The sequence below is a fragment of the Nocardia sp. NPDC004260 genome, assembly GCF_053603155.1.
The window spans coordinates 1-55,250 of record NZ_JBSGEZ010000040.1 but is presented as its reverse complement, the minus strand read 5'-3'; the positions used below and the strand labels follow the sequence as shown (position 1 = coordinate 55,250).

Here is a 55,250-nt window from a genome sequence, read left to right as displayed (position 1 = left end):
GTCCATTCGCGAGATTGATCCACAGCGCCTCGAGCTTCGCGCCGCCCTGGTTCGGCGAGATGGTTCCGGGCCCGCCGAAGAACCCGATGCGGAATCCGTCCATCCCGAGGGCGATTCCCGATCCGTACACGCCCGGCCCCTCACCGCGTCCGATATCCGACTGCGCCGGAACCTGGAACGGCTGGGCGGGCAAGGCGACCTGACCTGCCTTCGCGAGCTGTCCGGAGGCGATCAGCCGATCCACCGCCTGCTCCGCCGCCGGATTACCGGCCGCGGCGGTCCGCAGTTGCTGCGCGGCGGCGGACCAATCGACCGTGGCGGGTTGGGCGGCGGCGTGTCCGGCGAAGGGCGCTGCCAACACTGCCGAGGCGGCCAAAGCGGTGGCGAGGCGACGCGTGAAACTCAATCGTTGCATAACCAGTTCTCCTTGAAGTTTGCTGGTACTGCTCGAGTGAAGATACGTCCGCTGATTCATCGATCCAGCGACTCAGGGCGATAGGCTGCCTCGGCCGGGGCGCGTCTGTCCAGGGATGAACGTGGATTGGCGTGATCGTGTCATTGACACATCGATGCAGCGGCCTGCCCGTCGACAGCAGCCGCGGTGGTTGTCCTCGTCGTCGGACATCGCGAAGGGAACCGGCGGGCGGTCGTCGCCATTATCGCGGATCTCTTCCAAGGAGCGGTTCGGCGCACTTCCGATAAAAACCATTCCGTTTGATCTGCACAGGCGTAGTGTGGGGTTCTCGAGGTGACCGCCGAATTCGCGGCGGCGGCGATCGTGTCTTCGCGGTACGCCACCCAGTCGGGTGCCATCGATCGCGAGTGAGCGGAGAACCCCGGAATGTATCGAAGTAACCGACCGTCATCTGACCTGTTCAGCCATCGGAGCGAGCCGGTCGATACCAGCGCGCCGATGCCGGGCGCGGTCGATCTGCCCGTATTCAGCGACGCTGTCGCCGCAACGCCTGCCATGGCGACCGACGAAACGACGCAGGCCGCAGGCGGGTGACCGATGCATCCGGCGGCCAGGGCATGGGATCTCGGTTACGCCGCGGGTTGGCGGCTGGTGCGCGCCCTGCCGGAACCACTGGCCGTCCGCCTCTTCGATGTGGGAGCCGAACGCGCGGCTCGGAACGGCGGACCGAACCAATTGCGCCGGAACCTTTCTCGGGTCCTGGGCACCGCGCCGGAGGAGGTGCCGCAGCCGCTGGTCCTGGCGAGCCTGCGCTCCTATGCCCGGTATTGGCGCGAAGCCTTCCGGCTGCCGTCGATGGACCCGCTGCGCCTGGCCGACGCCATCGAATCCTCGGCGACCGGACTCGAACACATCCACCGGGCGGTCGAACGCGGCACCGGAGCGGTGCTCGCCCTGCCGCACAGCGGTAATTGGGACCTGGCGGGGGTCTGGCTGGTGCAGCGCGTCGGCTCGCCGACCGTTGTCGCGGAGCGGCTCGCGCCGGAATCGTTGTTCCGGCGCTTCGTTCGTTTCCGTGAACGCTTGGGCTTCGAGATCATCCCCCTCACCGGCACCGCGACACCGCCGTTCCCGCAATTGCTCGCCCGGATCCGGCAGGGGCGGATCGTCGGGTTGCTCGGGGAACGCGACTTGTCCGGTACAGGCGTACCGGTCACTTTCTTCGGTGAGCAGGCTCGGCTCCCGGCCGGTCCGGCTCGGCTGGCCATCGACACCGGCGCGCCACTTCTCCCCGTGCACTGCTGGTACACCCCCGACGGCTGGGGAGTCCGCGTGGATCCACCTATCGACACCAGCCGTGGAGTGCGTGAGACCACCCAGGCGCTGGCCGATCGATTCGCGGCGGGCATCACCGCCCACCCCGCCGACTGGCACATGCTCCAGCCCCTCTGGACGGCCGACGTCACCGCCGCCCGGCTCGCTCGCCGAAACCCGGACTGAAACGCTCGGTGGTGCCCAAGTCGCCAACGACCACTGCGAACGAGTGATCCGGTGATCGACCGGCCTTCCGCCAGGCGTCTCAGTCGCCGGGCAGCCCCCACGCGAATCCAGCGGCTATCACGAAACAACTGACGATCGAAATGAGAACGATGCTCCACATGGGGGCGAAGAGTACGGAACCCGTGGTGCGAAATCCATAGCTACGCGTCACTGAAAGTGTTCGGGGACACGTCATTCGCCTACCGACGGCGGAGAGAACGAAAAATCCGGTGCGAGTCCGAGAAGCTCGCACCGGATTTCGTTGTCGACCGTCTAACGCGGCGTCACTTCAGCTCGGCGCTGGTCTTGCCGAGGATGCGGCGGGCGACGATGAGCTGCTGGATCTGCTGGGTGCCTTCGAAGATGTCCAGGATCTTCGAGTCGCGGCCCCACTTCTCCAACAGCGTGCGCTGCGAGTAGCCGATGGCGCCGGCCAGTTCGACGGCCTTGAGGGTGACGTCGGTGCCGGTGCGGCCCGCCTTCGCCTTGGACATGGACGCCTCGAGCGAGTTGGGCTTCTTGTTGTCGGCCATCCACGCGGCGCGCAGGGCGAGCAGGTAGGCGGACTCGTAATCGGCTTCCATCCGCAGGAACTCGGCTGCGGCGGCGTGCTGGTTGTTCGCGGGGGTGTCGTAAGAGATCTCCACACCCGCCGCGGTCAGGATCGAGCGCAGTTCTTCCAGCGCGGCGCGGGCCACGCCGATCGCCATCGCGGCGACGAGCGGACGGGTGTTGTCGAAGGTCTGCATGACCCCGGCGAAACCCTTCTCCACGTTGACTTCCGGGCTGCCGAGGATGTTGTCCTTCGGGATCCGGCAGTCCTGCAACAGCAGCACGGCGGTGTCGGAGGCCTTGATGCCGAGCTTGTGCTCGAGCCGCGCCACCGACAGGCCGGGAGCGTCACGGGGCACGACGAACGACTTGATCGCCGCGCGGCCGAGGCTTCTGTCCACCGTCGCCCACACCACGATGTGGGTCGAGCGCTGACCCGCGGTGACGAAGATCTTCTCGCCGTTGAGCACCCACTCGTCGCCGTCGAGCACGGCGGTGGTCGACACGGCGGCGGAATCGGAGCCGAAGGACGGCTCGGTGATCGCCATCGAGGCCCACACCTTGCCGAAGCGCTTCAGCTGCTCGTCGGTGGCGACAGCGGCGATGGCCGCGTTGCCCAGGCCCTGGTACGGGATCGACAGCATGAGGCCGACGTCGCCCCACGAGGTCTCCAGCGCGTTCAACAGCGCGGACATGTTGCCGCCGTTGGTGTTACCGAGCAACTCGGTGGCGTGGCGGTCGCCCTCGCTGTCATCCGAGCGGCCACCGGCGGCGCCGCCGATCTTCTGGGTGCCGGAGTCGGCCAAGCCCTCGACCATGGCGGCCATGGTGTCCAGCTCGACCGGGTAGTCGTGCTCGGCGAGGTCGTACTTGCGCGAGATCGGGCGGAAGATCTCCTGCGCGACCTGGTGCGCCTGGTTCGCGCTGGCCCGCAGCTTCTTGGGGAGTTCGAGGTTGATCATGTTGTGAGGTCTCCTGGAAAGCGGAACGGGCCGGTCAGATGAGCACGACACCTTCGGCGACGCCGATGGCCCGCAGATCGCGGTACCAGCGCTCGACCGGGTGTTCCTTGGTGAAGCCGTGGCCGCCGAGCAGCTGCACGCCGTCGAGGCCGATCTGCATGCCCTTGTCGGTGGCGAGCTTGCGGGCCAGCGCCGCCTCGCGGCCGAAGGACAGGCCCTGCTCGGCGCGGGACGCGCCGCGCAGGGTGACCAGCCGCAGGCCGTCGAGTTCGATCGCGATGTTGGCGACCATGAAGGCCACCGCCTGCCGGTGCGAGATGGGCTCGCCGAACGCCTCGCGCTCGTTGACGTACGGGATCACGTAGTCCAGCACGGCCCGGCCGGTGCCAGCGGCGAGCGAAGCCCAGCCGAGGCGGGCCAGGCGCACGGCGTCGGCGTACTCCTCGGCGCGGGTCGCGGCGTCACCGTCACCCAGGATGGCGTCGGCGCCGACCGCGACGTTGTCCAGGATCAGGCGGCCCAGGCCCGCGGCGCGCAGACCCATGCTCGGATCGGCCTCGACCACCAGACCGGGCGCGTCCGATTCGACGATGAACAGCGCGGGACGGCCGTCGAGCTCGGCGGCGATCAGGAACAGTTCGGCGTCGGCCGCGGCGGGCACCAGGCTCTTCACGCCCGAGATGCGGTAGCCGCTCGGCGAGCGCACGGCCTTGGTGTCCAGGGCGAACGGGTCGAACAGGGCGCGGGGCTCGCTGATCACCACCGAGGCCTGCGGCACGTTCTCGCCGGTGAAGGAGGGCAGGTAGGTCTTCTGCTGCGCGTCGCTGCCCCACTGCGCGAGCGCGACAGCGACGCCGCTGGGAGCGAGGATCGGCAGGGCCAAGCCCATGTCACCGTGCGCCAGCGCCTCGGCGACCAGCGAGTTGGTCACCGCGCCGCGCTCGGAGGCCGCACCCTCGAGTTCCTCGGGGACGTTGATCAGGGTGATGCCGAGCTCGGCGGCGCGCTCGAGCAAGTCGCGCGGCGCCTTGGCGGCGTTGTCGGCCTCGTAGGCGGCCGGGCGCAGGATCTCGGCGGCGAACTCCTGCACCGTCTCGACGATCATCTGCTGCTCGTCGCTGGGCGTCAGGTCGAAGAAGTCCTTGTTCTTCGCCTCGTTGGTGGCCAGGCGCTTCGGCGCGCCGCCGCCCGCGACCTTGGCGAAGGCGCGGGTCGCCGCGCCGAGCGTGCGGAAGCCGGTCTTGGTGCCCTCGTAGGTGACGCGCTCGATCGGCTTGCGCAGGTTGTATTTCTCGGCCAGTTCCGACCCGGTAATGCTCGTCATGACCCGCATCGCCGCGCCCATCCAATCCCGCTTGGGATGGTTCAGGCCGACCGCGGACGTGTCTGGACGTCGCTTCGTTGCGCTGTCTCGAGTGCTCATCATCACCTGTTTTCTCGGATGGGTTGGTGCGGTCTTTCCCAGCTATCTTACTCCAGAGTAAGGCTATCTTACTGTTGAGTAAGAAGTGCGTCGAGGTGCAGCATACGCGGCGAATCCGCGCCTTGCTGGACAAGTGCCCGAAGTTGCGTCCCGGGGTCGGCCGTCGCCCCCGGCGCGCGTCGTGCTAGGCCGCGCAGCGCGATGAGCTGCGGCATCGGAACACACGCGCACACTCCGAGCCGGATAGCCGGATCGACCGCCGCCGATTCGCCGCGATCCAAGGCCATAGCGGCGATCGATGCTGATTCGTTATTCCGTCGACAGGTGACATGTGGGCTGTGTGGAGCGATCGGCAGAGCTGTCTCGAACCTGGCGGTGGTGCGGTCGGCAACGGCGAGACGAATCCAACGGCAGCTGATGTCGACGGAGCCGGTCGACCGTGGTGCCGTGATTACAATCCGACGCATGTCAGCGATCTTCGACTGGGCCCGGCCGGACAATGTGCAGCCGGAGCCGATCACGGTCGACATCTGGCGCGAGCTTCCCGAAGAGTTCTGCCGCTTGGTCGAAGTGGTGAACGGGGACGCGGTCCGTTGCGAATCACCGAGCAGGGCACATCAGAAAGCCGTCCACCGGCTCCTGGCGATGCTGGAATCGGCGGCTCGTGAATACATGGCCGAAGATCCTTCGGCATGCTTGGACGCCAACCATGACTTCGATGTGGTGCTGTGGGAGGTGCCCCGGGCGACGATTCGGCGTCCCGACATCGCACTCTTCGAGTGCCTGCCAGCGGATGTGCGACCGATGCCGGCACGCCATCTGAAGATCGCCGTCGAGATCATTTCGCCCAGCCACGTCAAAACGGACCGACTCGAGAAAATGGGCGAATACGCCGCTGCCGGAATTCCATGGTATTGGCTGGTCAGCGTGTCGGATACCGAGGTGACCGCGATCGAGACCTACGGCCTCGACCACAGCGTCGGTCACTACCGGCTCGCCCGCGTCCTGAAGCCGCAGACCGCGTTCGCCGTCGATCTGCCGATCCGCATCCAGGTCGACTGGGACCAGCTCACCGATCTCGTGCTGTAGCGGGGCCGGAGCCGACTCGTACGCGGCCCGAGCGGGCCGGTGGCGCTGCGGCCACCGGCCCGAAGGATCACTCGCGCACGTAGTAGCGCAGTGTCGCGTAGGCCGTGATCCCCGCGAAGACGATGCCCACCGGCGCGATGACGAGCGCGGTCATCGCGATGTCGTCGCCGGTGATGCGGGGGAAGACCTTGCTGGCGAACAGGTCGCCGAGGGCGCGGTCGATCACCAGCGGGCGGGCGATGAGCAGGCCGAACATGGCGAGCAGGGAGCCGGCCAGCGCGGCGACCACGGCCTCGAGCAGGAAGGGCAGCTGGGTGTACCAGCGGGTCGCGCCGACCAATCGCATGATGCCGACCTCGGTGCGCCGGGTGAACGCGGCGATCTGCACCATGTTCGAGATCAGCATCACCGCGGCCAGCGCTTGCAGCACGGCCAGGCCGAACGCCGCGTTGCGCAACCCGTCGAACAGGCTGACCAGCCGGTCGACGATGTCCTTGTCGTTGCGCACCATGCCGACGCCGGGGCGGTCGTAGAACTTCTCGTAGATCGTCGGGTAGAGCTCCGCGTTCTCCATCTTGACCCGCAGCGACGCGGGCAACGGCGTCTCGCTGACGTACTTGGCCAGCTCGGGCTGGTCCTTGAACGTCTTCTCCTTGGCCTCGCGGACCGCCTCTTCCCGGTTGAGGAACTGGACCGACTCCACGCCACTGGTCGCCTTCAGATCCGCCATGAGCGAGCGGCACGGGTCCAGCGAGCAGTCCGGGTCGTTGGCCGACACGTCTTCGGTCAGATACAACCGCACCTCGAGCCGGTCCAGGAAGTACTGCTCGGTCTTGTCCGCGATGCGCACCGCCAGCAGACCGCCACCGAGCATGGTGAGCGAGACCGCGGTGGTCAGGATCATCGCGATGGTCATCGTGACATTGCGGCGCAGGCCCGCGAAGACCTCGCCGAACAGGAAGCTCGCGCGCATTACCGGCCCACCCCGTACACGCCCGTCGCCTCGTCCCGCACCAGGCGTCCGTGGTCGAGTTCGACCACCCGCCTGCGCATCGCGTCGACGATGTGGTTGTCATGGGTGGCCATCACCACCGTGGTGCCGATACGGTTGATCCGCTCCAGCAGCATCATGATGTCGGCGCTGGTGTCGGGATCGAGGTTGCCGGTGGGTTCGTCGGCCAGCAGCACCAGCGGCCGGTTCACGAAGGCGCGCGCGATCGCGACGCGCTGCTGTTCACCACCGGACAGCTCGGTCGGCAGCCGGTCGGCCTTGCCGCCGAGGCCGACCATGTCGAGCACCTCGGGGACCGTGCGGTCGATGACCTGGCGTCGCTTGCCGATGACCTCCAGCGCGAAGGCGACGTTCTGATACACGGTCTTCTGCTGCAGCAGCCGGAAATCCTGGAAGACGCACCCGATCCGCTGGCGCAACTTGGGCACCTTGCGGCCGGGTAAGCGGTCGACCCGGAAATCGGCCACTCTGATCTCGCCCGCCGTCGGAGTCTCCTCCTTCAACAGCAAGCGCATGAAGGTCGACTTTCCCGAGCCGGACGGTCCGATGATGAAGACGAACTCGCCCTTGCCCACATCGACGGTGATGTTGTCCAGCGCGGGTCGCGTCGAGGTCTTGTACGACTTGGTCACGTTCCGCATGGTGATCACGGGGAGCCAGTGTAACCAGCAACCGTTCGCGGCCTGCGTTGTCAACCGTGGGAGACAGTGCGGCGGCGGTCGGTCCCCCTCGGCTCAGTGGCCCGGCTGTTCGCTGAACACCGCTGCCGGAACGGCGTTGACCAGTGTGGCCGGAGCGGTGGTGGTCTCCTCGGGTTTGACGAATACGTACAGCACGAACGTGGCGACCCAAGTTGCCATCAGGATCGCCGTGGATCTACGTGGTCTCACTGATTCCCTCCCGGCGCAGCGCCGCGGCGACTCGTACCCGCAGCTCGCGTCCGACGTCGAACTGTTTGCCCGGCAACGTCCGGGCAACCATTCGGATGTTCATCTGGTCGACGGTCAGGTCTTCCACACCCATGACGGTGGGCTTGTCCAGCAGCAACGGCTTCAGGCGAGCGTCCTCGTACGCCTTCGCGCCCACCTCGTGCAGGATCTCGTTGACCCGGGTGATGTCGGCGCTGGCGGACACCGGAACGTCGATCGCGGCGCGCGCCCAATCCTTCGACAGGTTCGTGACCTTCACGATCTGGCCGTTGGGCACGGTGATCACTTCACCGTCGGCGTTGCGCAACGTGGTGATCCGCAGCGTGACGTCCTCGACCGTACCTTCGGCCTGCTCCGCGGCTCCGGTCACGGCGATGCGGACCACATCGCCGAACCCGTACTGCCGCTCCGTGATCAGGAAGAATCCGGCGAGGATGTCCTGCACGATGCGCTGCGCGCCGAAACCCAGCGCGGCGCCGAGCACCGCGGCGGGCGCGACCAACCCGGTGACGGCGAAGCCGAGCCGCCGCAGCACCTCCATGGTGATCAGCACGTAGACGATGGTCAGCACCACCCAGGTGATCACCTGGGCGAGCGCGTGCCGATGCTTGGCCGCCTCGGTGCGCACCAGCGCGTCGCTGCTGCGGAAGCCCGCGTCGATCCTGCGGGTGACCCGGTCCCGCAGGTAGGTGGCGAGCCGGCTGAACAGGATGGCGCCGAGGATGAGCAGCACGATCTCCAGGCCCGAACCGCGTAGCCACGTGGTGAAACCGGTGGAAGCGATCGCCTGGATGCCCGCGACATTCATCTAGCTCGCCTGCTCTCGCATTCGCCAGCGGATCCCCGACTCGATGAACCCGTCGATGTCGCCGTCGAGCACCGCCGACGGGTTGTTCACCTCGTAGTTCGTCCGCAGGTCCTTGACCATCTGGTACGGGTGCAGCACGTAGGAGCGCATCTGATTGCCCCAGGACGCGCCCTCGTTGGTCTTCAGCGCGTCCATCTCGGCGCGCTCTTCCTGCCGCTTGCGCTCCAGCAGCTTGGCCTGCAGCACCCGCATGGCCGAGATCTTGTTCTGCAACTGCGATTTCTCGTTCTGGCAGGTGACCACGATGCCGGTGGGCAAGTGGGTGATCCGGACCGCGGAGTCGGTGGTGTTGACGCTCTGGCCGCCGGGGCCCGACGAGCGGTATACGTCGACGCGGATCTCCGTCTCCGGCACCTCGATGTGGTCGGTGGTCTCCACCACGGGAAGCACCTCGACCTCGGCGAAGGAGGTCTGGCGGCGACCCTGGTTGTCGAACGGGCTGATCCGCACCAGCCGGTGCGTGCCCATCTCGACCGAGAGCGTGCCGTAGGCATAGGGCGTCTTGACCGCGAAGGTGGCGCTCTTGATGCCCGCTTCTTCGGCATACGAGGTGTCGTAGACCTCGACCCCGTACTTGTGCCGGTCGGCCCAGCGGATGTACATGCGCATGAGCATCTCGGCCCAGTCGGCGGCGTCCACGCCACCGGCGCCGGAGCGGATGTTCACCAGCGCGTCACGCTTGTCGTACTCGCCGGACAGCAGCGTGCGGACCTCCATGGCCTCCACGTCGCTGTGCAGCGCGGCGCGCTCGGCGTCGGCCTCGGCGAGCGCGTTGGTCTTGGCCTCGCCCTCTTCCTCTTCGGCCAGTTCGTAGAGCACCGGCAGATCGTCGAGCCGCTGACGCAGCTCCTCCACCCGGCGCAACTCGCCTTGGGCGTGCGACAGCTCACTGGTGACCCGCTGGGCGTGGTCCTGGTCGTTCCACAGCTCGGGGTCGGCGGCCTGATGCTCGAGCTCGTCGATACGACGACGCAGCTCGTCGATGTCGAGGACCGATTCGACCGTCTTGAGAGTGGCGTCGAGTTCGGCGAGATCAGCGGAAACGTCAGGATGCACGATCGTCAAGCCTAGCTGCCCCTCTTCGGCCGCAGCACACGAGTGCGCGCGGTGTGACCGGGGACGGCGCCCGCGCGGGTGGCTCGCGCCCGGCGCGGGCCGAGCGGGCGGATCGCCGGGACGTCGCGCGCTCGCTCGACAGCCCGCGCCGGGCGGGTGAGCTGTGACGGACGCCTCATGGGTTTCTACCCTAAACGGCGACCGCGCTTGGCGCAGTTGGTGTTTGGAATTCGCGGCGGAGATGCTGCTCCGGCCACGCGACGGGATGCCGGTCGCGCCCGATCAGTCGTCCTACCGGGCGGACGGTTTGTGCTCGAGGGGAGCGGTGTGGCGAACTCCACTCCTGCGGCCGCGGATCGCCGCCGCTCGGAGCTCACGCAACTGCTCGGCGACTCTCGGCGAAGCCGATTCCGGCCGTGCCGATTCGGCCGTGCCGATTCCGGCCGAAGCGGCGATCGGCGTGCTCGGCAGCCGAAACCTCGTGGCCGAGGAGGTTCGCCCGGGGGACTTGCGCCCACGGCAGAGCGTTTCGCCGTCCCGGCTGGTCACAGCTGATATCGGGGGTGCGGTCACCGGGATCCCGACGGCGAGCGCAGGGTTGCGGAAGCACCGCGCCGCTTCCGGCTTCCTCACCCCACGGGGTCAGCGATCAATATGCCTGGTCGGCTCCGGCCGCGCGCGGGCGTACTCGATTTACCGCGATCGATCCGGCTGTGCCGTGAGTGGCCCGCTCAGCCCGAGACGGCGCGCAGTCCGCCCGGGCGGCGTCCAGCGAGTGTGTCGAGGGCCGTGGCGGTGGCGTCGTCGGCCGGTAGGTAGACGATCACTCGCTGGTCGTCGTCGGCGGAGAGCTCCAGGAACTCGTAGGCCAGGCGCAGCGACCCGGCTTCTGGGTGGGCGAGACGGGTGATGCCGGTGGCGGCGGCCAAGCTCGGCACGGTGTCGACCCGGTCGGCGAACGCCGGGCCCACGGTGACGGTGAGCTCGTCGGCGAGCGCGGCGATGTGCGAGTCGGCGCGAAACGGGCCCTGCTTCAACATGGCGACCGTCTCGTCGGCGACGTGCTCCCAGTCCGCGTAGACATCGCGGGATCCGGGGACGCAGAAGACGAAACGTGCCAGGTTGGGTGGGGTATGCGGCCCGTCGAAGAGCCCGGTCGGCGCCATCAGCCGGTGGTAGGCGTCGGTGTAGGCGAGAACCTCGGTGAGGCGGTTGACCACCACGGCGGGCGTCGGCTCGAGCCGGTCCAGGATCGTCCGCACCATCGGTCGCACCTCGCGCAGCGGCTGTGCGGACCCCATGCAGGTGAAGCCGCTGTCCACCGACTTGGTCAACCGGTGCAGGTGCACGCGTTCGGCGGGGCTCAAACGCAACGCGTTCGCCAGCGCGGAAAGCACCGGAGGGGAGGGACGCCGGTCGCGCCCCTGCTCCAGGCGCGTGACGTACTCCACGCTCACACCGGCCAAGGTGGCCAGCTCGGCGCGGCGTAATCCGGGGGTGCGCCGCCGCGCACCGGTGGGCAGGCCGACTTGGGCGGGCGTCACCGCCTCGCGGCGGGTGCGCAGGAACAGCCCCAGCTCGTTGTCGCTCACCTGTCGAACCTAAACAAGGCGAAACGCTCGGAGGGTGTCCCTGCCACTACCACTCTTACGGCGGTCTCCCTGTTCCCCGTGCCCGGCAGCAGATTGAGTGGGCGGCCCGGCCGGGCCGTTCTGTGATCCGAGGAGGAAACAGCATGTCCAACGCCCCACTGAAGCTCGCGGTGATCATCGGCAGCGTCCGCGAGGGACGTTTCGGGCCGGTCGTGGCCACATGGTTCACCGAGCAGGCGCGGCGGCACGGTTCGTTCGAGGTAGACGTCATCGACTTGGCCGAGGCGGACATCCCTTGGGAACTGCCCGCGGTGCCGCCTGCGATGGATCCGGACCCGCAGCGACCGGAAGGGATGACCGACCTCACGCGCAGGCTCACGGCAGCCGACGCCTTCGTCATCGTCACGCCCGACTACAACCGCAGCATCCCCGCGTCCCTCAAGGCCGTCATCGACTGGCACTTCACCCAGTGGAACGCGAAAGCGATCGGTTTCGTCGGCTACAGCGGAGCGTCCGGCGGCCTGCTCGCCATCGAGCACCTGCGTCAGATCTTCAACGAGCTCAACGCGCACACCGTGCGCAACTACGTGTCGTTCCCGCGCTACTACCTGCTCTTCGACGACGAGGGCAAGCCGAGGGAGCCGCAGGAGCCCGCGGCCGCCGCGACGGCGATGCTGGATCAGTTGCACTGGTGGGCGAGCGCGTTGACGGCGGCGCGATCCCTGGAACCCGTGGGGTGAGCGCCGGGCCGATAGGGTGCGGGGCGTGGCTGTGTACTCCTCCGACCTCGAACTCGCCCTGCGGCTGGCCGATACCGCCGACGAGATCACGCGGGCTCGCTTCGGTGCGCTCGATTTGAAGGTCGACGCGAAGCCGGACCTGACGCCGGTGTCGGATGCCGATCTGGCCGTCGAGCAGGCGATCCGGCAGGTGTTGTCCGAGGCGCGGCCGGACGACGCGGTACTGGGTGAGGAATTCGGTGGCGCCGCCGAATTCAGTGGGAGGCAATGGGTCGTCGACCCGATCGACGGCACGAAGAACTTCGTGCGCGGAGTGCCCATCTGGGCGACGCTGATCGCTCTGCTGGAAAACGGTGAGCCGGTCGTGGGCGTGGTGAGCGCGCCCGCTCTGGCACGGCGCTGGTGGGCAGCGGCGGGATCGGGGGCATGGTCGAGTTTCGAAGGGCGTGCGGCTCGAGCGATCTCGGTCTCCGCCGTGGGTGAGCTGGGTTCGGCCAGCCTGGCATTGTCCAGTCTGTCCGGCTGGCGCGACCGCGGCCTGCGCGAGCAGTTCATCACCCTGACCGACGATGTGTGGCGTGTGCGCGGTTACGGCGATTTCTTCAATTACTGCCTGCTCGCCGAGGGCGCCGTCGACATCGCCACCGAACCGGAGGTCTCCCTGTGGGACCTGGCCGCGCTGGACATCCTCGTCCGCGAAGCGGGCGGGCGTTTCTCCTCGCTGAACGGTGCACCCGGCCCGCACGGTGGCGACGCCATAGCCACCAACGGGCTGCTGCACGACGAGGTCCTCGACCGCTTGCGCCCCTGACGGCGCTCGCGATGTTCGGAGCTAACCGGCCCGCCACGGGGTCGCCGGCGTGAGGTCGATCCCGGCCGGAGGACGCAGGCGGCGCAGCGTGCCGTCCATGCTGGTGACGAACAGCGCCCAGGAGTCCCCGTCACGGTCGATGCGCACCGATGTGGCGCCGTCCGGTGGGTTGCGCACCGGAGCGGGTTTGATCAGGCCCGTGACGATCGCGCACGTGGCGCCGGTCGCCGTATCCACCCGATAGACGGCGCCGAGTATGTGATCGGCCACGAACAGCGCCCCCGCCTTGGTGGCTTCCATATCGTCGGGCAGAGCTACCAGGTCCGGGATACCGGAGACGGTGGTGGGATGAGCCGGATCGTCCAGCCGGACGCGGAGGATCTGCAGCGTCATGGTGTCGACGTAGACCGATTCGCCGTCCGCGGCCAGAGCGAGGCCGTTGGCGGGCGGCAGCACCGACCAATCCCGTTCGTACTCGCTGGTCGCCGGCCAGTAGCGGGAGATCCCGTTCGACCCGCCGAGGCCGATCGTGGTGAACAGCAGGCTGCCGTCGGGCAGCAAGAGCAGGCCGTTGGGCCCGTTCAGCCCGGTGAGCAGAACCTGCACGACGCCGGTCTCGGTGTCGTAGCGCTGGAGTGTGCCCGGCGGTTCGCTGAGCCCGTCCCCGGTGAGGAAGTAGACGTAGCGTCCGGCGACGCGCACGCCTGCCGGGCGGTACAGGTCCGTGACCAGCTTCTCCAATCGTCCGGCCCGGTCGACGTGCGCCAAGTAGCCGTCCATCAGACCGGTGACGTAGAAGCCGCCCCGCCCGTCGGAATCCAGATTCTCCAGATTGCCGACCCCTTCGACCACCGTCGTGGTCTCCCAGCCGTCCGAGCACCTGGCGGGGAATGTCTCCGCCCGCGCCGTCGGTATCGTCGCGGTGACTCCGGCAGTCACCGCGACGGCGCTCAGCACCGCGGCGCACGCCCGAATCCCTATCCGTTTTGCCATGAGCGACAACATAACAGCGCCGGATCACGCGAGCAGGCCGGCGAACTTCGCTCGAGTGGAGAAAACGCGAGGTCGGCGCGCTGTGACGGACAGCGAGGGTCTCGGTTGTCCACATGTGGACAACTCGGCGGCCCAACAGGGCGGACGCCGAACGGTGCGGGTACCGCTCCGCCCGTGCGCTCGTAGGATGGGCCGGGTGACTCCCCCCGATGATTTCGCTGCGGTAGCGACCGAAGCCGCGTCCGGATCGGACGCCGGATCCGTTGCGGCGCAAGAGGTTCTACGCCGAGTCTTCGGTTACGACAGCTTCCGCGGTGAGCAGCAGACGATCGTGCAGCGCGTGATCGACGGCGGCGACGCGCTCGTGCTCATGCCGACCGGCGGCGGCAAGTCGCTCTGCTATCAGATCCCCGCGCTGGTGCGTCCCGGCGTCGGTGTGGTGATCTCCCCGCTGATCGCCCTCATGCAGGACCAGGTGGACGCGCTCAGTGCGCTCGGCGTGCGCGCGGGCTTCCTCAACTCCACCCAGTACCCCGACGAGCGCCGGACCGTCGAAGCGCAATTCGTCGCCGGCGAACTCGATCTGCTGTACCTGGCCCCGGAACGATTGCGCCTGGACTCCACCGCGGAGCTGCTCGATCGCGGCAAGGTCGCGCTGTTCGCCATCGACGAAGCGCACTGCGTCTCCCAGTGGGGTCACGACTTCCGGCCCGACTACCTGGGCCTTTCGCTGCTGCACGAGCGCTGGCCGGACGTACCGCGGATCGCGCTGACCGCGACCGCCACCGAGAAGACCCGTGACGAGATCATCCAGCGCCTCGACCTCGGCGCCGCCCGCAGGTTCGTGTCCAGTTTCGACCGCCCCAATATCCAGTACCGGATCGAGCCGAAGAATCGTCCCGAGCGTCAGCTGCTGGAATTCATCCGCACCGAGCATGCCGGGGACGCGGGGATCGTCTACTGCCTGTCGCGCAACTCGGTGGAGAAGACCGCGGCGTTCCTCACCGAGAACGGCGTCACCGCCGTGCCCTACCACGCGGGCTTGGACAACCGCACCCGCGCGGAGAACCAGGCGCGTTTCCTGCGCGAAGACGGGTTGGTCGTCGTGGCGACCATCGCCTTCGGTATGGGCATCGACAAGCCCGACGTGCGCTTCGTCGCCCATCTCGACCTGCCGAAGTCGGTCGAGGGCTACTACCAGGAGACCGGGCGCGCGGGCCGCGACGGGCTGCCTTCCACCGCATGGATGGTCTACGGCCTCAGCGACGTGGTGCAGCAGCGCAAATTGATCGACTCCTCCGAGGGCGACGCCGCCCACCGGCGCCAGCTCCAATTGCACCTGGACGCGATGCTCGCGCTGTGCGAGACGGTCGCCTGCCGGCGCACGCAGCTGCTCGCCTACTTCGGCGAGCCCGGTCTGCCTTGCGGCAACTGCGATACCTGCCTGTCGCCACCACAATCCTGGGACGGCACGGTGGCCGCGCAGAAGCTGCTGTCCACCGTGCTGCGGCTGAAGCGGGAACGCGGCCAGAGCTTCGGCGCGGGGCACATCGTGGACATCCTGCTCGGTAAGAAGAGTCCCAAAGTCCTGCAATACGACCACCACGAGCTGAAGGTCTTCGGGGTCGGCACCGACCTGCGCGACACGGAGTGGCGTGGCGTGGTGCGGCAACTGCTCGCGCACGGGCTGCTGGCCGTGCACGGCGACTACGGCGTGCTGACGCTCACCGAGGCCAGCAGTGAGGTGCTGTTCGACGGACGGCAGGTAGCGCTGCGCCGCGAGCCCGAACGCCAGGCCAAGCCCGCCCGGACCGCGAAGGCCGCCAAGGCGGCCTCCGTCGATCTGACGCCCACCGACCTGCCGCTGTTCGAGAAGTTGCGCGAATGGCGCGCGGCCACCGCGAAGGAGCAGGGTGTTCCCGCCTACGTCGTCTTCCACGACGCCACGCTGCGCGAGATCGCGGCGCGCAAGCCCGCGAGCCTCGCCGCGCTCGGCGGCGTCAGCGGTGTCGGCGAGAACAAACTGGCGAAATACGGCGAACAGGTGCTCGAGGTGCTGGCCACCGGATGAACCGCTACGGTCACGCAGGTCACCGATGGGCGGGGACGGTTGCCGGGCAAGGCCGCCGAAAACTATGGAGGACAGCGTGAGCCGGAGCGACACGATCGGGCGCAGGGCGTTTCTGGCCGGTGCGGCCACCCTCGCGACCGGGACCACGTTGGTCGGGCGCACGCCGGCTCATGCGGTACCCGTCGCCGAGGGTGTCACCAAGTTTCCCTTCCCGGACGAGCGCCGGGTGCGGGTACTGGTGACCGGCGACGCGGGCACCGGCACCCGCACTCAGTGGGCGGTCGCCGACGCCATGCGCGCGCTGCACGGCCGCGAACCGGTCTCGCTGGCATTGGGCCTCGGCGACAACATCTACGAGCACGGGCCCGACGGCGCGGCCGACGTCCAGTTCGCCGACAAATTCGAAAATCCCAATGCCGGATTGGATTTCCCCTGGTTGATGGTGCTGGGCAACCACGACAACAGCTCGGTTCTCGGCGGTGACGGCGGCTGGCTGCTGCGCGGCAACGCCGAGGTGGAGTACCACGCGAACTCCCGGCGCTGGTGGATGCCGAGCCGCTATTACTCGGTGCGGATTCCGGAGCGCAACCCCGTCGTCGAGTTCTTCGTCCTCGACGTCAACCCGCTGGCGGCCTACGTGCCGCCGGTCTTCTCGCCGTACTGGGCGGTCGACGGCCAGTTCATGAACGAGCAGCGCGACTGGCTCGATCGCGCCCTCGTCGACTCGCCCGCCACGTGGAAGGTCGCCTGCACCCACCACCCGTTTCTGAACAACGGCCCGCACGGGGACGCGGGCCGCTACGAGGGCCTGTCGCTGGAGCCGATCAACGGCGTGCACGTGAAACGCTTCTTCGAAGACCACGTGATCGGACGGTGCCAGTTCATCCTGTCCGGGCACGACCACTCGCTGCAGGTGCTCGAACCCACGGCGGCGTCGAAGGGAACCAGGCAGGTCGTGTCCGGCGCGGCCGCGAAGACGGTCGGCGCGGAGCCGCGGCTCGCCGCGAGCGCGGGCCACGGTGCGCTGTACGAGAACTACCAGGAGCTGGGCTTCATGGTGCTCGAGCTCACCGACGGCGGAGTCGACCTGGGCGTGCACACGGTCGACCCGGCGACCGGCGCGTCCGTCGAGGTGTTCCGGCGGCGTCTGGCCTGAGTTCCAACTATGTTGCGCCGTGCGAGAATTGCGGCGCGCCGCTCGCTCGGCGGCTACCGTTCTGGCTATGGCACCGGGTGATGGTTCCAGTGACGCGGGCGATGACATTTCCATCAGCTCGGTGGGGGGTGAGACGCCGGACACGCCGCCGTATGTACGCGGCCGGACCGATCCGGCGGTCGAGAACGTATGGCTGCGCCGCAGTCCGCCGCCACCGCGCCCTGGCGTACCGCGGATGTCGACGGTGGCGCTGCTCGTCGCGTTCCTCGCCGTGCTCACGCTCTACGTCGTGCTGCATCAGGGCGGTTAGCGCGTCCTCGACCTGCGGGAATAATCCGGTTGCCGGGTCACTTAAAGTGGACCGTTATGAAGGAGAAGGGGCGCAAGGTCATCGCGACCAACCGCCGGGCGCGGCACAACTACACGATCCTGGACGTCTACGAAGCCGGGATCGCGCTGGTCGGCACCGAGGTGAAGAGCCTGCGTGAGGGCAAGGCTTCACTGGTGGACGCCTTCGCGACGGTGGACAACGGCGAGGTGTGGCTGCGTGGGCTGCACATCCCCGAGTTCAGCCACGGCACCTGGACGAACCACGCGCCGCGCAGGGTGCGCAAGCTGCTGCTGCACAAGCGGGAGATCGAGCGGCTGGTCGGTAAGTCGCGGGAGGGCAACCAGACGCTGGTGCCGCTGTCGATGTATTTCTCCGACGGCAAGGTGAAGGTCGAGCTGGCGCTGGCCAAGGGCAAGCAGGACTACGACAAGCGGCAGGACCTGGCCCGGCGCACCGCCGAGCGAGAGGTCACCCGTGAACTCGGACGGCGGGTCAAAGGCATGAGGTGACCGCCGTCCTGCTCGCGCTGGCGGCCGCGGTGGGCTACGGCGTGAGCGATTTCTACGGCGGTGTGGCGTCGCGGCGGGTGACCGCGCTGCGTGTGGTCATCTATTCCTATCCGTTCTCGGTGTTGCTGGTCCTCGTAGCGCTCCCGCTCGTGCCCGGGAGCCCGGACGCGGCGTCGTTGTGGTGGGGCGCGGCGGCGGGCCTTGCGAGCGGCGTCGCGGTGTGGTGGTTCTATGCCGCGCTGGCCGGCGGTCCGATGGCGGTCGTGTCACCGCTGACGGCGGTGCTGGTCGCGGGCATTCCGGTACTCGCCGGCCTGGCGACCGGCGAGCGTCCCGGCCCGCTCGCCTTTGCCGGCATCGTATTCGCCCTGGTCGCCGTGCTCTTGGTGAGCCGGGAGTCGCCGGACGACGTGACGGAGGAGATCACCGGCGGCCGCGAACTACGGTTCACCCGCAAGGTCGCCGCGCTGACCATCGGGTCCGGCGCCGCGTACGGTCTTGCCTTCGTGTTCTTCCACGAGACCTCCGCGGACTCCGGACTGTGGCCCCTGCTCATGCAGCGGATCGCCGCCACCGCGGTGGTCTGGCTGACCGCGCTGGCCGCGAGGGACTTCGGGCGGTTACGCGGCGAACCGCTGCGGCTGGCCTGCTATATCAGCGCGCTGGACGTGATCAGCAACGCGGCGTTGCTGTACGCCTTCCACGGATCGCTGTTGTCGCTGGTGAGCGTGATCGGCTCGCTGTATCCGGCGGTGACCGTGCTGCTGGCGATGGTTCTGCTCGGCGAACGGGTGCACCGGCAGCAGCTGATCGGTTTGGTCCTCGCGCTGGCCGCGGTCGCGCTCATCGCCGCGGCCTGAAGGTCACGCGCCCGCTCGGACGTGGTGCGGGCCGGGTACTCGGTGACGGGTCCACCGCCCGAGTGCCGAAGACGCGGCCCGAGTGCGCAAACCGAGCGCGCACCCGGGCCGGGGTGTCATCGACGCACGCCGATCGCGCGGATCACCGCGTGCACGGTTCGTGGATCGATATCCGCTTCAGCGTGGGACTGCGATAGTCGGCCACCACGGTGCGCGACCCCAGCGACGTGGACGGGTCGGGCACGTTGACCACCGCGCGCTGCGCCGCGACATCGGGTTCGTCACGCCCGTAGATCTGCGGCGCCGCCATTCCCTCGGAGTCGACCGTGAGCCCGGAAAGGGCCTTGCGCAGGGTCGGCCGGTCCATGCCGCCGGTCTCGGCGGCCTTGGTGAGCAGCGCCTTCAGCGGATATGAGATAGCCCAGCCCAGGTTGTAGCCGAAGTTCGTCGGTTCGCTCGGCGCGGCGTTCCTGGCGCGCTGGGCTCCGGTGGTCGCGCCGTCCCAGCCGTCGAACGGCGAGGTGTAGTTGTACAGCGCCGTGAGCGCGGGCGCGGCCGGTGTCTTGAGCAGCGCGCTGTTCCAGGTCGGGGTGGACCCGAGGAATCGGCCCGTGTAACCGGATTTCGCCAGCTTGCCGACGATTTCGGCGGTTTCGGCCGGGCCGGTGGCCAAGAGGACCACATCCGGCGGGTCGGCCAACAGTTCGGCGACCGGGTAATCCTGTGTGCCGACTTCGGTGTTGGGTCCGGTGTCGATCCGCTCGGTGATCGTCGCGCCGTTGTCCAATGCCCACTTCAGCGCCCCGCTGGCGTAGTCGCCGCCGTAGTTGCCGCGGTAGGCGACCACGCCGAGCGTGCGTGGCTGGTAGAAGTTCTGCGCGAACCAATCCAGGCCGAGCACGGCTTCCGTGCAGTACGAGAAACCGTCGTCCAGCACCAGATCGCGGTCGGTGTCGCGGTACTGCCAACCCGACCAGAGTGTGCCGGCCCCGGTCACCAGGTCCGCCTCGTCCATCTCGTGCAGCACGGCGAGCGTCTGCGCGGTCCCGAAACTCATCGCGAGCGCCAGCACATGCGGCGCAATGTTCTCGAATTCCGTGACGTGCCTGCGCGGATCGTAGGCCGTGTCGCGCGTGTAGGTGGTGATGTCGATCTCGTAGCCGCCGATGCCGCCCTGCTTGTTCACCTCGTTCCAGAACGCGACTTGCCCTTCCTGCAAGGACTTTCCGAGCGGAGCGAAGGGGCCGTTGTTCAGGTCCGACAGAACGCCGAGATAGATACAGCCCTTGTCACGCTGAATCGCGTGGGGGCAGGCTTCGCGGGTGACGCCGGGTGCGGCGGCGGGCGACGAGGCCGAACAGCCGCCGGTCAGGACGAGCCCGAGCGTGAGGGGAGCGGCCACGAGACGAAGTAGCCGACGAAAAGTATGAGGAAAAGGCATTTCTTGCTCGCTTACGGCTGCACGCAGGGCTCGTTGAGGGTGATGCGGTCCTGAGTCGGGCCGTGATAGTCGGTCGCCAGGGTCCTCGCGCCCAGCGGCGCGGTCTGATCAGGCGCTTCGATCACGGCGCGCTGCCGGGTGAGGTCCGGCTTGACCGCGCCGTAGGTGTGTTCGGGTATCGCGCCCTCGTAGTCGACACGCAGGCCGTGCACGGCTTGACGGACACCCTTGCGGGTCAGCCTGCCTTCGTTGACCGCCCGGGTGAGCAGCGCCTTCATCGGATAGGAGAACATCCAGCCCGCACTGTAACCCCAGGTGGAGGGTTCGCGGGTAGCCGAGGCCCTGGCCTTCTTGGCGCCCGCGCTGGTTCCGTCCCAGCCGTCCAGCGGTGAGGTCATGTTGTAGCGAGCGGTGATCGCCGAGGCCGCAGGACTTTTCAGCAGGCCGCCGTTCCACGTCGGGCCGGAGCCGAGGAACCTGCCAGGGAAACCGGCCAGTGCCGCCTTGCCCATGATCTCGCCCGCTTCCGCGGGGCCCGTGGCAAGGAGCACGAGATCCGCTCTGGTACTGAGGATCTTCGCCACCGCCGCGTCTTGGTTGCCGATCTGGGTGTTCGGCTCGGTGTCGATCTGCGCCACCAGGTCGACCCGATTGGCCGACGCCCATTTCTTGGCGCCGGTGGCGTAGTCGCCGCCGTAGTCGCCCTGGTAGCTGACGGTGGCGATCGAACTCGGCTTGGCTTCGTGCTCGGCGATCCAGTCCAGGGCGATGATCGCCTCGGAGCAGTAGGAGTAGCCGGACTCCAGCAGCAGACCCTTGTCGCTGTTCTCGAATTGCCAACCCGACCAGAGGGTTCCGGCAATGGCGACCATGTTCGCCGCGTCCATCTCGGGAAGTACCTTCTGCGTCTGCACCGTGCCCAAACTCATCGAGAGCGCGAGGACATGCGGCTCGATCCGCCGGTAGGCCTCGGCATGTTTCTGCAGATCGTAGTTCGTGTCCTCGGTGTACGTGGCGATGTCCACCTCGTACTTGCCGCCGATCCCGCCCGCTTCGTTCACCGCCTTCCAGAACGCCAACTGGCCGTTGTCGATGTCCTTGCCCAGCGCGGCGAACGGCCCACTCGTCAGATCCGACAGCACGCCGAGATAGATACACCCTTTGCGGGAGTCCACCGCGTTCGGACACGGGTCGGCGGTGACTCCGGGTTCGATGGCTCCCTTCGACTCGTCACGCAGGATGGAACATCCGGTCAGGACGAGCCCGGCGATGACGGTGAGGGCGGACAAGCGCAGCAACCTGTCCCGAATGGTGCGAAATGCCAAAGTGTTTCCTTAGTCTGAAATCGAGATCCGCTGCTCAGAGCCGATCGTACGGCTCGTGCAGTGTAAGTCGGGTTCGTCGTCGGACCTCGAGAATCGACTACCAGCATCCGGGAAGGGGGAGGCGAGGTGCTCGCCGGAGCGGGTGACTCGAGATCCGGTCGCGGGGCGGTCGGCGCATGTGCTCGCGGCGCGCCCTCGTGGGTCGGCGTTCACCTCCGGGCTGCGTCCGTAGATCGCCCTCGGATGTGGCGACCGTCACCACCGGATATCGGGATGATCCGCGCTTTCCCCGGTGTTAACATGAACAGCCCGGCAAGATGCTGGGGCGTACGGGGCTGAACGGTTTCGACTGCGTACGTAGATTTAGGGGAAGCGTGTCGGTGCAGGCAAGAGACCACCGTAAGCGTCGTTGCAACCAATTAAGCGCCGATTCCAATCAGCGCGAGTACGCTCTCGCTGCCTGATCAGCAGAGCGTCTCTGTCGGCCCGGGGCATGCCCTCGGCTCCGGTGCCGGCATCAGCTAGAGGGCTAACCGTCCTACTCGGTCGCGGAGTAGGACGGGACATCGAACAGCGGCTGGGATCGTCATCCGGGCTTGTTCGCGGGACCCGGAGATCCGAGTAGAGACACAGCGAACTGCACACGGAGAAGCCCTGAAGACGCGGCGGAGGACCCGGGTTCGATTCCCGGCAGCTCCACGAGTGCGAGGCCCATGCTCATGGAGAGCATGGGCCTCGCTCGTTCCGCTGGGTGTTTTGTGGGGGTGCAACCCCCACACCCCGCCCGGCGGGCTTCGCCCCCGGACCCCCACCTCGGTGGTTGCGTTGGGTGGGTCCGCGCGGGTTCTACTGCCTTCCGACCTCTGAGTTGGTTTCGTTCGGGTCGGTGTCCGGCGGTGCCGCTCCGTGCTCGCTGGAGGCCGCTCCTTGTGATTGTTTCGCCACTGTGCGCGCGTTCTCGCCTCCGCTACTTCGCGGTGCTCGCGCATCGCTTCACCTTCTTGCGTAAGTCGCGGCAGTTGGGCGGTGGCATCGTGCTGCGGGGGGCCGGGACCGTTTCCGGTGCATGGGCGGGAGGCGGGAGCCGCCGAACAGGGTAATTCGGGCGAATCAGTCGGATTCTGTTTGGTTGCTGAGTGCGGTGGAATCTCCAGGGTAATGTCCATTGACCAGGGAAAATGGGGTGTTTGCCCCCCGGTATCTGGATGGCTGCCATGAGGCTCGAGGTCGAGATGCGGTGCTACTCCCCCCGGGGTGGGTGCGGGGGGCCGACATGACCGCGGATGTCGCGGGCAACGGCATGCGGTCGATTCTGCGTGCCGCCTGTGTGAGCGTCGGTATCGATGCGAGCGATGCCGAGCCCGTGGGCGGGCAGGGGGTCTATCGGTTGCGCGACGAAATCGTCGTGCGGATCGGCGGGCGGGAACAGAAGCTGGCGACTTCGCGGGAAGTCGCCGTGTCTCGATGGCTGGAGACCTGTGGGGTGTCGGCGACGCGGGTCATCCCGGAGATCCCGCAGCCGGTCGTGGTCGACGGCCGACCGGTGACTTTTTGGCAGGAGTTGCCGCCGCATCATTCCGGCACACCCGGCGAGGTCGGCAAGGCGCTGGGAGAGTTGCATCGGCTGCCGCTGCCCGGTTTCGAGCTGCGCCGGATGGCGCCCCTGGCCCGGGTGGAGGAGGACATCGCCGTCGCCCAGACGGTGACCGAGGACGACCGGCGCTGGTTGTGCAAACATCTGGACGAGTTGCGCGGTCGCTGGAAGGCGCTGCCGCGGGGTCTGCCGTGGTCGGTGGTGCAGGGCGCGGGGTCGGGCGACGGCGTGGTGGTCGGCGACGACGGCGACGTGATCTTGGTCGGATTGCAACGAACTGTGATCGGCCCGCCGGAGTGGGATCTGGTGCACATGGCGATCGAGTGCTGGACCGCCCAAAAGATCACCGCCTCGGAGTACGCCGAGTTCTGTACCGGATACGGCCGGGATGTGATGCGGTGGGACGGCTTCTACCTGCTGCGCGACATCCAGGAGTTCCGGATGGCCTTGCAGTCGTTGCGAGCCGCCGCCGTCGACCCCAGCCATCAGCAGCTGGCGCTGCGCCGCCTCGCTTACATCCGCGGTGACGAGGGCATGCGACCGTGGCCCGAGTGGGCGGACACCGACTAGTCTGCCGCGAGATCCCGGTGCGCCTGCCGGGTACGACAGCGCGTCGTCCGCAGCAATCGCGAGCGCGGTCAGGGCAGCTCGTATAGCGGTGGGCCTCCTCGGGCCTGGCGCGGCGCCGGGGCACTATCGGTCATCCGCCAGGGCGGTAGCGGCGAACGCGTCGGCGATCAGCCCTGCTGGGTCGGGACGACGACGATCTCGGCGATGTTGACGTGCCGGGGTACGTCGACGGCGTAGGCGATCGCGTCCGCGATATCGCCGGGTTCCAGGATCTCGATCGCCGTGCGCCATTGCGCCAGCCCGGAGCGCTGTTGCTCGTCCTGCATCCCGTCGCCGAGTTCGGTGCCGACGAAGCCCGGTTCGATGTTCTTGATCCGGACGCCGCGCGGCCCGAACTCGGCGCGCAGGTTGCGGGTCAGGTGTGCGACCGCCGCCTTGGTAGCGGTGTAGACGGCGTAGTTGGGGAAGACCGCGTGCCCGCCGATCGAGCCCACCAGCACCAGATCGGCGCGCTTGCCGTCGGTCGCGGCAGCGAGCAGGTCATCGATGAACGCTCGTCCGGTGTAGAGCAGCCCGGTGACATTGGTGCCGACCATCTGGTCCCACTCGTCGGTGAGCGCGGACTCGAACGGCGCGGCGAGCATGACGCCCGCGTTCGCGACGACGAGGTCCACTGGCCCGAACGCCGCACGCACCGTGGCGGCGGCGTCGCGCACGGACTGCTGATCGCCGACGTCGGCGACGACCGCGATGGCGTCCGCGCCGAGTTCGGCGGCGAGTTCTTCGATGCGATCCTTGCGTCTGCCCAGCAGGGCGACCTTGGCGCCGCTGCGCGCGAGCCGCCGTGCGGTGGCGGCGCCGATTCCACTCGATGCTCCGGTGACGACCGCGACGCGGCCGGTGAGGTTGTTGTTCGTCATGTCCACTACCTTCCGGCCCTTCGCGTGCGCCTGCCAGGCTGCGGACTTCCTGGTAGTCGCGGGGCCACCCAGGAGCGGCGCCCCTGACCTACGCTCGGTTCATGGACTCCGACAATCGACTGGGCGCCTTCCTGCGCGCGCGCCGCGAATTGGTGCGACCGGAGGATTTCGGATTGCCGGGCGGCGGCCAGCGGCGGGTCGCCGGTTTGCGCCGGGAGGAGATCGCGCTGCTCGCCGGGGTGAGCGCCGACTATTACGTGCGACTGGAGCAAGGGCGCGACCGGCATCCTTCCGAACAGGTCATCGCGTCGCTCGCGCGGGTGTTCGCGCTGGACGAAGAGGGCACGGCGCACCTGCGTGAACTGGCCAGGCCGACGGCCAGACGCCCGAGAGCCCCGCGGCGGCCCGAACGTGTGGCGCCCGGCTTGCTGCGCCTGATGAACGCGTGGCCGCACACGCCGGCGCTGGTGCTGGGCAGGTACCTGGACGTCCTGGCGGCGAATCCCTTGGCCGCCGCTGTCAACTCGTGTTCGGTTCCGGGAGTGAATCAGGTGCGCATGGTCTTCCTCGATCCGGAGGCGCGCGACGTCTACCGGGATTGGCCGACGATCGCGGCCGACACCGTCGCCAGCCTGCGGGCGACCGCGGGCGCGGACCTGGACGACCCGCGATTGACCGAGCTGGTCGGCGAGTTGTCGCTGAAGAGCGAGGAGTTCCGGCAGCTGTGGGCCCGCCATGACGTCCGGGCGAAGACCGGGGGCGTCAAGGAATTTCGCAACCCCATGGTCGGGGACCTGACCTTGTCCTACGAGACGTTCAGCGTGAACGGCGCGCCGGGCCAGATACTCATCGCCTACCACGCGGAGCCGGGATCGCCCTCGGAGCGATCTCTGGCACTGCTCGGCAGTTTGATCGCCGACAACCCGGGGGCGGCAGATGATGAGCAGCGTCCCGCCGGTCAGCCGGACGTGACGCGGCAAACGCGCTGAGCGGCCCGAGCTGTCAATCCTTCGCTTCGGTCCGCGTCGCCCCCGCCGACGCAGCCACCACACACGCGACGCCCGCCCACTGTCCGAGATTCATGATCTGACCGAGGACGACCAAGCCCGCGATCGCCGCGACCGCGGGCTCCAGGCTCATCAGCACACCGAAGACGCGGGGCGGGATCCGCCGCAGCGCTTCCAGCTCCACCGAATATGGAAGCACCGACGACAGCAACGCCACCGCGAATCCGGCGGCGAGCACGCCGGGCTGCAACAGCGCGGCGCCCGCGTCGACGACGCCGACCGGCAGCATGACCAGGCCGCCGAACGCCATGGCCAGTGCCAGACCGCCGCCGCCGCTGGTCTGTTCGCCGAGTGCGGCGCTCAGCAGGATGTAGCCGGCCCAGCACGCCGCCGCGGCCAGCGCGAATAGTATTCCGGCCCAGTTCACGTCGCCGTCGGCCCGAGTCAGCAGCAGCACTCCCGCCCCGGCGAGCATCGCCCACAGCGGGTCGATCCAGCGCCGCGATCCGGCCAGCGCGACGCTCAGCGGTCCGAGGAACTCGATGGTCACCGCCATGCCGAGCGGAATCCGGTCGATCGCTTCGTAGAACGAGAGGTTCATCAGCGCGAGCACCGCGCCGTAGCCGAGGACGACCGGCAGCGCGCCGCGTGCCACCCGCAGCGACGAGCGCCAGATCACCAGCAGAACGATCCCGGCGAAGACCAGGCGCAGCGTGACCGCCCCGGCCGCTCCGGTCGCCGCGAACAGTTGCTTCGCCACCGCCGCGCCCACTTGCACGCTGACGATGCCCGCCAGCACCAGCGCCGTCGGCGGTACTCCACCTAGCCCCTGAGCGGCGACCGAACGCCGGACCGAGACCGGCCGCGCCCCGCGCGCCCTCCGCCCGAAGTCGATCGCCACCACGCCGCACCTCCGTCGTCTCGGGAAGACCTCCGGACACCCAACCACGCCGGGACGACACGACCGTCAGGCGGTGCGGGTCCCACCCGAGATTCCGCGGTTTGCCCCCGCCGAAGCCGTGGGGGAGTGAGTATCTAGTTATTCGCGCCGGTGCGCGGCCGGCGTCCGTTCGACGAAGAGCGACTCACGACCGATAGGACCACTCCGCATGCGAAAAGGAGTTGCCGCGATAGCGGCGGCGATCGGAACCGGCGCGGCAGTCGCGCTGGCTTGCCCACCCCTGGCCGGAGCCACGGTGACCCAGGTGGGGATGTATCCCGGCATCAATTTCGGCTTGGCGACGAACTACGGCACAGGCTGCACCTACACCGCGCGAGCGACGGTGACCGACATCGTCACACCGGTGACGTTCTACGACAACGGCATACCGTTCGGCGTGGTCCGGCCGTCGGGCGGCGTCGCACTGATCGACTGGGTGCCCGCGACACCGGGGCCGCACACCGTCAGCGCGGTACAAGAGCCGTACGCACCGTATGTGGCGGGTATCGACCTGCGGGTCGGTGCGGGCGTCCACCTGGGGTACGCGTGCGTCGTCTTCGGCGGATGACGGGTCCGCCGCGCCGGTAGTGTCGAAATCGGCGGTGCTGAGCTCGATCTTTTCGTCGGGAAAGGGAGTGAGCATGCGAAGCAACGGGCCGATCGTGGTCGGTGTGGACGGGTCCGCCGGATCGGCGGCGGCGGTCGCGTGGGGAGCGCAGGCGGCCGCGCAGCATCGGGCGCCACTGTGTCTGGTGCACGTGCTGGATCCGGTCGCCGACTACGGGCCCGGTGTCACCGAACCGCTCACCAGCACCGACTACGCCCGACTGGAGGGGCACGGTCGCTGGGTGCTGGACACCGCGACCGAGGAGGCGCTCATCGCGGTCCGGGCGTTGCACGACATCGAGATCACCACCGAGTTGGTGTACGAGCCGGTCGGTCCGGCGCTGCTGGACCGTACCCGTGGAGCGCGGATGATGGTGGTCGGCACCCGGGAACGCGGGACCGTCCGGCGCGCTCTGCTCGGCTCGGTGAGCGCGGCGCTGGCCCGCCGGGCGCGCTGCCCGCTGGTCGTGGTCCGGGAGGGCGCGCCGCTCAGCCCGGAGGCCAGGAAGCAGCTGATCGTGGTCGGGGTGGACGGTACGGAGGTGAGTGAACCCGCTATCGAAGCGGCACTGCACGAGGCCTCGGCGCGGGATGTGCCTCTGCTGGCACTGCACGTGTGGACCGGCGTCGAATTGCCGTCGGCGAGTGCGGAGCTCGCGGCCGACACCGAAAAGCAGATCGTGCTCGCGGAGAGCCTCGCCGGATGGCAGGAGCGCTTTCCGGACGTCGAGATCCGCCGCGAGATCGTGACCGACCGGCCCGAGCGCTGTCTGCTCGAACGCTCCGAGGGGGCCCAGTTGCTCGTGGTCGGCAGCCGGGGCCGAGGCGGGTTCGCGGGCATGCTGCTCGGCTCGACCAGTCAGGCGCTGCTGCTGTCGGTGGCGTGCCCGATCATGATCGTCCGCGACCTGTCGATGATGGTCCGCCACCTGCCCGACTGAGCGTCACGCTCCGGTCGTCGAACCCGGCCGGACGATCATCAGAACGGTGACCGCCGCCCACAGCAGGTTGAACACCCCGGTGTCCATGGCGAGACGGCGAATCAGCGTCGGTGTCGTCCCGGTGAGGTCGGCCAGGATCTTCTGCTGTCCCGGCAGCACGAGCAGTGCGAGCACACCCGCCGCGGCGGCCGTCAACCCGATCGACACGATCAGCCATGCGTCGCTGAGCACGCCGAGACTCAGCGCGGTGAGCAGACCGAAGGCCGGGACGAGCACGCCGAGCAGTGCGTAGACCCGGCAGATGCGATGCAATGTGCCGAGGACGGCGGGGCTGTGCCCGGCTCCGGATGGGGTGAGGGCGCGGCGGGTGGTGGCGGGAAACATACTGGCAGCCACCGTCACGGGTCCGACGGCGATGATCACGGCGAGCACGTGGACCGAGAGCAGGAACTTCGTCACGGCGGTCGACACTAGTGAGCGCGGCGCGTACGAGAAATTGGCGAAAGTGCCATATAGCGATTGATTCTCGCCAATAGCCTCGAACTGTGTACTCGTCCCGGGGCGCACTAGATCGGCATTGGCTGAAATCGACCGAATAGCTACCCTATTGCCATGCACACCGTGGTCGTACTCGCGCTGGACGGAGTGATCTCGTTCGATCTGGCCACGCCCGTGGAGGTGTTCGGGCGAACCCGCCTGCCCGACGGACGCCCCGCCTATCGCGTGCTGGTCTGCGCGCCCACGCCGACGGTCGACGCGGGCGTGTTCACGCTGTGTGCGTCCCGGGGGCTCGACGCGCTGGCCGCGGCCGACACGATCGTGCTGCCCGGCTGCGCCGATCCGGGCCTGCCGGTGCCGGACGAGGTGATCGACGGCGCTACGCCGGGCCGCCGCCGCGGGCACCCGCATCGCGTCGATCTGTTCCGGCGCCTTCATCTTGGCGGCGACCGGATTGCTGAACGGCCGTCGCGCGACCACGCACTGGCTCGCCACCGCGGAACTGGCGGCCCGCTACCCGGAGATAGACGTGGACCCCGGCGTGCTGTACGTGGACAACGGTTCGTTGCTCACCTCGGCGGGCGCCGCGGCCGGAATCGATCTGTGCCTGCACATGGTCCGCCGCGACTACGGCTCGGCGGTGGCGGCGGACGCGGCCAGGAAATCCGTCGTGCCGCTGGAGCGGGAAGGGGGACAGGCGCAGTTCATCGTGCACGACCAGCCACCGACGCCGCGCGGCTCGGTGCTGGAGCCGGTGCTGCGGTGGATCCAGGACAACTCCGCGCGCGACCTCTCCCTCGACGAGATCGCCGTACAAGCCGGAATGAGCACCCGCACGCTCAACCGGCGGTTTCGCGAGCACACCGGAACGACGCCCCTGCAATGGCTGTTGCGCGCGCGCATCCGGCAGGCGCAGCATCTGCTCGAAGCCACCAGCCACCCGGTGGACCGGATCGCGGGCCAAGTCGGTTTCGGGTCGCCGACCGCGTTCCGCGACCGATTCAAGCGCGTGGTCGGGACGAGCCCGCACAACTACCGGGCGGCCTTTCACGCCGACCGATGAGTTCTCGCGCGTCACCCCGTCGGATCAAGCGACCGAGTTCGCAACACCGATCCAGGAGCAACGCGCATGAGGAAAATCACCGCAGGCCTGTTCATCGCCCTCGACGGCGTCATCGAAGATCCGCAGGACTGGCACTTCCCGTATTTCGACGACGCCATGGGGGCGGCTGTCGACGCCCAACTCGGCGCCGCCGACACCCTGTTGCTCGGCCGCAGGACCTACGAGGGCTTCGCGGGCGCGTGGCCGGAGCGCGAAGCGGCGGGCGGCCCGGACGCGGCGTTCGGGAAGAAACTGGGCGATGCGCGCAAACTCGTGGTGACGCGGCAGAACCTGGAATTCACCTGGCGCAACTCCGAAGTGATCGACGGCGACCTGATCGAGGCGGTGACGGCATTGAAGGGCGAGCCGGGCGGGGACATCGGCATGAGCGGCTCGGTCTCGGTCGTCCGTCAGTTGCTGGCCGCCGGGCTGCTGGACGAACTGCACCTGCTGGTGCATCCGATCGCGGTCGGCAAAGGCGAGCGCCTGTTCCAGGACGGCGCGCCCACTGTTCCGCTGCGCCTGCTGTCCTCGGAGACCTTCGACACCGGGGTGCTGCACCTGGTCTACACCCGCGACGAGGCCGCGCTCGACGGAACGTACGAAGACGCGAAAGTACACCTGTCCCAAGGCGTTCGGTAAGCGTTAGCTCCGGTTGTCCGGATCGCGCAGGTGGTTGCTGCTGAGTTTCGGTCCGGCGCCCGCCATTTCGGACTCGGACAGTTCTAGTGCGAACTATCTGGAGTGTCCGAGCGCTTTCGTGACGATGCCGCCGGTGACCGATTTGACGAGGTAGCTCGTGGAGTCGTGCGGTGACGCGCCGTTGTCGAAATGCGGCTCGGTGACCGGAGCGACGGTGCCGCCGGGATACGGCGGAAAGAACACACTGAGATCGAGGTGCGCCGCGACGAGATCGTCCTCGTCCACCAGGTTGTGCCAGTTCGTCACCGCCTTCGGCACGGTGCTCGGCTGCGGGCGCAGCCGGTCGTACACGACCGTGCGCAGGCCGAGTGGCGAGCCCATGGTCAGCAGGGTCACCGGGCGGCCGGTGCGGTGCAGCGCCTCGTAGGCCACCACGCTGCCGAGCGAGTGCGCGATCACCAGGCGCGTTTCGGGGCCGATCTGGTCGAGCACCTGCCGCTGGGCATACTCCCGCACCTCGTCGTCGGTGAAGTACCGGGCGACCTGGGACAGCGCCGCTATGACGAACTTCTGTGCCAGCCCGAACCCGAACGGCGCGAACCAGCGCAAGCGCATCAGCGCGTTCAAAGCGGGGCGCAGCCGCGCGTTCGTCCCCTGCGCCACCGCGTCCGGCGGCGGGGGAGTGCCGAGCCGGCGGGCCGTCGCCCGATCGCGCTGGTCACCGGCGTGCTCCACGGCTGTCGCGAGCCACGTGGCCGCGAGCTGCTCCATCAGGTCGAGTTGCTCGTCGTCGAGCTCGGTCCCCGTACCCTGGGCGCCCTCGACCAGGAACCGATTGCCGTAGAACGCCATGCGGGTCGACAAGTCACCGGGAGCACCGTTGCGCCACAATCGGTCCGCCAATTCGGGTGCGCCGTAGTTGCGTACGCCTCCGGCGAGTCCGGGCAACCAGCGCGCCTCCAGCGTGTCGGCCGATTCCTGTTCTTGCGCGATGCCGTGCACGAGGACGATCGTCGCCAACGTCCCACCCCTTTCGATCCCCGGTGTCGGGAACAGTGTCCCTCATCGGAGGCGAGATCGGCAGCGGTGGCTCATCGTCCGGAACGGTTCCGTGCGCGGATCGCTTTGCCCAGTGGGGCAATCGAATTGGCAAGCCCGAACAGCACCCGCTCGGCGATCGAATGTTGCGGGGGCAGGACGGCGAGTTGGCGGGCGAGCTCCAGCCCGTTGACGATCGCCGTGTTCGACTCGATCAGTCCCTCGCGCACGACGAACACGTCGGTACCCAGCAGATCGAGGCGTCTTCCGTTGGGGGCCAACCCGATCAGCGGCACGGTGCCGTCGAACCGGCCGCGCATGCGCCAGTGCACCACGGCACGCTCGTCTTGCGCCGTGACCGAGAGGATCTCCACCGTCAGGTCGGGGACCGCCGCGTGCACGTCGCGGAAGAAGGCCACGACCTCGCCCGGAGCGCGCAGATCGGCGACGCCGACGAACACGTCGATCGCACCCGGCCGCCAGCAGTCGGAGACGGTTTGCCAGTCCTGCTCGCCGATCGCCTCGACGTAACGACGCGCCACCGAGCCCGGGTCGCCTGAGTTGGTCAACGGTAATCCTTTCGTCGGGAAGCGGTCGGTGCGCACATCACGGCGCGTCCGGCAGTTGGCTGCGGCCGGACTGCTGGACGGACGGCCTGCCACGACGCGTTGGCCGGCGCAGTCGGCACTGCGCGCGCTCGGCACGGACGCTCGCCCGAAGGAACGAGTGGTGCGCGACGGGAGAACAGCCACGGCCGCAGGAGTCTCCGCAGGCATCGATCTGGCGCTGTGGCTGGTCGGGGACGTCTTCGGCGCGGAGCAGGCACAGATCGCTCCGGTGATCATCGAGTACGACCCGCAGCCGCCGTACGACGCCGGTCACGTCGGCAAGGCCTCGCGCGCCATGCGGCGGGCCGCCACCGCCCAGGCCAGGACCGTGGTGGGGCCGGGCAATCTCGGGGAATTCGCCAGGTTGTCGGCCGCCGTGCCGCAGCTGGCGTGGCGCAGCGCGATCCGTCGCGTGCGCGAACGCGGGAAGGTCTTCAGGCGTCCCGCCATTTGATCGAGCAACCCATGCTCGGCCGGTGTGGTTCGGGCGCGGGCTCGCCCGCGAGCACGGCTTCGACGGCCCTGCGCAAGTCGTCCCCGGTCAGCGGTTTGCCGTTCCCTGGCGTCGATTCGTCGAACGCGCCGCGGTAGGCGAGTCGGAGGTCGGCGTCGTAGAGGAAGAAATCGGGAGTGCATGCGGCGCGGAAGGCCCGCCCCACGTGCTGCTCCTCGTCGACGAGATAGGGAAACGTCCAGCCCGCGCGGATCGCTTGGTCGCGCAGCCGCAGCGGGGCGTCGTCCGGGTAGGCGGTCGCGTCGTTGGTGCAGATGGCCACGGTCGGCATGGACGGCAGCGAGTCGACCAGTTCGCCGAGCGCGGCCTCGATGTGCTTGACGTAGGGGCAGTGATTGCACGCGAAGACGACCAGCAGACCGGGTCCGTCCGCGAAGTCGTCGCGGGAGTAGATCCGCTGGTCGAGATCGGGTAGAGCGAAGTCGGGTAGCGGTGTGCCGATGGGAACCATGTGTGAGGTATGCGCCATGGTGTGCCTTCCGTCGGGATCGCAGAGGACAGCGGGAGCCTAACCCCGTGTCGTCCGATTCGTCGGAAATACGCCGATGAACGGTCAGTCGGCGTGGCGGGCTTCTCAGCAGGTCAGATCGGCTGGATCGGTGTTTGCTCCGCACAGCACCACGCAGACCCGCTCGCCGGGCCTGGGCCGGAACGCCGGCTCCGCGCCGCGTATCGCCGCCAGGGCGGTCGCCGCGGCGTGCTCCACGGCGAGGCGGCGCTGCGCCCACAGCTCGCGGCGCGCCGCCACGATCGCGTCGTCGTCGACCAGCACCGAGGCCACGTCGTAGCGCTGTGCGGCCGTCAGCGCCAGCTCCGAGGCGCGCCGGGCGCCGAGCGAGTCGGCGGCGACCGAGTCGACCTCCACGTCCACGACCTGCTCGGCCTCGATCGCGGCGTGCAGCGCGCGGCAATGAACCGGTTCGACGGCGACGGTCCGGACACCGTAGTGATCGGCGGCGGTGGCCACACCCGCGAACAGCCCGCCGCCGCCGACGGCGACCACGACGGCGCCGAGATCGGGGATTCGCTGGTGGATCTCGGTCATGAGCGTGCCCGCACCGGCGGCGATCAGCGGGTTGTCGTAGGCGTGGGAGAGCAGGGCGCCGGTGGCGTCGGCGAATTCGCGACTGGCCGCGAGCGCGTCGGCGTATTGCGTCCCCACCAGGCGGACGTCGGCGCCATAGGAGGTCAACCGGTCCACTTTGACCCGCGGCGCGGTGGTCGGCAGGAACACCGTGGCGGGAATCCCCTGGCTGCGCGCTGCCCACGCGCACGCGAGCCCGGCGTTGCCGCCCGAGGCGATCGTCACGCCTATCCGAGGCAGCGTCCCGTTCTCGCGATGCGTGAGCAAGAAGTTCAGCGCGCCCCGGGCTTTGAAGCTGCCGGTGTGCTGCAGGAACTCCAATGCGAACCACAGCTCGCCCGTGTGGTCGGCCTGCGCCACGGCCACCGGTCTGACCAGCCCGGCCACCCGTTCGGCAGCGGCCTTCACGTCGCTGTGTGTCAGTTCCATCGAACTCCTCGGTACCGTGCCGCTCAGTACTCGCGGCGGTGCGGGGCGAACTCCAGGGTGAGCAGGGCGGCGGCGGCGATGACCACTTCGCGCCAGCGGATCAAGGCGTAGCGCTCATCCGACAGCGCGTGGAATTTCCGCAGGAAGCGGTAGAGCGATTCCAGCCGGATCAGTGGATCGGCGAGGTGCACCAGCACGTAGAGCAGCGTGGCCGTGCGCGATTTGTCCTTCTCGGCGAACAATTCCGGGAAGGGGGCGAAAGCCAGCGAGATACGGTGGATGTCGTGCGCGACGGCGTAGTCGACCAGATCGACGATCATGCGTTCGTCCAGGCCGTTCGGTGCGTCCTTGCGCCGCCACGGCACATCGAGGCTCAGTTCCCGGCCCCGGTCCGAGATGCCGTAGCGCTGGAAGCCCACGGGGTTGCCATCGGCGTCGCTGGCGATGACCACCAGCATGTTGGGATTCCGCCCGTCGAGCAGGTGGTCCAGGATCATCGAGAAGCCACGGGTCTGCCTGCCGCGCCGCCATTCGTCGACGATGGCCAGCAGTTCCTCGCGCCGTTGTTCGGTGAGGGCCGACTCGTACACCACCTCGGTGGTGACGCCGAAATTCTTGGTCCGGCTCACGGCTTGGCGCAGGTTGCGGAACTTGCGTCCGACCAGGTTGAACTCGTCCACATCGAGCACCACGTCGCGGCCGATCGGTACCGCGTGCAGACCGCGATGCTCCAGCGCCCATACCTGCCACAGGTTCGCCAGTTCCGGGCTCGCGCCCAGCACGGCGACGCGCCAGCCCTGGTTGACCGCGAAGTCGGAGAACGCGGCGACCAGTTCGGGGAAGGCCGCGCGATCACCGATCGGGTCGCCCGCCACCGCGGCGATGCCGAAGCGAGCGCGATAGCCGATCGCGGCGGTCGACGACGCGTTGAAGAAGTAGGTCTTCGACGAGTGCAAGGCGAACGGCGCCAGCGAATCGCCCTCGGTGCGGCCGACCAGCTCGGCCACTCGGTACAGCTGGTCGGGCTGCGGTTTGCTGGCTATCGGCAGCATCAGAACGAAGCCGGTGGCGGCCAGCAGCACGAACCCGGCGTCGGGATGCTCGGCGCGGTAGGCCAGATGCGCGACGGCCAGCACCAGCACCGCGGCGGTGAGGTGCGGAAGCGTGATCGGCCTGCGCAGGTGCAGCCCTCGCGCGACGAAGACGCCCGACAGTGCGAGTGCGACGAACCAGCCATGGTCGACGGTCTCGTTCGAGGTGGCGTTGGCCTCGTAGGCCAGGATCACCGCGATCAGCAGCGCCAGGGTGATCAGCGTGGCGCGCGCGGCGGGCGTGGTGGTGAAAGCGGCTTCCCGGTAGCCGCTGAGGGTGGTGGCGCGCAGTGTGCGTGAGCTGGAGGTTCCCTGACCGTCAGGCACGAGCGGGCTCCGCTCTGCCCGCGCGCCTCGCTACCCACGACAGGTTCGCCATGGTGGCCCTCCAGATGATCGCCTACCGAACACACTATGCGCACCCGACGGTCCAGGGGAAATGCCTTTCCGAAACCGTCGGGTAGCCCGGAGGCACGAACCGAGTTGACGCAGGGCACGTGCCACCCCCAGGGCAAACATCGGATGAATCCCGTTCTATTCCTTCGCCAGGGCCGCTTCCAGCCGCGCGATCCGATCGGCTGGCATGGAGCCGTTCTGATCGGCGTGAGCGACCAGCAGCTGCGCCGTGATGCCCGCCGCGTGGTGGCGCGGGCTGTCCGGGCGGTCGTCGGCGGCCGGATGGCCGCCGTGGAGTTCGCCGCGGCCGCGATCCGATCGCCGAGGGTCGCCGCCGTGTGCAACGCGAGCCGACCGCCCATGCAGTAACCGACCGCGGCCACGGGTCCGGGCGTGACGAATTCCGAAATTCAACCCTATTTCTTTCTCCTGGGGGCTGATTCGGGCGGTTGCGGTCCAATTGCCGATTCCTCGGCGTGTATCCGCGATTTTCCCCTGCCGCGTTGTCATGCTCAGTGCCTGGCTGATTCGAACCAACCGCCTGACGAGTGGGCGCGACGAGAGGTCCGACTGTGAAACTGAGCTGGATGGCGATTGCCGCGCTGGTAGTCGCCGCTGTGTCCGGGTGTTCCGACGATCCTTCGGAGGGGGCGGCGGCGACCTCGACGACCGTCGGCGCCGCCTCGAGCGCTCCGGCTACGACGGCCGGAGCGCGCGACGACGAGGCGGCGGACGGCGGGCTGCGGATTTTGCTGGGTGAAGTAAAGAAAGTTCCGGTGCCCGCCGACGCGGTGCTCGATATCCGGGCTCCCGCCGCGTGGGGTCAAGCCGTCGGCGGTATTCGCTGCACAGTCACCGATAGTTCCGGACGGAACGAAGATCTGCGCTCCTCGGACGCGAAGAAGACCGAGACGTTCGGCGGGACGGAATGGGTGACGGTGTGGACGTTCTCCTCCGCCCCGAACAGCGACGTCACCGTGGGTTGCCGGGACCCGGAGTCGAAGATCGCCGCCGCTCATCGTGATCCGTATCTGCGCGTCGTGCCGCGCGAGATCGTCCCGATCGCGCCGCCGCAGCGCTGATCCCACCGGCGCGGTGCCCGGCTGTTCAGGCGGCGGCGCGCACCTCGACCGGCCGGTAGACGCGGGACGCGAGGGACTGCAGCACCATCAGGCGAGTCAGTTGGTTGCGCAACCAGATGCGGCCGCCGGTGGCCGGAATCAGCATGGAACTGCTCGCCCGCACCGAACGCTGTGCCCGCAGCACGGTCGGACGCAGGGCTTGCTCGTAGCGGTGGAAGGCGATCCGGTGGTCACCGCCCGCTGCGGCCAGCTCGGTCGCGAGCAGGTGTGCGCCCTCGATGGCCAGCGCCGCGCCCGCGCCCGACAGCAGCGTCGCGCAGTAACCGGCGTCGCCGACCAGCGTGACCCGCCCCTTCGACCAGGCCGGTATGCGGACCTGGCTCACCGCGTCGAAATAGAAGCCGTCGTCGGCGGTGGCCTGGTCGAGCAGGGTGGGCACCTGCCAGGCCTGGTCGTCGAAATACTCCCGCAGCAGGGCTTTCTGGGCATCCTGGTCGCGGTGGTCGACCTCGAGCACGCGGTCCTCGCGGAAGGCGAAGAAGGCCGTCGCGGTGTCGTGGCTCCCCGAGCGGTAGACGCCCGCCACCTTCCCCGGCGTGTTGTAGAGCGTCACCGAGTGCGGACGTCCGAGTTCGGTGTCGATCCGCGCGGTGGCGAAGTACACACCGAGGTGGTGCAGCGCGTCCGCCTCGGGTGTGACGGCGAGATTTCTTGTCCGCGAATGCAATCCGTCGGCGCCGACAACCAAGTCGAATTCGGCCTGTGCGCCGCTGTCGAAGGTCACCTCGACGCCGCCCTCGTGCTGGTCGATCGCGGCGATCGAATCGCCGAAGGTGAACTCGACGTCGTCGGCGGTCGCCTCGTACAGCACCTGGGCCAGGTCGCCGCGCATGATCTCGAGGTCGCCGTCCCCGTTGAAGGTGCTGGTGCTCATGCCCGCGACGCGGCGGTCGGCGGCGTCGACGAAGGTCAGTTCGCGGATGTCGGTGGCTCGTTCGCGCAGCCGCGGCAGCACGCCCATGCGCTCCGCGATCCGCACCGAATTGGCCCGGATGTCGACGCCGTTGCCGCCCGGGCGCAGTGCCGGGCTGCGCTCGACCACCGTGGGCCGGAAGCCGTTGCGCACCAGCCAGTACGCGAGCGTCGGTCCGGCGATGCTCGCGCCGGAGATGAGAATGCGGGGTTCGTGGGCCATGAGTGCCTCCTGTATCGACTGACCGTTGGTCAGGCATGACTGTAGGACACTGACCATCGGTCAGTCAACGGGTAGGATCTGCACCGTGAGCGACGAGACGACCACCCGCGCGCGCATCCTCGAGGTGGCCATGGACCTGTTCGGGACGCATGGTTACCACCGCACCTCGGTGCGCGCGATCGCCGAGCAACTGGGCATCTCCAAGGCGGGCGTGCTGTACCACTACCCGAGCAAGTACGACATCCTCGCCGGTTTGGCCGAACCGTTGCTCGTCACCATGGAACGTGTCGTCGCCGAGGCGGCCGACCCGGATCCCTGCGAGGCGCGCCGTCGCGTGATCGAAGGGTTGCTCGACGTGTTCCTCACGCATCGCTATCTGCTCCGGCTCAATGTCCGGGACCTGGCATTGGCCGCTCCAGGAACCATTTTCGAGCGGTTCAGCAAGACCATGATGCAGGCGAACATCCTGGTGGCGGGCCCGGACGCCACCTTCGCGGAGCGCGTTCGGGCCACCCAGGCGGTGGCGGGGCTCAGTGACCCGGTGGTGCTGTACGCCGAGGCGCCGGTCGAACAGTTGCGTGCCGAGGTGCTGAAAGGAGTGCGCCTGCTGTTGGCGCCCGCGGACCGGACGCCGCCCGCGTCCACGTCCAGGGGAAGGCCCGCGGCGATGACCGAGGAGCGGATCGAACTCGCCCGGCGGATGCGTGACACGGAGCGCCGCAGCGTCCCGGATATCGCCCGGGAGTTGGGTGTCTCGCGGGCCACGCTGTACCGCTATCTCAAATAAAGTGTCTTATTGAGACGATATTTTTGAGACAGGCCGTTCGTGTTCGGCGGAGGCCCGGAGTAGCGTCGGCGGCATGGACGATGCCGCCTACCGCGAGCGGCCGTCGAGGCACGCGGGCGCCGTGTTGTGGACCAAGACCGTCGACGGCAGCGGCTCCGCGCTGCCGGTGCTGCCCGACGGCTGCATGGATCTGATCTGGATGAACGGCCGGTTGGTCGTCGCGGGACCGGACACCCGTGCCCACCATCCCGGTGGAACGTCCGGCGATCGGTATGTCGGCGTCCGGTTCTTCCCGGGAACCGCGCCCGCGTTGCTCGGCGTCCCGGCGTGCGAGTTGCGTGACCGGCGAGTCGATCTGGCTCAGCTATGGCCGTCGGCGGTGGTCCGGCCGCTGGTCGACCGGATCGCGGCCGACGGAGATCAGGCGGCGGCGCTGGAACACATCGTGCGCCGGCGCGCGGCCGAGACCGAACCGGCCGATCCGCTCCTGCGGAAGGTGGTCGGCGCGCTCGACGCCGGGTGGCCGGTGGCGGCGGTCGCCGACGCGTCCGGGCTCGGCGAGCGGACCCTGCACCGCCGCTGCCTGGACGCCTTCGGCTACGGCCCGAAAACCCTTGCGCGGGTGCTGCGCTTGCAACGTGCGCTGGCGACGGCACGCCAGGGCGTGCCGCTCGCCGAAACCGCGACGCGGACCGGTTTCGCCGATCAGGCGCACCTGTCGCGCGAGGTGCGCGCGCTGGCCGGGATCCCGCTGGGAAAGCTCCTCGCCCAGTCCTAGAGAGCGGCGTACAGGTCGACGCCGTTGCCGTCCGGGTCCTGCACCACCGCGTAGCGCTGCCCCCAGAAGGCGTCCCACGGCTTCAGTTCGCCGTGGTATCCAGCGTCCACGAGTTCGGCGTAGACGGCGTCGACTTCAGTGGGATCGGCGCAGCGAAAGGCGATTCCGAGACGGCCCGCGCCGGTCGACGGCGTCCAGTCGGCGTGGAAGGACCGGATGACGGCTTCGGTGTCCAGCGTGAGCCGCAGGCCGTTGGGCAGAGCCGCCTCGGCATGCCCCTCGTGTTCCGAGCCGTCCGGGAAGTCGAGACCGAGGCGGCGGTAGAAGGCCACCGCGGCGGCCATATCGCGGACGACGATGCCGATCACGTCCAGTTGTGGTGTCATGCCGGCAGCGTAGGCAGTGCCGCGGGGGCGCGTCTTGAACGAATCGGACAGCGCCTACCGCGCGGGTGCGGGGACCAGTTCGGCGATGAGATTCTCCACCAGGATGCGAATGTGGTCGCGGATCGTGCGCACCACATCGAGGGACTGGTCGGCGGGATCCGGCAGCATCCAGTCGCGGTAGCTGATGCCGGGGAAGAACGGGCAGGCGTCGCCCGCGCCCATGGTGACCACCACGTCGGAGATGCCGATCGCGTCCATCGTGAGCGGCTTGGGGGTGTGTCCTGAAATATCGATGCCGATCTCGGCCATGGCGTCCACCACCGTGGCGTTCAGGGTGTCGGCCGGTGCGCTGCCCGCCGACCGCACATCGAACCGGTCGCCCGCGAGGGCGGTGAGGAACCCGGCGGCCATTTGCGAACGGCCCGCGTTGTGTTCGCAGACGAACAGCACACTGGGCTTGTGGGACATGGGAACGCCTTTCGATGTGCAAGGTGGAGCATAAGTGTGCTGGCTGCCGGACCGACTGCCCGGCTGGGTGAGCCGAAACGCTTTCGGAGCGTATGAGATACGTATACCAGCGAGCCGTGAATCGTTACGGCGCGCCGTGCCTTCGCGTGCGCGCGCGTACGGTGATCGCAGGTCAGAGCCCGAATCCGAGATCGCGCCGCCACCGCGGTACCCGCAGGCCGGAGCGGACTGGACGGTAACGCGGGAGTATTCGCCCGCAGGGGCGCACCGAAAGGCATCGCGGAAGGCCTGCGACATCCGGAGACGTTGTGGCTCGCGAGGTTTCGGCGGCGGGGCGAAACGCGCTCCGGTCTCTTCCGCCGCCGACAGGTGTACCCCGGTCGATGCGAGGCCGACCGGGGTGCGCGTGCGAATCAGCGGAATGTCATGGCCGCGGGGGTCGAATCGTCTCGCCCGCCGCCCATGTCCATCGAGAAGGGACTATTTCCCGAAGGCGTATCAGATCGGACGCAGGTCGATCATCTTGCGCAGCCGCTGACGATCGCGTTCGAGGCGGCAGGCTTCATAGGCGATCGGGAAGTAGCGCAACCGCTCCGGCAGCAGCGGCACCAGTCGCGCGATCAGCCAGCCGAGCACCCGGAGCTTGCGCTCGTCGGCCGCGGTCCAGGTCAGGCCGAGCTTCTGGCGCGCCACCTCGGGCGTGGTGCCGACCGTGACGAAGTACTGCAGCCAGCCGATCGGCGCCACCGCCGCTTTCCAGGCCGGATGCAGCACTCGCGGCAGCTGCTTCGGTGGCGCGACGGAGCGGATCACCCGCAGGTAATCGCGCGCGGTATCGGTGGCGACCAGATGGTTGGCGACGGTGTCGTCGAAGAACTTCTCGAATTCGGTGTAGTTCGCCGGGATCTGCTTGGGCGCCACCGAGAAATTGCGCAACAGCTGCAGCGTCTCCTGGAAGTACGCTTCCTTGTCCGCCGCGGTGAGCGGGCGCTTGGCGAAGTACTTGGCGCTTTCGGTGAAGGCGAACGTCCCGGTGTGCAGCACCCAGGCCCACGGGGCGCTGGACAGCGCGGTGTGGCGCACGCCGTTGGCGTCGGTGGTGTTCAGTGACGCGTGCAGCTCCCGCAGGCGGTCGGCCTCGGCGAGCGCCTCGTCGCCGCCGTAGACCCACATCATCACCGAAGCCAGGCTGCGCGTGGCGCGTCCCATCGGATCGGTGCGGAAGGTGGAGTACTCGTCCACCACCGCGGAGATGGTCGGTTCCATCGTTTGCAACAGGAAGGCCGAGCCCGCGGTGAGGGAGAACGTGATCAGACCGGTCTGTTCCCACATGCGGGTTCCCGGTTCGATCGGGCGGCGGGGCGGCAGCGTACGCGCGCCGGTGGATTCGTGTGCGACGGACGCGGTCATCGTGATCTCCCTTGATCGGCCGAACTCATATAATGAGATGATAACCCTAACAATCTCTCATCGTCTATTCGTGTCCGATCTCGTCGCTGCCCCTAGGCTGTGCAGATATGACGACCGAGTGGCGCAGTCGTACCGGCCGGATCGGAGTACTCACGGGCGCGGGCATCTCCACCGATTCCGGCATCCCCGATTTCCGCGGCCCGCGCGGGGTGTGGACGAAGGATTCGATCGCCGAATTGCTGTCGACCTATCAGAACTACGTGGCCGACCGCGGCTTGCGGGAACGCGCCTGGCTCGCGCGGCGGGACAATCCGGCTTGGCAGGCCGTCCCGAACGCCGCGCACAACGCGCTCGCCGACTTGGAGCGGGCCGGGCGGACGGTCACCATCATCACCCAGAACATCGATCGCCTGCATCAGCGGGCGGGGTCATCGCCGGACCGGGTGATCGAGATCCACGGCAACATGTTCGAGGTGGTCTGCATCGAATGCGATTACCAGACCTCGATGTCCGCCACCTTGGAGCGAGTGGCCGCGGGAGAACCCGACCCGCCGTGTCCTGGCTGCGGTGGCATCCTCAAATCCGCCACCGTGATGTTCGGCCAGCAGATGGACCGCCGCACCGTGGCCAAGGCCGCGCTCACCGCGGAGACGAGCGACATCTTCCTTGCCATCGGAACGTCGTTGCAGGTCGAGCCCGCCGCGTCGATGTGCTCCATCGCCGTGCGCAGCGGCGCGGATCTGGTGATCGTGAACGCCGAGCCGACGCCGTACGACGCCATGGCCACCGAGATCATCCGCGAACCCATCGGCACGGCCGTGCCCCGTCTGGTCGCGGAACTCCTCGCCGATCGACCGGAGTGAAGCCCACGGTGCGCCGGGTTCAGCCGACCGGGCCGAGTACCCGGTCGAGGTAGGGATTGGCGAAACGCCCTTTCGGGTCGAAGCGGCGGCGCACCTCGGCGAACCGATCCCAGTCGGGATAGCGGCCGCGCAGCGTCGCGGCGGTCTGGAAGTGGCGTTTGCCCCAGTGCGGGCGGCCCTGGAAGCGGTCGAAAACCGCTTCGCAGGCGCGGAAGTATGGCTCGAATTCCATGTCCCGGTACTGGTGCACCGCGATGTAGCAGGTGTCGCGGCCGGCCGCCGGGGACAGGAACGCGTCGTCGGGCGCGACCCACCGCACCTCGATGGGCATCGGGGTGTCGAATCGAGTGGACAGTTCCTTGATCTCGCGGATCGCGTCGACGGAGTGCTCGCGCGGGATCGCGTACTCCATCTCGGTGAAGCGGATCAGGCGCGGCGACGCGAACACCCGGTAGGAGCGGTCCACCTGACGCCGGTAGCTGCCCGCGTAGGCGGCGCTGCGCTGGATCGACGGGAGCAGGCGCGGCTGCCTGCGGCTCAGGCCGCACAGCGCGTCGAACAGGTAGTTGGACAACAAGATGTCGGTGAACCAGTCCACCGCTTTGGGGCGCGGCTGTTCGGGCAGGAGCACGCGATTGTTGCGCTTGGTCATCGCCAGCGGGCTGTGCGCGAACATGTAGAACTCGAAATGCTCGTTGCCGTCGACGAACGAATCCAGATCGGCGAGCACGTCCTCCACCGGGATCGGTCGCTCGATGCCCTCCAGCACGAAGGACGGCACCATCCGCAGCGTCAGGGCGGTGACGACGCCCAGTGCGCCGATGCCGACGCGCGCCGCGCGCCAACCGTCGGGATCGGTCTGCTCGTTCAGTTCCGCCAGGGTTCCGTCGGCCTGCATCAGTTCCACTGAATGCACCGCGGCGGAGAGGTTCTGCAAAGTCGCGCCGGTGCCGTGGGTAGCGGTGGCGATGGCGCCCGCGACGGTCTGCACGTCGACGTCGCCCAGATTCGGGAAGGCGAGGCCGTAATCGTGCAGGGCGGTGCTGGCGGCGTTCAGGCTGATGCCCGCCTCCACCCGGACCAGGCCGTTCGCCCGGTCGACGTCGAGCACGCGGTTCAGGTGCGCCAGGCTCAGCAAGGTGCCGTCGGTCAGGACGGCGTCGGTGAACGAATGCCCACTGCCCGCGACGCGCACGGTCCGGTCGTCGGCTTCGGCGTCGGCGAGCAGGCCGGCCAGTTCGCCGATGGAGCGCGGCGTGGCGAAGAGTGCGGGTGCGCAGCGTTGATCGCCGGCCCAGTTCACCCACGAATTGGTCATGTGTCCAACTCTACGGGAGTGTGTGTGACCCGCGCTACTTGCGGTTCGTTTTCGCTACCTCTTGCGCCAGCTGCAGGTCAGCTGTTGTTTGGCCTGCTCGACCTCGTCGTCGCTCAGCGGGGGGACGACGAGATGCTGACGCGGCGTCTTGTCGCCGCGCACGCCGTTCAGCATGATGGCCATATACCGCTGCCAGACATCGGGATTGACCGGCCTGGCGAACTCGGCGAGACCGTCGACCATGTGCACCAGCGCGAAGAAATCCGAGGGCTCGATGCCGTCGGCGAGCACGCCCGCGTCGCGGGCGCGGGCGCAGATGGCGTGCACCTTCGGCTTGATGCGATCGCGCACGACCGCGAATCGGTCGGTCTCGTCGTCTTCGAGTTCCAGCATCACTTCGCTGAATCCGCGATTCGTGGCCATGTGCCGACACGCGTATTCGAAGAACTCGACGAGTCCGAACCAGGGATCTGGATGCCGGTAGGCGGCGTCGGCCGCGTCGGCGAAATCGTTCAGGTTCTGGTCGAAGACTTCGACGATCAGTTCCTTCTTGTTCGCGAAGCGGCGGTACACCGTGCCGACGCCCACACCGGCGCGCTCGGCCACGTCGTCGAGAGTGATCTCGAGTCCGTGATCGGCGAACAGTTCCCGCGCCGCGGCGATGATCCGCTGCTGATTGCGCGCGGCATCGGCCCGCAGGCGCCGGGGTGGAGAGGCGACCGTGGCGTGATTCACACCGCCATTCTATCAACATCGGGGATTAACCGGAGGTGTTGTCTCCGTTATCGTGATAGCTTCTTCGAGTAGCGGAGGAGCATCCTCCGGATCAATGCTCGAGACAAAGGGTACACATGACTACCGCGATCGACCGCGGGGCCCCGGCCCCGGAGCGAACGGGAAGTGGGCGGCGCGGCTCGCACGCCCTGCGCTGGTGGGTGCTGGCCGTCCTCGGCGTCGCTCAGCTCATGGTGGTGCTGGACGCGACCGTGGTGAACATCGCCCTGCCCGCTGCTCAGCAGGACCTCGGCTTCAGTGACGGCGACCGCTCCTGGGTGGTCACCGGCTACGCACTGGCGTTCGGCAGCCTACTGCTGCTCGGCGGACGCCTCAGCGACCTGTTCGGCAGGCGCACCACCTTCATCATCGGTCTGGTCGGCTTCGCGGTCGCCTCCGCCGTCGGTGGCGCGGCCACCAGTTTCGAGATGCTCGTCGCGGCTCGTGTCGGACAGGGTGTCTTCGGCGCGCTGCTGGCGCCCGCCGCACTCTCGCTGCTCACCGTGACCTTCACCGAACCGTCCGAGCGGGCGAAGGCGTTCGGCATCTTCGGCGCCGTCGCGGGCACCGGCGGCGCGATCGGGCTGCTGCTCGGCGGCGCACTGACCGAATGGGCCTCGTGGCGCTGGGTGATGTTCGTGAACCTCGCCTTCGCCGCCGTCGCCCTGGTGGGGGCCGTGCTGTTGCTGGCCAAGCACACGAGCACCGAGCGGCCCAAGCTCGACATCCCCGGCACGGTGGTGGTCACCGCGGGCCTGTTCGGCATCGTCTACGGGTTCTCGCACGCGGAATCGGACGGGTGGACCAACGGCGTCACCCTGGCGTTCCTGCTCGGCGGTGCGGCGCTGATCGCGGTGTTCGCCTGGTTGGAGACCCGGGTCGCGCACCCGCTGCTTCCGGTGCGGATCGTGCTCGACCGGATGCGCGGCACCTCCTACCTGACGGTCTTCGTCATGGGCATCGGGATGTTCGCGATCTTCCTGTTCCTCACCTACTACATGCAGCTGACCCTGGGGTACTCGCCGATCATGACCGGCGTGGCGTTCCTGCCGATGGTCGCCGCCATGGTGGCCTCCTCGACCACCGGTCCGTCGCTGCTGCTGCCGAAACTCGGCCCGAAGGTCGTGGTCAGCGGTGGCTTCCTGATCGCGGCGGCGGGCATGGCGTGGCTGACCCGGATCGGTTTGGACACCGGCTACGCCACCCACATCCTGCCCGCCCTGATCCTGCTCGGGCTCGGCCTCGGCGGTTCGATGTCGACCGCCTTCCAGGGCGCCACCTCGGGCGTGCAGCACGAGGACGCCGGCGTGGCCTCGGCCATGATCAACACCAGCCAGCAGGTCGGTGGATCGATCGGCACCGCGCTGCTGAGCACCATCGCGGCGTCCGCGGCCACGGACTACCTGTCCGCCCGCACCCCGGACCCGCTCACCGTCGCCCAGTCCGCGATCGAGAGCTACACCACCAGTTTCTGGTGGGCCACGGCGATCTTCGTGGTGGGCGGCATCCTCACCGCGGTGCTCATGCCGAGCACGGCGCCGGTGCCCGCCGAGGGAGAGCCGGTGCTCGCCCACTGAACCGAGTGCGGCACCGCCGATCCGGTTTCCGGCACAGCGGCCGCCGTCCCCGCGATTCCGTCGCGGGGGCGGCGGCCGTCGTCGCTGTCCGAGCCGGGCGATCGCGGGTTCGTCGGCGAGCGCGGCGGTGCCTCGCGAGGAGGGGTGGCGGGACTGTGCTCTGCGATTGCCCGATCGGCCAGTGCTGGCGGTCTACTCCGGTGTGGGGACGAATCTTCCGCCATGGGCCGCGGCAATGATCCGGATCGCGGAGCCCGTCGCCGAGCATCGCGCACGACACGCGGTACTCGTCCGCCGCACACGGCAAAGCGCTCCCGAATCACCATTATTGGTGCAAAATACGAGGTAAGCAGATGTGGCGGGCTTTGCTGAACGCCATCGGCATTGTGCTCGATCCGGTCTCGTGCAGAGGTGGGCGGTCCTCTACCCGGCGTACGCGGTAAATGTCATGGGATGCTTTGCAATCGGAAACCCGATGATTCCGACCGCTTCGGTGTGGGTAGCCAGGAGGCTGCTGTGCACCTTTCTCGGTATCGGCGCACCCGGCGGTCGCACCACCTTCTCCACCCCACCCGCGAGGTTCGTAGACTCCTCGGACCGGGCGCGGCACTACCCGCGCTCGTCCGCCTCGGGGGTGGCGGTGGCGTAGCCGGGGCGTCGGAGCCCGGCGCGGGCATGGCACGGTGAGTACCTGGTTCGGCTCGGCGATCGACGGGAACGGTACGACGGAAGGGGGCAGGCATGAGTGGTTCGCAAGCGGATGCCGCCGCGGCGGGACGGTGGCGGCCCGCGGCACGGCTCACCGTGCTGCTCGACGAGGACGACAAGTGGCGGCACACGCCCCTGTATCACGAGATCGTGCGCCGGGCCAGGGACAGTGGCCTGGCGGGCGCCAGCGTGTGGCGCGGCATCGAGGGATACGGCGCGTCCTCGCATGTGCACACCACCCGGATCCTGGACATTGCCGACCACCTTCCGCTGATGCTGGTGCTGGTCGACGATTTCGAACGCCTGCGCGCCTTCGTCGAGCGGAACGCCGAACTGTTCACCTCGGTCAACGTCACATTGGCACCGGTGGACCAGTGGCAGGAAGGTGAGCGATGACCAGACCCCGCGGCAAGCCCGATGCACCGGCCGGTTCTCCCGTAGCCCTGGCGGCACCAGCGGATTTCGCCTCGCCGATGCCGCCGGGCACGTCGGCCGTTACCATTGTCGGTTCGGCGCGGCTCGGCGATCTGAGCGGCGCGCCGGCGGGTGACCGACCGCTCGCCGCCGCGGAAGCGGGCTTCCGCACCGTGCCGACCACGTTCAGCATGGAGGGCTGCGAGACGTTCCGGCCGGCGGCCGACACGAACGACGTGGCCGTGGGGTCGGCGGTGACCGGGCGGTCGTGGACATGATCCTGATGACGAGCCGGGCGCAGCCGATACGGAAGGGAGACCCGAGCATGGCCCACGATCGAGCCGGGCGTGCCGCACGTCCCACCGATCTGGAAGACATCGCACACCTGGTGACGGCGTACTACAGCGGTGTTCCGGACACGGACGATCCGGCCCAGCGGGTGACGTTCGGCACGTCGGGACATCGCGGCTCCAGCCTGGACGGCGCCTTCAACGAGGCACACATCCTCGCGATCACCCAATCGATCGTGGAGTATCGCGCCACCCGCGGCATCACCGGGCCGGTTTACCTGGCCAGGGACACGCACGCGCTGTCCGAGCCCGCCTGGACCACAGCGCTGGAGGTGCTCGCCGCCAACGACGTCACCGCGGTGATCGACGCGCGCGACCGCTACACCCCCACGCCGGCGCTGAGTCATGCTGTGCTGCGCCATAATCGGGGCGGCGCCAAGCATCAGGCCGACGGCATCGTGGTCACCCCGTCGCACAACCCGCCCCGCGACGGCGGCTTCAAATACAACCCGCCGCACGGCGGCCCGGCCGACAACACGGCCACCGACGCCATCGCCGCACGCGCGAACGAACTGCTGTGCGCCGGGCTCACCGGGGTCAAGCGCACCACGCTGGAGCGCGCGCTCGCCACCGGCGTGCAACGCTACGACTACCTCGACCACTACATCGACGACCTGCCCAACGTGCTGAACCTGGACGCGATCCGCGGCGCGGGCATCCGCCTCGGCGCCGACCCGATGGGCGGCGCAAGCGTCGACTATTGGGAGGAGATCGGCCAGCGCTACGACCTCGAGCTCGAAGTGGTCAATCCCTTCGTGGACCCCACCTGGCGGTTCATGACGCTCGACAGCGACGGCAAGATCCGGATGGACCCGTCCTCCCGTTACGCGATGGCCTCGCTGATCGCGATCAAGGACGACTACGACATTTCCACCGGCAACGACGCCGACGCCGACCGCCACGGCATCGTCACGCCCGACGGCGGGTTGATGAATCCGAACCACTTCCTCGCGGTGGCCATCGAATACCTGGTCGCGAACCGGATGGGCTGGGACGCGCTGACCAAGATCGGCAAGACCGCGGTGACGTCGTCGATGATCGACCGGGTGGTCTCCGTGCTCGGGCGCGACGTGCACGAGGTGCCCGTGGGGTTCAAGTTCTTCGTTCCCGGATTGTTCAGCGGCAGCCTGGCCTTCGGCGGCGAGGAGAGCGCGGGCGCGTCGTTCCTGCGGATGGACGGCACGGTCTGGACCACCGACAAGGACGGCATCCTGCTCGCCCTGCTCGCGGGCGAGATCGCCGCGGTCACCGGGCAGAGCCCGTCGGCGCGCTACGTCGAACTCGAACGCCGCTACGGCAGCCCCGCTTACGCGCGGATCGACGCACCGGCCACCGCGGAACAGAAAGAGCTGCTCGCGAAGTTGACTCCGGACATGATCACCACGAAGGAGGTCGCCGGGGAGCCGGTCACCGCCGTGCTCACCAGGGCGCGGGGCAACGGAGCGCCGCTGGGCGGTCTCAAGGTGACCACCGAGAACGCGTGGTTCGCCGCTCGCCCGTCCGGCACCGAGGACAAGTACAAGATCTACGCGGAATCGTTCCACGGCCCGGAGCACCTCGCCGAGGTGCAGACGGCCGCGGAGGAATTGGTGGGGCAGGCGCTGTCCGGTGACCGGTAGATCCAAGCCCCTGCCCACCGAGATCTGGGTGCTGGTCGGGGGCGCGTTCGTCATCGCCATCGGGTTCGGTCTGGTCGCCCCGGTGCTGCCGCAGTTCGCGCGCGGCTTCGGCGTCGGCGTGGCGGCCGCCTCGGCGATCGTGTCCGCGTTCGCGCTGATGCGGTTGCTGTTCGCGCCGCTCAGCGGACGGCTGGTGCAGCGGCTGGGGGAGCGCTCGGTCTATCTCGGCGGGCTGCTGATCGTCGCGGTGTCCACCGGCGCCAGCGCGTTGGCGCAGAACTATTGGCAGCTCATGCTCTTGCGGTCGCTCGGCGGCATCGGATCGACCATGTTCACCGTGTCGTCGCTGGCGCTCGTCATCCGCATCTCCCCGCCCGAGCAGCGCGGCCGGGTCTCCGGGTTGTGGTCGACCAGCTTCCTGGTCGGCTCGGTGAGCGGGCCGCTGGTCGGTGGCGGGTTGTCCGGGCTCGGGCTGCGCTGGCCGTTCGTCATCTACGCCGTCGCGTTGCTCGCCGTGAGCGTGGTGGTGTACCTGAGCTTGCGGCATTCGGAACTGGCCGCGCCGGAGCCCGTCGGCGGTGTTCGCATGATGTCCTTCCGGGAGGGGTTGGCGCGGCCGGAGTACCGGGCGGTGTTGCTGTCGAATTTCGCCAATGGGGCCGCCGTGTTCGGTGTCCGGATGGCGTTGGTGCCGCTGCTCGTCGTCGAGGTGCTGCACCAGGCGCCGGGTATGGCCGGTGTAGCGTTGACGGTGTTCGCCGCGGGGAACGTCGCGGTGCTGTTCGCCTCGGGGCGACTGTCCGACCGGTGGGGCCGCAAACCGTTCGTGATCGTCGGCTCGCTGGTGTGTGCGGCGGGAACAGCGGGGCTCGGCCTGGCGACCGACCTCCCGTGGCTGCTCGCCACCTCGTTCCTGGCCGGGATCGGGTCCGGCATGTTCACGCCGACCCAGCAGGCGGCCGTCGCCGACATCATCGGGCCCAAGGCGCGCGGCGGCCCGGTGCTCGCCGGTTTCCAGATGGCCGCCGACCTCGGCACCGTCATCGGCCCGGTCGCCGTGGGCGCCTTGGCGCAGCAGGTGTCCTATGCGCTCGCGCTCGGTGTGACCGGCGCTTTGCTCGCTGTCGCCGCGCTCGTCTGGGCTGTGGTGCCCGAGCCGTTGCGGCGGGGGAGTTCGGTTCCTTCGGAGAGCCCGTCCGAACATTCCGGCGGAGCGGACGACACCGAGCGGCGCGCTGCTCGTATCGAGCGTGCGCTGAACGAGGTGTCCGGCGCGCCGATCGCCGACAGCCCGGTGCCGGCGGTGGCCGAGTCTGCCGAGCTTCCGGGTGATCGCGCAGCGGGCGTCGAAGATTCCCGTGCGGCGGCCGGTCGTCGCCGATCGACGACGAGTGGCGTCAGGACGGCTGCTGAATCCGGTGGCACGGTGAGCCCTCCGTCGGTTGTGAGCGGTGATCGTCGTGGTACGGCGGCCGATGCCGGACCTGTGCGGGCGGTGCCGGGTACGGCGGTCGCCGACTCGGACGGAGCTGAAAACCCGGGGGTGTCGGGGCGACCGATGTCCCGTGGCAAACGTCCGCGGCCGGTACGGCGCACCCGCCGCGGACGCTGAAGCCGTCACCGGTGTCATTTGCGGCAGCGCGCCCGTCCAGCGGCACCGCTGACCTCGTCGCCAGGCTCAGGGTGGCGGCCGCCGTGGTTGTCCGGTCGGTGACATGCGGTCACCACCGTGGTCGCGCGCGGGTCGCCCGGCTCTCACTCGTACAGCGGCCGATGGCATCGGGGAACCCGCCACGGTCGGGAGACAGACGAAGCCGGCAGGCGGCAACGAGTGCCGCGCCGCTGGGCACCGGAACGCGGCCGTCGGAGCCATCGCTGCCGAGCCGATACAAGGTCGGCGACGATAGCCGCATTCCATGCGCTGTCGAGCGATGGAAGTGCGAGGACCGAACCGGACGCGTGGCCGTGCCGTTTGCCGCTGACCAGGTCCGGTGCGCGCGGGTGTCCATCGGAGGTCGGATCGGTAGCCCGGCGGCGGGGATGGCGGTTCGTTGCGGCAAAGTGTCAATGTGAACGAATCGCGTTCGAAGTACACACCCCGGCCGATGTCCAGTGCGACCACCTATGCGCTCGGTGCGGTCGCTCTCGTGTTGATCGTGGTGATCGTCATCGCGGCGATCCGCTGGGGGCGGGACGACGCGGCCGTCCGCAACGACGGCTACGGTTCGGTGCGGAACGAGGCGGTGCACTCGGTGCTCGAGCAGAACGGTTCGATCCTGCTCGGCCGCCCGGACGCGAAGAAGACCATCGACATTTTCGAGGACCCGCTGTGCCCCGGCTGTGGCAGCTTGGAGCGCATCTACGGTCAAGAGATCGCGCAGAAGATCGATGAGGGCGCGCTGGCGGTCCGTTATCGCCTGGTGAACTTCCTCGACGCCCGCTCGCGGAGCAAGGACTACTCCACCCGCGCCGTCGCGGCGAACCAGTGTGTGGCCGAGGCGGGTTCGGGCCCCGTCTACTCCAAGTTCCACACCGAATTGTTCACTACCAAGCGCCCCAGCGAAGGCGGCGACGACCTGAGCAACGAGGAACTCGCCGCTATAGCGGGCGACGCCGGAGCCGCCGAGTCCGTGCGGCAATGCATCGCCACCGGTGCCAAGGTCGAGTCCGCCCGCAGCAGCGCCATGGCGCAGGCGGCGGCGCTCGGCGCGGCACTGGGCGGCTCCGCGGCCACACCCGCGGTCTTCGACGGCACGACCAAGGTCGACACCAACGACGAGAACTGGGTGGTCTCGCTCACCCGGTGAGCAGCGCACGCCTGCGCTGTTCCCGGTAGACCAGGATCCGGTGACCTCCCTCACGAAGCGCCGATCCGCCACGGACTCGGCAAGGCGATGCGGTCTCGCGGCGAAGGGAAGGGCCGGAACGCCGATTCCACCAAATCGACGCCCCGGCCCACTCGACGGCGCGACCCGACATCCCCAGCCCCCGAGATCGCCATCCGCCGAGCTTTCAGTTGGTCTGGGGCCGGGCAACGGCTCCACCTGCCGCCACCCGGCCCGCGCACTCGACGCCGCGATCCGGCCCCCTGTCCTGGACCGCGCCTCGAGATGTCTCCATGTCCGGTTGCGAGACCGGCTGTACCGCTGGCTGTTTCGGCATTCGTTCCGACCCGCGAAACGTGCCGACCGATCGGCACATCCCTGTCCGGCACTGCAACCGCCCACACCCTCACGTACATCCGACTCGCACCAGACGACCGCTGGACACTCGGGAACGAACAAACCAGCAACCCCATCTGCTCTGCCCAACCCGAGCGTCCAACCGCCTACCTCCCCACACCCCGCACGATCGAAGTCGCTTCGAACACATGTTCGATACTAACCTCAACCGGCGCCTCCTGTCACCCCCGAATCGAGGCGATTTGGTTGCCGACACACCGTTGGTGTAACTTCATTCAAGCGCGGCGGGGACGCCCGGAGCGCAACAACCAGGGGCTATGGCGCAGCTGGTAGCGCACCACACTGGCAGTGTGGGGGTCAGGGGTTCGAGTCCCCTTAGCTCCACAGAAATAGCAGGTCAGTCCCGGTCTGAGACCGGGACTGACCTGTTTTTTGTGTCAGGCTCCGCGTTTACCCCCCGTTTTCGCTCTGCCTCAGACCGCCCCATGCCACCTTGTGGTCGGCATCAGGGAAGGCCAATGCGCCAGAGTTTCCAGGCCGGACTTCTGACCAGTGTCGGGCGAGCGCCGCCCGCATCCGCGACGGCGCCACGGAGCCGGGGAGACGTCCACGACGACGACGTCGAGGCCATCGAGCAGGATCGCGGCCACCGCCAGCGGATCCGGGCCGGGGTCGGGGGTGCGCGCCGGCCGCGCCAGGTTCCCGCTCATCTCGGCGACCGCCAGCATACGTGAATTTTGTTGTGATGGAACCGATCAGGGTCCGGATGTGTCCAATGAATCGACTGTCGTATTCGCAGGTCGGGGGTGTCTCGTGCTCGGGGGTGACACAGAATCCGGCACCTCCCCAGCCCTTCGCGATCAGGTCGTCGACCAGCTCGGTGTCGCTCGCGTATCCGACTCCGCCACCGGCGACACCGTGGTCGTGCCGAAACTCGACCGACTCGCACGCTCGATTCCCGACGCTCGGGCCATCGGTGACTCCCTCGCCGCCCGCAGCATCCGCCTACAGCTGGGCACGATGATTTACGACCCGGCCGACCCGATGGGCAAGATGTTCTTCAATATCCTGGCCACCTTCGCCGAGTTCGAGGTCGACCTGCTGCGCATGCGCACCGCGAAGGCATGGCCATCGAAAGGCCAAGGGCAAGTTGAAGGGCCGGGCCCCGAAACTGTCGAAAGCCCGACAGGCGCACCTGCTCGAACTGCACGCGGCCGGCGAGCACACCATCGCCGAACTGGCGGTGCTGTTCGAGGTGTCGCGCCCGACGGTGTACCGAGTCCTCGACCGCGCCGGCATCACGGCAGCGATAGCGGATGCGGCATGACCGCCGCAACCACGTACTCTGACCCGGCCTGAACACCCCCATGGGAAGCGAGCACCACACCGTGTCGATCACCGCTGACAGAACCGCCCTCACCGACCCCGTCCGGCTAGCTGCGGTACGCCGTTACGAGATCCTCGACGCTCCAACCGACGGCCAGTTCGACACCATCGCGGCGACCGCCGCAGCGGTGTGCGGCACCCCGATCGCCACGGTCAGCATCGTCGACGCCGACCGGGTCTGGTTCGCCGCGGCCAAGGGACTGGATGGTGTCGCGCAGGTCGGCACGGAACCGGGACTGTGCGCGTCGGCGTTCTGCGCCGAGGGCCCGTACGTGGTCAACGACGCGGTCACGGATCCGCGCACCCTCGATCATCCGTTGGTACGTGGTGAGCTGGGGCTGCGGTTCTACGCCGCCGCCCCGATCGTCACCGCCGACGGGCACCACCTCGGCACCGTTACCGCGATCGACGCCATGCCTCGGGAGTTGAGCGAGGTGCAGAGGACCGTGCTCGGCTATCTCGCCGACCAGGTCGCGCAGCACCTGGAGCTGCGCCTGGCCACCCTCCAGGCGGTACGCGCCGAACGCCAGTTGCGCGACGATGCCGAGCAACGCGCCGCTGCCGCCGCCGAGCTCGCCGCCCAGATACGAGCCGCGGCTGCCGTACAGGCCACCACGCCGCACCCTGAGCACTGCCAGCTCGGCGGCACCGCCGGCTGCACCGCGCCGGCCGAGCTGAAGATCGCCGATTCGTGGGGCGACTCGGCCTGGGGCTGCACCACCCACGTCGAAGAGGCCATCATCAACGTCGGTTCGGTATTCATCGCCAACGAGGAACTCGGTGGCCTGGCCGCCTACCTCAACCGCTGACCGTCACCACGAACCAACCTCCCGGCCCCCGTGCGGCACCGGCAGCCCGGGTCGAGGGGATCCTCAGTGAGGAAGTGACCCAAGAACCGGACCGTCCCGACCTGCAGCGCCGCGCCGAGCCGATTGTGCGGGCCGCGTTTGTCCGCGATCGCACGCCCCCACTTGGACGAGCTGATCGCGTTCGTCCGCGAGGGCGACACCGTGATCGTGCATTCCAGGGACCGCCCGGCCCGCAATCTGGATGATCTGCGGCGGTTGGTGCGCACCCTGACTGGCAAGGGTGTGCGGGTGGAGTTCGTGAAGGAGTCGCTGACCTTCACGGGGGAGGACTCGCCGATGGCGAACTTGCTGCTGAGCGTGATGGGTGCTTTCGCCGAGTTCGAACGCGCCCTAATCCCAATGCCGCTCACATAGGCTGGTCGGGCTGGTGTCAACTGGTGTTGATGGTGACGTCGATCTCAATCTTGTAGGTGTTTCGGTCGATGTCGCC

Annotated in this window: 54 protein-coding genes, 1 tRNA gene, 1 other RNA gene and 5 pseudogenes (1 of these 61 running past the window's edge); 32 read left to right on the top strand and 29 right to left on the bottom strand. The window is 68.4% G+C overall.

Features of this window, described 5'->3' with window-relative positions:
- Positions 1 to 415: the 5' portion of a hypothetical protein gene (locus ACWEO7_RS22995; protein ID WP_452425977.1), read on the bottom strand. It extends 131 nt beyond the left edge of the window; 415 of the gene's 546 nt are visible here — the first part of the coding sequence; the start codon lies at positions 413 to 415; its stop codon lies off the left edge, out of view.
- 597 nt (positions 416 to 1,012) lie between these two features.
- On the opposite strand from ACWEO7_RS22995, the gene ACWEO7_RS22990 reads away from it, so the two are divergent.
- Positions 1,013 to 1,915 carry a phosphatidylinositol mannoside acyltransferase gene (locus ACWEO7_RS22990; protein WP_452425975.1) on the top strand — a complete coding sequence of 301 codons (903 nt, stop codon included), beginning with the start codon at positions 1,013 to 1,015 and terminating at the stop codon, positions 1,913 to 1,915.
- Between the two features lie 323 nt (positions 1,916 to 2,238).
- Here ACWEO7_RS22990 and ACWEO7_RS22985 read toward each other — a convergent pair whose 3' ends face one another.
- Together ACWEO7_RS22985 and ACWEO7_RS22980 are read right to left on the bottom strand one after the other, a co-directional pair.
- On the bottom strand, positions 2,239 to 3,468 hold the full coding sequence (locus ACWEO7_RS22985; protein WP_452425973.1) for an acyl-CoA dehydrogenase family protein: 1,230 nt from the start codon (positions 3,466 to 3,468) through the stop codon (positions 2,239 to 2,241).
- 34 nt (positions 3,469 to 3,502) lie between these two features.
- Positions 3,503 to 4,897, bottom strand: coding sequence for an acyl-CoA dehydrogenase family protein (locus ACWEO7_RS22980; RefSeq protein WP_379253215.1), 1,395 nt, complete (start codon positions 4,895 to 4,897; stop codon positions 3,503 to 3,505).
- A gap of 459 nt (positions 4,898 to 5,356) precedes the next feature.
- On the opposite strand from ACWEO7_RS22980, the gene ACWEO7_RS22975 reads away from it, so the two are divergent.
- Positions 5,357 to 5,980 (top strand): Uma2 family endonuclease, encoded by a 624-nt coding sequence (locus ACWEO7_RS22975; RefSeq protein ID WP_452425971.1) that lies wholly within the window; start codon positions 5,357 to 5,359, stop codon positions 5,978 to 5,980.
- 67 nt (positions 5,981 to 6,047) lie between these two features.
- On the opposite strand, the gene ftsX is transcribed toward ACWEO7_RS22975, so the two are convergent.
- From ftsX to ACWEO7_RS22945, 6 genes are all read right to left on the bottom strand, one after another.
- Positions 6,048 to 6,953 (bottom strand): permease-like cell division protein FtsX, encoded by a 906-nt coding sequence (gene ftsX, locus ACWEO7_RS22970; protein WP_450024023.1) that lies wholly within the window; start codon positions 6,951 to 6,953, stop codon positions 6,048 to 6,050.
- Positions 6,953 to 7,642 (bottom strand): cell division ATP-binding protein FtsE, encoded by a 690-nt coding sequence (gene ftsE / locus ACWEO7_RS22965; protein WP_039800068.1) that lies wholly within the window; start codon positions 7,640 to 7,642, stop codon positions 6,953 to 6,955. Before ftsE ends, ftsX begins: the two co-directional genes overlap by 1 nt.
- 84 nt (positions 7,643 to 7,726) lie before the next feature.
- Positions 7,727 to 7,852, bottom strand: coding sequence for a hypothetical protein (locus ACWEO7_RS22960; protein WP_379253216.1), 126 nt, complete (start codon positions 7,850 to 7,852; stop codon positions 7,727 to 7,729).
- Between the two features lie 16 nt (positions 7,853 to 7,868).
- Entirely contained in the window at positions 7,869 to 8,729 is an 861-nt protein-coding gene (locus tag ACWEO7_RS22955) for a mechanosensitive ion channel family protein (protein WP_452425970.1), read from the bottom strand.
- Positions 8,730 to 9,845 (bottom strand): peptide chain release factor 2, encoded by a 1,116-nt coding sequence (gene prfB, locus ACWEO7_RS22950; protein WP_355077869.1) that lies wholly within the window; start codon positions 9,843 to 9,845, stop codon positions 8,730 to 8,732. It lies immediately after the preceding gene.
- 731 nt (positions 9,846 to 10,576) lie between these two features.
- Complete coding sequence (locus ACWEO7_RS22945; RefSeq protein ID WP_452425969.1) at positions 10,577 to 11,437, bottom strand: helix-turn-helix transcriptional regulator; 861 nt, start codon at positions 11,435 to 11,437, stop codon at positions 10,577 to 10,579.
- Between the two features lie 143 nt (positions 11,438 to 11,580).
- On the opposite strand from ACWEO7_RS22945, the gene ACWEO7_RS22940 reads away from it, so the two are divergent.
- Together ACWEO7_RS22940 and hisN are read left to right on the top strand one after the other, a co-directional pair.
- Positions 11,581 to 12,177, top strand: a complete 597-nt coding sequence (locus ACWEO7_RS22940; RefSeq protein WP_355077867.1) for an NADPH-dependent FMN reductase — start codon at positions 11,581 to 11,583, stop codon at positions 12,175 to 12,177.
- Positions 12,178 to 12,202: 25 nt separating this feature from the next.
- On the top strand, positions 12,203 to 12,988 hold the full coding sequence (gene hisN / locus ACWEO7_RS22935; RefSeq protein ID WP_452425968.1) for a histidinol-phosphatase: 786 nt from the start codon (positions 12,203 to 12,205) through the stop codon (positions 12,986 to 12,988).
- Between the two features lie 21 nt (positions 12,989 to 13,009).
- Here hisN and ACWEO7_RS22930 read toward each other — a convergent pair whose 3' ends face one another.
- Positions 13,010 to 13,981 (bottom strand): SMP-30/gluconolactonase/LRE family protein, encoded by a 972-nt coding sequence (locus ACWEO7_RS22930; RefSeq protein WP_452425966.1) that lies wholly within the window; start codon positions 13,979 to 13,981, stop codon positions 13,010 to 13,012.
- A 196-nt stretch (positions 13,982 to 14,177) separates the two neighbouring features.
- On the opposite strand from ACWEO7_RS22930, the gene recQ reads away from it, so the two are divergent.
- The 5 genes from recQ to ACWEO7_RS22905 all read left to right on the top strand — a co-directional run bounded on the left by recQ (position 14,178) and on the right by ACWEO7_RS22905 (position 18,908).
- Positions 14,178 to 16,052 (top strand): DNA helicase RecQ, encoded by a 1,875-nt coding sequence (recQ, locus tag ACWEO7_RS22925; RefSeq protein ID WP_452425964.1) that lies wholly within the window; start codon positions 14,178 to 14,180, stop codon positions 16,050 to 16,052.
- 76 nt (positions 16,053 to 16,128) lie between these two features.
- Positions 16,129 to 17,208, top strand: a complete 1,080-nt coding sequence (locus tag ACWEO7_RS22920) for a metallophosphoesterase (protein ID WP_452425962.1) — start codon at positions 16,129 to 16,131, stop codon at positions 17,206 to 17,208.
- A gap of 67 nt (positions 17,209 to 17,275) precedes the next feature.
- The gene (locus ACWEO7_RS22915) at positions 17,276 to 17,518 is read left to right on the top strand and encodes a hypothetical protein (protein ID WP_356960909.1); all 243 of its coding nucleotides are present in this window, start codon (positions 17,276 to 17,278) and stop codon (positions 17,516 to 17,518) included.
- Positions 17,519 to 17,574: 56 nt separating this feature from the next.
- Positions 17,575 to 18,048: an SsrA-binding protein SmpB gene (gene smpB, locus ACWEO7_RS22910; RefSeq protein ID WP_174186417.1), complete on the top strand. Its 474-nt coding sequence runs from the start codon at positions 17,575 to 17,577 to the stop codon at positions 18,046 to 18,048.
- Positions 18,045 to 18,908: an EamA family transporter gene (locus tag ACWEO7_RS22905; RefSeq protein WP_452425960.1), complete on the top strand. Its 864-nt coding sequence runs from the start codon at positions 18,045 to 18,047 to the stop codon at positions 18,906 to 18,908. The genes smpB and ACWEO7_RS22905 overlap by 4 nt, the downstream gene beginning before the upstream one ends.
- 142 nt (positions 18,909 to 19,050) lie before the next feature.
- On the opposite strand, the gene ACWEO7_RS22900 is transcribed toward ACWEO7_RS22905, so the two are convergent.
- Entirely contained in the window at positions 19,051 to 20,310 is a 1,260-nt protein-coding gene (locus tag ACWEO7_RS22900; protein WP_452425959.1) for an ABC transporter substrate-binding protein, read from the bottom strand.
- Between the two features lie 50 nt (positions 20,311 to 20,360).
- On the bottom strand, positions 20,361 to 21,674 hold the full coding sequence (locus ACWEO7_RS22895; RefSeq protein ID WP_452425958.1) for an ABC transporter substrate-binding protein: 1,314 nt from the start codon (positions 21,672 to 21,674) through the stop codon (positions 20,361 to 20,363).
- Positions 21,675 to 22,005: 331 nt separating this feature from the next.
- Here ACWEO7_RS22895 and ssrA point away from each other — a divergent pair.
- Both ssrA and ACWEO7_RS22885 read left to right on the top strand, forming a co-directional pair.
- Positions 22,006 to 22,376, top strand: a transfer-messenger RNA (tmRNA) gene (gene ssrA, locus ACWEO7_RS22890).
- 571 nt (positions 22,377 to 22,947) lie between these two features.
- Positions 22,948 to 23,838, top strand: coding sequence for a phosphotransferase (locus tag ACWEO7_RS22885; protein ID WP_452425957.1), 891 nt, complete (start codon positions 22,948 to 22,950; stop codon positions 23,836 to 23,838).
- A 167-nt stretch (positions 23,839 to 24,005) separates the two neighbouring features.
- Here ACWEO7_RS22885 and ACWEO7_RS22880 read toward each other — a convergent pair whose 3' ends face one another.
- Positions 24,006 to 24,758: an SDR family oxidoreductase gene (locus ACWEO7_RS22880; RefSeq protein WP_452425955.1), complete on the bottom strand. Its 753-nt coding sequence runs from the start codon at positions 24,756 to 24,758 to the stop codon at positions 24,006 to 24,008.
- Positions 24,759 to 24,859: 101 nt separating this feature from the next.
- Here ACWEO7_RS22880 and ACWEO7_RS22875 point away from each other — a divergent pair, with 101 nt between their 5' ends.
- Positions 24,860 to 25,747, top strand: a complete 888-nt coding sequence (locus ACWEO7_RS22875) for a helix-turn-helix transcriptional regulator (RefSeq protein WP_450024862.1) — start codon at positions 24,860 to 24,862, stop codon at positions 25,745 to 25,747.
- Between the two features lie 13 nt (positions 25,748 to 25,760).
- Here ACWEO7_RS22875 and ACWEO7_RS22870 read toward each other — a convergent pair whose 3' ends face one another.
- On the bottom strand, positions 25,761 to 26,666 hold the full coding sequence (locus ACWEO7_RS22870) for an EamA family transporter (RefSeq protein ID WP_452425953.1): 906 nt from the start codon (positions 26,664 to 26,666) through the stop codon (positions 25,761 to 25,763).
- A 208-nt stretch (positions 26,667 to 26,874) separates the two neighbouring features.
- Between ACWEO7_RS22870 and ACWEO7_RS22865 the strand changes: the two genes are divergently transcribed.
- The gene (locus ACWEO7_RS22865) at positions 26,875 to 27,273 is read left to right on the top strand and encodes a hypothetical protein (RefSeq protein WP_452425952.1); all 399 of its coding nucleotides are present in this window, start codon (positions 26,875 to 26,877) and stop codon (positions 27,271 to 27,273) included.
- Positions 27,274 to 27,346: 73 nt separating this feature from the next.
- Positions 27,347 to 28,252 carry a universal stress protein gene (locus tag ACWEO7_RS22860; RefSeq protein ID WP_452425950.1) on the top strand — a complete coding sequence of 302 codons (906 nt, stop codon included), beginning with the start codon at positions 27,347 to 27,349 and terminating at the stop codon, positions 28,250 to 28,252.
- Between the two features lie 3 nt (positions 28,253 to 28,255).
- On the opposite strand, the gene ACWEO7_RS22855 is transcribed toward ACWEO7_RS22860, so the two are convergent.
- Positions 28,256 to 28,711 carry a hypothetical protein gene (locus tag ACWEO7_RS22855; protein WP_450024856.1) on the bottom strand — a complete coding sequence of 152 codons (456 nt, stop codon included), beginning with the start codon at positions 28,709 to 28,711 and terminating at the stop codon, positions 28,256 to 28,258.
- Between the two features lie 153 nt (positions 28,712 to 28,864).
- On the opposite strand from ACWEO7_RS22855, the pseudogene ACWEO7_RS22850 reads away from it, so the two are divergent.
- Positions 28,865 to 29,813: pseudogene (locus tag ACWEO7_RS22850) on the top strand (GlxA family transcriptional regulator).
- Positions 29,814 to 29,879: 66 nt separating this feature from the next.
- Positions 29,880 to 30,494, top strand: a complete 615-nt coding sequence (locus ACWEO7_RS22845; protein WP_452425949.1) for a dihydrofolate reductase family protein — start codon at positions 29,880 to 29,882, stop codon at positions 30,492 to 30,494.
- Positions 30,495 to 30,587: 93 nt separating this feature from the next.
- On the opposite strand, the gene ACWEO7_RS22840 is transcribed toward ACWEO7_RS22845, so the two are convergent.
- Positions 30,588 to 31,514: a hypothetical protein gene (locus ACWEO7_RS22840; RefSeq protein ID WP_452425947.1), complete on the bottom strand. Its 927-nt coding sequence runs from the start codon at positions 31,512 to 31,514 to the stop codon at positions 30,588 to 30,590.
- Positions 31,515 to 31,585: 71 nt separating this feature from the next.
- The gene (locus ACWEO7_RS22835; protein WP_452425945.1) at positions 31,586 to 32,101 is read right to left on the bottom strand and encodes an ester cyclase; all 516 of its coding nucleotides are present in this window, start codon (positions 32,099 to 32,101) and stop codon (positions 31,586 to 31,588) included.
- Between the two features lie 28 nt (positions 32,102 to 32,129).
- On the opposite strand from ACWEO7_RS22835, the gene ACWEO7_RS22830 reads away from it, so the two are divergent.
- Positions 32,130 to 32,594, top strand: a complete 465-nt coding sequence (locus ACWEO7_RS22830; protein WP_452425943.1) for a hypothetical protein — start codon at positions 32,130 to 32,132, stop codon at positions 32,592 to 32,594.
- On the opposite strand, the gene ACWEO7_RS22825 is transcribed toward ACWEO7_RS22830, so the two are convergent.
- The 4 genes from ACWEO7_RS22825 to ACWEO7_RS22810 all read right to left on the bottom strand — a co-directional run bounded on the left by ACWEO7_RS22825 (position 32,575) and on the right by ACWEO7_RS22810 (position 36,016).
- A complete protein-coding gene (locus ACWEO7_RS22825) occupies positions 32,575 to 33,123 on the bottom strand; it encodes a thioredoxin family protein (RefSeq protein WP_452425941.1) in 549 nt (182 codons plus the stop codon). The genes ACWEO7_RS22830 and ACWEO7_RS22825 overlap by 20 nt on opposite strands.
- A 105-nt stretch (positions 33,124 to 33,228) precedes the next feature.
- Positions 33,229 to 34,167 carry a threonine/serine dehydratase gene (locus tag ACWEO7_RS22820; protein WP_452425940.1) on the bottom strand — a complete coding sequence of 313 codons (939 nt, stop codon included), beginning with the start codon at positions 34,165 to 34,167 and terminating at the stop codon, positions 33,229 to 33,231.
- Positions 34,168 to 34,190: 23 nt separating this feature from the next.
- Positions 34,191 to 35,585 carry a bifunctional lysylphosphatidylglycerol flippase/synthetase MprF gene (locus ACWEO7_RS22815; RefSeq protein ID WP_452425938.1) on the bottom strand — a complete coding sequence of 465 codons (1,395 nt, stop codon included), beginning with the start codon at positions 35,583 to 35,585 and terminating at the stop codon, positions 34,191 to 34,193.
- Entirely contained in the window at positions 35,477 to 36,016 is a 540-nt protein-coding gene (locus tag ACWEO7_RS22810) for a hypothetical protein (RefSeq protein ID WP_452425936.1), read from the bottom strand. The genes ACWEO7_RS22815 and ACWEO7_RS22810 overlap by 109 nt, the downstream gene beginning before the upstream one ends.
- Positions 36,017 to 36,241: 225 nt before the next feature.
- Between ACWEO7_RS22810 and ACWEO7_RS22805 the strand changes: the two genes are divergently transcribed.
- Positions 36,242 to 36,736 carry a hypothetical protein gene (locus ACWEO7_RS22805; protein WP_452425934.1) on the top strand — a complete coding sequence of 165 codons (495 nt, stop codon included), beginning with the start codon at positions 36,242 to 36,244 and terminating at the stop codon, positions 36,734 to 36,736.
- 25 nt (positions 36,737 to 36,761) lie between these two features.
- On the opposite strand, the gene ACWEO7_RS22800 is transcribed toward ACWEO7_RS22805, so the two are convergent.
- Entirely contained in the window at positions 36,762 to 37,931 is a 1,170-nt protein-coding gene (locus tag ACWEO7_RS22800) for an FAD-dependent monooxygenase (RefSeq protein ID WP_452425933.1), read from the bottom strand.
- Positions 37,932 to 38,016: 85 nt separating this feature from the next.
- Between ACWEO7_RS22800 and ACWEO7_RS22795 the strand changes: the two genes are divergently transcribed.
- The gene (locus tag ACWEO7_RS22795) at positions 38,017 to 38,718 is read left to right on the top strand and encodes a TetR family transcriptional regulator (RefSeq protein ID WP_452425932.1); all 702 of its coding nucleotides are present in this window, start codon (positions 38,017 to 38,019) and stop codon (positions 38,716 to 38,718) included.
- Positions 38,719 to 38,791: 73 nt separating this feature from the next.
- Positions 38,792 to 39,496 carry a helix-turn-helix domain-containing protein gene (locus tag ACWEO7_RS22790; protein ID WP_452425931.1) on the top strand — a complete coding sequence of 235 codons (705 nt, stop codon included), beginning with the start codon at positions 38,792 to 38,794 and terminating at the stop codon, positions 39,494 to 39,496.
- Here ACWEO7_RS22790 and ACWEO7_RS22785 read toward each other — a convergent pair.
- The 3 genes from ACWEO7_RS22785 to ACWEO7_RS22775 form a co-directional block, all read right to left on the bottom strand.
- Complete coding sequence (locus ACWEO7_RS22785) at positions 39,493 to 39,882, bottom strand: VOC family protein (protein ID WP_452425929.1); 390 nt, start codon at positions 39,880 to 39,882, stop codon at positions 39,493 to 39,495. The genes ACWEO7_RS22790 and ACWEO7_RS22785 overlap by 4 nt on opposite strands.
- 54 nt (positions 39,883 to 39,936) lie before the next feature.
- On the bottom strand, positions 39,937 to 40,350 hold the full coding sequence (locus ACWEO7_RS22780; RefSeq protein WP_450024827.1) for an arsenate reductase ArsC: 414 nt from the start codon (positions 40,348 to 40,350) through the stop codon (positions 39,937 to 39,939).
- A gap of 498 nt (positions 40,351 to 40,848) precedes the next feature.
- Positions 40,849 to 41,760, bottom strand: coding sequence for an oxygenase MpaB family protein (locus tag ACWEO7_RS22775; RefSeq protein WP_452425928.1), 912 nt, complete (start codon positions 41,758 to 41,760; stop codon positions 40,849 to 40,851).
- 107 nt (positions 41,761 to 41,867) lie between these two features.
- On the opposite strand from ACWEO7_RS22775, the gene ACWEO7_RS22770 reads away from it, so the two are divergent.
- Positions 41,868 to 42,623, top strand: coding sequence for an SIR2 family NAD-dependent protein deacylase (locus tag ACWEO7_RS22770; RefSeq protein WP_452425927.1), 756 nt, complete (start codon positions 41,868 to 41,870; stop codon positions 42,621 to 42,623).
- Positions 42,624 to 42,642: 19 nt separating this feature from the next.
- Here ACWEO7_RS22770 and ACWEO7_RS22765 read toward each other — a convergent pair whose 3' ends face one another.
- Together ACWEO7_RS22765 and ACWEO7_RS22760 are read right to left on the bottom strand one after the other, a co-directional pair.
- Positions 42,643 to 43,941 carry a D-arabinono-1,4-lactone oxidase gene (locus ACWEO7_RS22765; protein ID WP_452425925.1) on the bottom strand — a complete coding sequence of 433 codons (1,299 nt, stop codon included), beginning with the start codon at positions 43,939 to 43,941 and terminating at the stop codon, positions 42,643 to 42,645.
- A 54-nt stretch (positions 43,942 to 43,995) separates the two neighbouring features.
- The gene (locus ACWEO7_RS22760; protein ID WP_450024819.1) at positions 43,996 to 44,676 is read right to left on the bottom strand and encodes a TetR/AcrR family transcriptional regulator; all 681 of its coding nucleotides are present in this window, start codon (positions 44,674 to 44,676) and stop codon (positions 43,996 to 43,998) included.
- A gap of 116 nt (positions 44,677 to 44,792) precedes the next feature.
- Between ACWEO7_RS22760 and ACWEO7_RS22755 the strand changes: the two genes are divergently transcribed.
- The 7 genes and pseudogenes from ACWEO7_RS22755 (at position 44,793) to ACWEO7_RS22725 (ending at position 52,949) form a co-directional block, all read left to right on the top strand.
- Positions 44,793 to 46,292, top strand: a complete 1,500-nt coding sequence (locus ACWEO7_RS22755; RefSeq protein ID WP_452425924.1) for an MFS transporter — start codon at positions 44,793 to 44,795, stop codon at positions 46,290 to 46,292.
- Positions 46,293 to 47,033: 741 nt separating this feature from the next.
- Positions 47,034 to 47,396, top strand: coding sequence for a DUF190 domain-containing protein (locus ACWEO7_RS22750; protein WP_355077832.1), 363 nt, complete (start codon positions 47,034 to 47,036; stop codon positions 47,394 to 47,396).
- The gene (locus ACWEO7_RS22745) at positions 47,393 to 47,692 is read left to right on the top strand and encodes a hypothetical protein (RefSeq protein ID WP_452425922.1); all 300 of its coding nucleotides are present in this window, start codon (positions 47,393 to 47,395) and stop codon (positions 47,690 to 47,692) included. The genes ACWEO7_RS22750 and ACWEO7_RS22745 overlap by 4 nt, the downstream gene beginning before the upstream one ends.
- A 47-nt stretch (positions 47,693 to 47,739) precedes the next feature.
- A complete protein-coding gene (gene pgm, locus ACWEO7_RS22740; protein WP_452425920.1) occupies positions 47,740 to 49,383 on the top strand; it encodes a phosphoglucomutase (alpha-D-glucose-1,6-bisphosphate-dependent) in 1,644 nt (547 codons plus the stop codon).
- Positions 49,373 to 50,614, top strand: a pseudogene (locus ACWEO7_RS22735) (MFS transporter); the annotation flags it as partial. The gene pgm and the pseudogene ACWEO7_RS22735, both read left to right, overlap by 11 nt.
- 874 nt (positions 50,615 to 51,488) lie before the next feature.
- Positions 51,489 to 52,190 (top strand): DsbA family protein, encoded by a 702-nt coding sequence (locus ACWEO7_RS22730; protein ID WP_452425919.1) that lies wholly within the window; start codon positions 51,489 to 51,491, stop codon positions 52,188 to 52,190.
- 686 nt (positions 52,191 to 52,876) lie between these two features.
- Positions 52,877 to 52,949 (top strand) — tRNA-Ala (locus ACWEO7_RS22725).
- 89 nt (positions 52,950 to 53,038) lie between these two features.
- Here ACWEO7_RS22725 and ACWEO7_RS22720 read toward each other — a convergent pair.
- Complete coding sequence (locus ACWEO7_RS22720) at positions 53,039 to 53,293, bottom strand: hypothetical protein (RefSeq protein WP_452425917.1); 255 nt, start codon at positions 53,291 to 53,293, stop codon at positions 53,039 to 53,041.
- On the opposite strand from ACWEO7_RS22720, the pseudogene ACWEO7_RS22715 reads away from it, so the two are divergent.
- From ACWEO7_RS22715 to ACWEO7_RS22705, 3 genes and pseudogenes are all read left to right on the top strand, one after another.
- Positions 53,244 to 53,633 (top strand): annotated as a pseudogene (locus ACWEO7_RS22715) (recombinase family protein); the annotation flags it as partial. The gene ACWEO7_RS22720 and the pseudogene ACWEO7_RS22715 overlap by 50 nt on opposite strands.
- 82 nt (positions 53,634 to 53,715) lie before the next feature.
- Positions 53,716 to 53,892: a helix-turn-helix domain-containing protein gene (locus ACWEO7_RS22710; protein ID WP_452425915.1), complete on the top strand. Its 177-nt coding sequence runs from the start codon at positions 53,716 to 53,718 to the stop codon at positions 53,890 to 53,892.
- Positions 53,893 to 53,953: 61 nt separating this feature from the next.
- Positions 53,954 to 54,760: a GAF domain-containing protein gene (locus ACWEO7_RS22705; RefSeq protein ID WP_452425913.1), complete on the top strand. Its 807-nt coding sequence runs from the start codon at positions 53,954 to 53,956 to the stop codon at positions 54,758 to 54,760.
- Positions 54,761 to 54,822: 62 nt separating this feature from the next.
- Here the strand turns inward: ACWEO7_RS22705 and ACWEO7_RS22700 are convergent.
- Positions 54,823 to 54,909: pseudogene (locus ACWEO7_RS22700) on the bottom strand (DUF4158 domain-containing protein); the annotation flags it as partial.
- On the opposite strand from ACWEO7_RS22700, the pseudogene ACWEO7_RS22695 reads away from it, so the two are divergent.
- A pseudogene (locus ACWEO7_RS22695) lies at positions 54,884 to 55,156 on the top strand (recombinase family protein); the annotation flags it as partial. The pseudogenes ACWEO7_RS22700 and ACWEO7_RS22695 sit on opposite strands and share 26 nt — an antisense overlap.
- Positions 55,157 to 55,250: the final 94 nt, after the last annotated feature.

Bases quoted from the DNA above. Each gene is read 5' to 3' on its own strand.
- ACWEO7_RS22975 (WP_452425971.1), top strand. From the start codon at position 5,357: ATGTCAGCGATCTTCGACTGGGCCCGGCCGGACAATGTGCAGCCGGAG.
- ACWEO7_RS22790 (WP_452425931.1), top strand. From the start codon at position 38,792: ATGGACGATGCCGCCTACCGCGAGCGGCCGTCGAGGCACGCGGGCGCC.
- ACWEO7_RS22865 (WP_452425952.1), top strand. From the start codon at position 26,875: ATGCGAAAAGGAGTTGCCGCGATAGCGGCGGCGATCGGAACCGGCGCG.
- ftsX (WP_450024023.1), bottom strand. From the start codon at position 6,953: ATGCGCGCGAGCTTCCTGTTCGGCGAGGTCTTCGCGGGCCTGCGCCGC.
- ACWEO7_RS22775 (WP_452425928.1), bottom strand. From the start codon at position 41,760: ATGACCGCGTCCGTCGCACACGAATCCACCGGCGCGCGTACGCTGCCG.
- ACWEO7_RS22990 (WP_452425975.1), top strand. From the start codon at position 1,013: ATGCATCCGGCGGCCAGGGCATGGGATCTCGGTTACGCCGCGGGTTGG.
- ACWEO7_RS22780 (WP_450024827.1), bottom strand. From the start codon at position 40,350: ATGTCCCACAAGCCCAGTGTGCTGTTCGTCTGCGAACACAACGCGGGC.
- ACWEO7_RS22845 (WP_452425949.1), top strand. From the start codon at position 29,880: ATGAGGAAAATCACCGCAGGCCTGTTCATCGCCCTCGACGGCGTCATC.
- ACWEO7_RS22720 (WP_452425917.1), bottom strand. From the start codon at position 53,293: ATGCTGGCGGTCGCCGAGATGAGCGGGAACCTGGCGCGGCCGGCGCGC.
- ACWEO7_RS22885 (WP_452425957.1), top strand. From the start codon at position 22,948: ATGACCGCGGATGTCGCGGGCAACGGCATGCGGTCGATTCTGCGTGCC.
- ACWEO7_RS22730 (WP_452425919.1), top strand. From the start codon at position 51,489: ATGTCCAGTGCGACCACCTATGCGCTCGGTGCGGTCGCTCTCGTGTTG.
- ACWEO7_RS22810 (WP_452425936.1), bottom strand. From the start codon at position 36,016: ATGGGCGGTCGGCTCGCGTTGCACACGGCGGCGACCCTCGGCGATCGG.
- ACWEO7_RS22860 (WP_452425950.1), top strand. From the start codon at position 27,347: ATGCGAAGCAACGGGCCGATCGTGGTCGGTGTGGACGGGTCCGCCGGA.
- ACWEO7_RS22985 (WP_452425973.1), bottom strand. From the start codon at position 3,468: ATGATCAACCTCGAACTCCCCAAGAAGCTGCGGGCCAGCGCGAACCAG.
- ACWEO7_RS22765 (WP_452425925.1), bottom strand. From the start codon at position 43,941: ATGACCAATTCGTGGGTGAACTGGGCCGGCGATCAACGCTGCGCACCC.
- ACWEO7_RS22825 (WP_452425941.1), bottom strand. From the start codon at position 33,123: ATGGCGCATACCTCACACATGGTTCCCATCGGCACACCGCTACCCGAC.
- pgm (WP_452425920.1), top strand. From the start codon at position 47,740: ATGGCCCACGATCGAGCCGGGCGTGCCGCACGTCCCACCGATCTGGAA.
- ACWEO7_RS22915 (WP_356960909.1), top strand. From the start codon at position 17,276: ATGGCACCGGGTGATGGTTCCAGTGACGCGGGCGATGACATTTCCATC.
- ACWEO7_RS22755 (WP_452425924.1), top strand. From the start codon at position 44,793: ATGACTACCGCGATCGACCGCGGGGCCCCGGCCCCGGAGCGAACGGGA.
- ACWEO7_RS22880 (WP_452425955.1), bottom strand. From the start codon at position 24,758: ATGACGAACAACAACCTCACCGGCCGCGTCGCGGTCGTCACCGGAGCA.
- ACWEO7_RS22930 (WP_452425966.1), bottom strand. From the start codon at position 13,981: ATGGCAAAACGGATAGGGATTCGGGCGTGCGCCGCGGTGCTGAGCGCC.
- ACWEO7_RS22785 (WP_452425929.1), bottom strand. From the start codon at position 39,882: ATGACACCACAACTGGACGTGATCGGCATCGTCGTCCGCGATATGGCC.
- ACWEO7_RS22805 (WP_452425934.1), top strand. From the start codon at position 36,242: ATGGCGATTGCCGCGCTGGTAGTCGCCGCTGTGTCCGGGTGTTCCGAC.
- ACWEO7_RS22800 (WP_452425933.1), bottom strand. From the start codon at position 37,931: ATGGCCCACGAACCCCGCATTCTCATCTCCGGCGCGAGCATCGCCGGA.
- ACWEO7_RS22820 (WP_452425940.1), bottom strand. From the start codon at position 34,167: ATGGAACTGACACACAGCGACGTGAAGGCCGCTGCCGAACGGGTGGCC.
- ACWEO7_RS22875 (WP_450024862.1), top strand. From the start codon at position 24,860: ATGGACTCCGACAATCGACTGGGCGCCTTCCTGCGCGCGCGCCGCGAA.
- ACWEO7_RS22770 (WP_452425927.1), top strand. From the start codon at position 41,868: ATGACGACCGAGTGGCGCAGTCGTACCGGCCGGATCGGAGTACTCACG.
- ACWEO7_RS22960 (WP_379253216.1), bottom strand. From the start codon at position 7,852: ATGGCAACTTGGGTCGCCACGTTCGTGCTGTACGTATTCGTCAAACCC.
- ACWEO7_RS22940 (WP_355077867.1), top strand. From the start codon at position 11,581: ATGTCCAACGCCCCACTGAAGCTCGCGGTGATCATCGGCAGCGTCCGC.
- smpB (WP_174186417.1), top strand. From the start codon at position 17,575: ATGAAGGAGAAGGGGCGCAAGGTCATCGCGACCAACCGCCGGGCGCGG.
- ACWEO7_RS22955 (WP_452425970.1), bottom strand. From the start codon at position 8,729: ATGAATGTCGCGGGCATCCAGGCGATCGCTTCCACCGGTTTCACCACG.
- ACWEO7_RS22750 (WP_355077832.1), top strand. From the start codon at position 47,034: ATGAGTGGTTCGCAAGCGGATGCCGCCGCGGCGGGACGGTGGCGGCCC.
- ACWEO7_RS22745 (WP_452425922.1), top strand. From the start codon at position 47,393: ATGACCAGACCCCGCGGCAAGCCCGATGCACCGGCCGGTTCTCCCGTA.